Genomic DNA, 57,671 nt, shown 5'->3' with positions numbered 1-57,671 from the left:
CGCCGAAGAAAAACAGCGCAGCGGGGATGAGTAGTGTCCAGACGTTCATCACGCCAAACCAGCCGGGAATCCACATCATAAGGCCTGCCAGCAGACAGCAAATAACTGACTGCCACATCAGGGCTGAGAAGCGTTTATTCGGGCGTCCGGCAAACCAGGCGCCGAAGAACGCCGCCGGAATCGGCAGAATAAACAGAATGCTTACCACCATACTGCTGAGACCTAATACTGCTCCCATCAGCACGCCGGAACAGGCTTCAAAGACCGCAATGCCAGCCAGCCCGCCGATTAGCATCAGCAGGTAACAGTTAAATGCGCCGTTGCCAAACAGCGTCTTATAGCTGGCGATCAGCCGCGTACGCGGCGCGCCGGCGGGGCGGGTTTCCGGCATCCAGCGCGCCATGCTGAAGGTGACGCCAGCGCAAAGCACCAGCAGGAAAGCGTAACACGCGCGCCAGTTCCACAGGGTGTCCAGCAGACCGCCAATCAGTGGCGCTAACAGCGGGCTGACCAGAATCCCCATATTTAACAGGCTATTGGCGTGACGAAGTTGCGTTCCTTCATACAGATCGCGCGGGAGCGCTCTCGCCATTACTCCGCCAACGCCGGTTCCCATCCCTTGCATGGCGCTGGCGGCAATCAACACCGTCAAACTATGCGTGGTCATGGCGAACAGGGTCGCTACCATAAAAATAGACATGCCGACGAGGATTACGGGGCGGCGCCCAACCCGGTCGGAAAGCGGGCCGTAAAATAGTTGCGAGACGCCGTAGGTCAGGAGGTAAGCAGCCATTACGCTCTGGACGGCGCCTTCCCGGACGTTTAGCGCTTGTGCCATATCGGCGATGGCGGGAATATAAATGGTTTGCGCCATCTGCCCTACGGCCACCAGTAACACCAACATCAACAACAAATTGACGTTTCTCTGCCTTTTCATTTCGCTGATTACTTTTCAAAAAAAGAAAAAATAAGAATAACTTGCTGCGCATTCCCATAAATGCGAGAGGAATCTATCACACCAGAAAAAGAAGGCCAGACAGCAACCAGCAATGGCAGACGAAGGAACGGCAGGATATGTAAACAAAAGCGGCAACAAATGTTGCCGAGAATGTGTTACGTCTGCAGCTGTTATTGGGCAATCATGACAGACGGAGTAAAATCGCCCCGAGGGCAATCCCGCCCGCCGCCACCAGACGTAGCCCGGCCACTTTCTCTTTAAGCAACAGCCAGGCTATCAGCGCGCCGAATAAAATCGACGTCTCACGCAGCGCGGCGACCACCGCCAGCGGCGCCTGGGTCATGGCCCATAGCGCCAGCCCATAAGATCCCATAGTGCCAATCCCGCCAAAAATGCCTTTTTTCCACTGTTGCGCCAGATAACGCGACGCTTCCCGCCGCCGCGCAATCATCGCCCAGGTTAACAGGCAGGCGCCGTTGAGAAAAAATGACCATAGCGTATAGCCCAGCGCCGTTTCTGAGAGTCTTACGCCGGTCCCGTCCACCAGCGTATATCCGGCAATAAAACAGGCGTTAGTTAATGCCAGCACGACACCACGTTGAGAGCTGGCGCGGCCATTACAGGCCATCCCAAGTATCGCCATGCAGATCACTGCGATGCCGACCCAGGCTAGCGACGACAGACTGTCGCCAAGAAACAGAACGCTAATGAGCGCCACCAGCAGCGGCGCGGTGCCGCGCATAAGAGGATAGGTCTGGCTCATGTCCGAGACCTGATAGGTTTTCGCTACCAGGACGGTATACACCACCTGGAGCGCGGTAGAGGCCGCTAAAAAAGGGATACTGTCATGAGCTGGCTGCGGCGAGAAGGGCAAAAGGATCAATGCCATGACCGCCGCAGAACCGCTGACACCGATCGCGGCGTAGAGCTTATCGTTTCCCGCTTTGACAATGGCGTTCCAGCTGGCATGTAGCAGCGCGGCGAACAGCAAAATGCAGAAAACGGAAAGGGTCATAGCGTCAGGCGTCGTTGAGGGTGTCATAAAAACGTAACATACCCGGGAAGCGAAAGACCAGCGGATAAGGTGAAAGGGGAGCGGTTGCCCGCTCCCCTTCGGTGCGGCTTGAATCTGAATTACTTAAGGTATTTCAGAACAGCATCAAGCAGTTGCAGTGCTGCAACAATGAGTTTCAGGATAAGAATGGTGATATCCACTACGCTCATACGCGTCTCCTGTGGTTAAGGAGCACTGCCAGCCGACGTACCTTTCCGCTGCCTGTTGTCAGCTGTTGCGCACGCGATCCCTTTTGTGAGGAATAGTGTGCGTGTTGACATAACACAGTGTGCTCACGAGGGGGTTAAGGCGCTGACGGCACCACCCGTTTCAGCCAGGACTTCGTTGCGCCGGTTTACGATGCGGCCCCCGCATAACACATTGTGTCAAAGACATTATAGTTAAGTACTGTATAAATGAACAGTAATTTATAGACAGAACGGAGCTTCTGATCCATACTCAAATTCATCAAAATTTGCGCCGAAATTGCGCGTTCTGCACAGAACGCGTATACTTCTGCTGTTGACATAACACAGTGTGCTTCGCGGCTACCATCCGCATTACGCTGTAAGAACCTCGCTTCGGCGAGGTTTTTTGTTTTCCGGCATTGTGAAACGCGTGATCATCAATCCCGGCGATTACCGGAGGGCGCTACGCTTATCACGCCTATACTCAAAGCGTGTAAATTCGTAGAAAAATGTGATCGCTGACGCATTTTTGCACAGATGAAAATTTTTCCGTTGTCATGCTGAAAGCGCTGTGCTTGTATAAAACGTGTTAATAACAAACAGACAAGGCCCCTAATGAACCCTTCCATGCTGAACGCGACCCTACTAACAACTGCGCCATCTCGCGCAGTGGTCGTCGTGCGTGTGGTGGTGGTCGTCGGCAATGCGCCGTAGGGTCCGGAACACACACGATTCCAAAACCCCGCCGGCGCAAACCGGGCGGGGCTTTTTGTTTAAGACACCTTCCCGGAACGTCGGCTCAGAATAAAAGGAATGGAGCATGGCAAGTTCGGGCACAACATCTACACCTCAGCGCTTTACGGGCGCGGAATTTATAGTTCATTTTCTGGAGCGCCAGGGGATTCGTATCGTCACCGGCATTCCCGGCGGTTCGATCCTCCCCGTTTACGACGCGTTAAGCCAAAGCACGCAAATCCGTCATATTCTGGCGCGCCACGAACAAGGCGCGGGGTTTATTGCGCAGGGGATGGCGCGAACGGAGGGTAAACCTGCTGTTTGTATGGCCTGTAGCGGGCCGGGCGCTACCAATCTGGTCACGGCTATTGCCGATGCGCGCCTGGATTCCATTCCGTTAATCTGCATTACCGGGCAGGTTCCGGCGTCCATGATCGGTACTGACGCGTTTCAGGAAGTGGATACCTACGGTATCTCTATCCCCATCACCAAGCACAACTATCTGGTCAGAAATATCAATGAGTTGCCTCAGGTGATGAGCGATGCTTTTCGTCTGGCGCAGTCGGGGCGTCCCGGCCCGGTGTGGATAGACGTTCCTAAAGATGTGCAGACGGCGACAATTGAGCTGGATGCGTTGCCGTCGCCGGCGGAAAAATCACCCCCGCCGGAGTTTAGCGCGGAGAGTATCCGCGAGGCCGCCGCAATGATTAACGCGGCGAAGCGTCCGGTGCTGTATCTGGGCGGCGGCGTGATCAATGCGCCGACACGCGTGCGCGAACTGGCGGAAAAAGCGCAACTGCCGACGACAATGACCTTAATGGCGCTGGGAATGCTGCCTAAGGCGCATCCGCTGTCGTTAGGAATGCTGGGGATGCACGGCGCGCGCAGTACCAATTTTATTCTGCAAGAGGCCGATTTACTGATTGTCCTGGGCGCGCGTTTTGATGACCGGGCGATTGGCAAAACGGAGCAGTTTTGTCCGAACGCCAAAATCATCCATGTGGATATCGATCGCGCCGAGTTAGGCAAAATTAAGCAGCCGCATGTGGCTATTCAGGCGGATGTCGATGATGTACTGGCACAGTTAATTCCCCATATCGAGGCACAGCCGCGGGAAGCATGGCATCAGTTGGTGGCGGACTTGCAGCAAGAATTCCCTTGCAGTATTCCCCAGGAAAATAACCCGCTTAGTCACTATGGGCTGATTAACGCGGTCGCCGCCTGTGTGGACGACAACGCGATTATTACCACTGACGTAGGCCAGCATCAGATGTGGACCGCGCAGGCTTATCCGCTCAACCGTCCGCGTCAGTGGCTGACTTCCGGCGGGCTGGGCACCATGGGGTTTGGTCTGCCCGCGGCGATTGGCGCGGCGCTGGCGAATCCGGGCAACAAGGTGCTGTGTTTTTCCGGCGACGGTAGTTTGATGATGAATATTCAGGAGATGGCTACCGCCAGCGAAAACCAGTTGGATGTGAAAATTATCCTGATGAATAACGACGCGCTGGGACTGGTACATCAGCAACAGAGCCTGTTCTATAAACAGGGCGTTTTTGCGGCGACCTATCCGGGAAGCATCAACTTTATGCAGATTGCCGCCGGGTTTGGTCTGGATACCTGTGATTTGAATAACGAAGCCGATCCACAGGCGGCGTTGCAGGCTATCATTCGTCGTCCTGGACCGGCGTTGATCCATGTGCGCATTGATGCGGAAGAAAAAGTATATCCGATGGTGCCGCCGGGCGCGGCAAATACAGAGATGGTGGGGGAATAAGCCATGCAGAAACAATCACATGATAACGTTATTCTGGAGCTGACCGTTCGCAACCATCCTGGCGTGATGACTCATGTCTGCGGGCTGTTCGCCCGACGCGCTTTCAACGTTGAGGGTATTCTCTGTTTACCGATTCAGGGTAGCGATCAGAGCCGCATCTGGCTTCTGGTCAATGACGATCAGCGGCTTGAACAGATGATCAGTCAGATCGATAAACTGGAAGACGTGGCGAAGGTGGTACGAAACCAGTCCGATCCCACCATGTTCAATAAAATTGCCGTCTTTTTTGAGTAAGTTATTCACTTTCCGAATCAGGCGTGATGACTTTGACGGAACCATTCCGACAGTGAACGGCATAATCTGTCGGTAATGGGCGATCGCTAATCAGGACATCAAAGGCAGAAAGCGGACCAATGCTGGCAGGCGCGACCTCATCAAACAGGGCGTGACGCGCCAGCAAAATTTTGCGCAGACCGCGCTCCATCGCTTTACGTTTGGCGGCAAGATCATCCGGGTTAAACCAGCTCACGCCAAAATGTTCATGTACGCCGCTGGCGGAAATAAACACTTTGCGCGGATTGAGCGAATCCAGCGCCGAAGGATTATTGGCATCATAAAAGGCATCGCTCTTGGCCCGATAGGTGCCGCCGCACAGAATCGCCGTGGCATTAGGCTTTTCATTCAGCGCGATAAATACCCGATGCGAGTAGCAAATCCCGGTAAAGGTAATATCATCCGGTATCATGCTGATAACTAATGGCATTTCCGGACCGTTATCAAAAAAAACCAGATCGTTTTCACGCACCAGGCCGGCGGCCAGGATCGCAACGGGAAGGTCGTCCCGATGATGCGTCTTTTTCGCCGGCAGCGGCATATTGGTTGAAGACGCAGGCTTATTTACCATGACGATATAGCCGCCGAGCAGCGTCAGCGGTAAAGGGTCATCATCCTGGCTGAGATCGCGGCGAATGGTCATCACCGAAACTTCCAGCATCCGCGCGGCGTCTTTCAGATGGATTCGATCGGTCTTTTTCAGTAACTCCATCAAGCGTCGGATACGTTCTTTTTGCTTGGTCTCCATTCACCCTCTCCGCAAATCATGTTGTTATGTTCCATCAGTAACATTTATGTGTTTCTGAGAACATTACAGTGTGGCACTACTATACGTCCGGCCGTCAGGAAATAAAAGTGGGTTTATTCGCGTTTTATAACAATAAATAGTTAATTTTCAGTAAATTGTAACCCTAAAAATGATTTGTTCCGCCAGGGATTGTTCACGCAGTAAATGGCAAAATGATCCTCTAATCGCGATCATAGTCACAAATGATACGGAAGTAACATGATAATGTTATTTTAATATCATTGTCGTGTGACGATTTCTGAGAGGGAGTAAAATGGATATTGCGGTTATTGGCTCTAACATGGTGGACCTTATCACCTACACCAACCAGATGCCTAAAGAAGGGGAAACTTTGGAAGCGCCGGCGTTTAAAATCGGCTGCGGCGGAAAAGGGGCGAACCAGGCCGTGGCGGCCGCTAAGCTCAATTCAAAAGTATTGATGTTGACCAAAGTGGGCGACGATATTTTTGCCGACAACACCATTCGTAATCTCGAATCCTGGGGGATCAATACGACGTATGTAGAAAAAGTACCGTGTACCAGCAGTGGCGTAGCGCCGATTTTCGTCAACGCCAACTCCAGCAACAGCATTCTGATCATCAAAGGCGCTAACAAGTTTCTCTCGCCGGAAGATATCGATCGTGCGGCGGAAGATTTAAAAAAATGCCAGCTTATTGTTCTGCAACTGGAAGTTCAGCTTGAAACGGTTTATCACGCAATAGAATTTGGCAAGAAACACGGGATTGAAGTGTTATTAAACCCTGCGCCAGCATTACGGGAATTAGATATGTCTTATGCCTGTAAATGCGATTTCTTTGTACCCAATGAAACCGAGCTGGAAATATTAACCGGTATGCCAGTGGATACCTATGACCATATTCGCGCAGCGGCACGTTCGCTGGTAGATAAAGGGCTGAACAATATTATTGTCACCATGGGCGAGAAAGGCGCGCTGTGGATGACGCGTGACCAGGAAGTCCATGTTCCGGCGTTTAGAGTGAACGCTGTTGATACCAGCGGCGCGGGCGATGCCTTTATCGGCTGTTTCGCGCATTACTACGTCCAGAGCGGGGATGTGGAAGCCGCCATGAAAAAAGCCGTCCTCTTTGCCGCTTTCAGCGTCACCGGGAAAGGCACCCAATCCTCTTATCCAAGCATTGAGCAATTTAATGAGTATCTTTCGTTGAACGAATAACAATCACCCTGCACTGTTAAAGGTAGCACTATGAACGATAAAAACATCGTTCAGATGCCCGACGGGTATCTGAATAAGACACCTCTGTTCCAGTTTATTTTGTTATCCTGTTTATTCCCATTATGGGGATGCGCCGCCGCGTTAAATGATATTCTGATTACGCAATTTAAAAGTGTATTTTCGCTGAGCAACTTTGCTTCGGCATTAGTACAAAGCGCCTTTTATGGCGGTTATTTTTTAATTGCTATTCCGGCCTCGCTGGTCATTAAAAAAACCAGTTATAAAGTGGCGATACTTATCGGCCTGACGCTATACATTGTCGGCTGTACGCTCTTTTTCCCGGCGTCGCACATGGCGACCTACACCATGTTCCTCGCGGCGATTTTCGCCATTGCGATTGGCCTGAGTTTCCTGGAAACGGCGGCGAATACCTACAGTTCGATGATCGGGCCGAAAGCCTACGCCACGCTGCGGCTGAATATCAGCCAGACCTTTTATCCAATCGGCGCGGCGGCAGGAATTTTATTGGGTAAATATCTGGTCTTTTCCGAAGGGGAAAGCCTGGAAAAACAGATGGCGGGCATGAATGCCGAGCAAGTCCACAACTTCAAGGTGCTGATGCTGGAAAACACTCTGGAACCCTATAAGTACATGATTATGGTTCTGGTAGTGGTGATGGTACTGTTCCTGCTGACGCGTTTCCCGACCTGTAAAGTCGCGCAAACCGCGAGTCATAAACGTCCCTCGGCGCTGGATACGTTACGCTATCTCGCCAGCAACGCCCGTTTCCGTCGCGGTATTGTGGCGCAGTTCCTGTATGTGGGAATGCAGGTGGCGGTCTGGTCGTTCACTATCCGTCTGGCGCTGGAGTTAGGCGATATCAATGAGCGCGATGCCTCAACCTTTATGGTCTACAGCTTCGCCTGCTTTTTTATCGGCAAGTTTATCGCCAACATTCTGATGACACGCTTTAACCCGGAAAAAGTCCTGATCCTTTACTCTGTGATCGGCGCGCTGTTCCTTGCCTATGTGGCGCTGGCGCCCAGCTTTAGCGCGGTATACGTGGCGGTGCTGGTCAGTGTTCTGTTTGGCCCCTGCTGGGCGACCATTTATGCCGGAACGCTCGATACCGTCGATAACGAACATACCGAAATGGCGGGGGCGGTCATCGTGATGGCGATTGTCGGCGCGGCGGTGGTTCCCGCGATTCAGGGCTACGTGGCGGACATGTTCCACTCGCTACAGCTCTCATTCCTGGTTTCCATGCTGTGCTTTGTTTACGTTGGCGTTTACTTCTGGCGCGAAAGCAAAGTGCGCGGCAACCTGGCTGAAGTCGCCGCGTCCTGAGGAGATCAACCATGACAACACGTATTACATTATGGCGGGAGCTTTTTAGCGAGCAGCCGCGTATCTTGCTGGAAAATGATGATTTTACGGTTACGGCGTTTCGTTACGCCAGCGGCGTGGAAGGACTGAAAATACAAAACAGCCGCGGTCATCTGGTGATTCTGCCCTGGATGGGGCAGATGATTTGGGACGCGCAGTTTGACGGTCATGATCTGACTATGCGCAACATGTTCCGCCAGCCGAAGCCGGCTGCGGAAGTGGTGGCAACGTATGGTTGCTTTGCTTTCCATTCCGGACTATTGGCGAATGGCTGCCCGTCGCCGGAAGATACACATCCGCTGCACGGCGAGATGCCCTGCGCTGCCATGGACGACGCCTGGCTGGAGTTAGAGGGCGACAGTCTGCGCGTGACCGGGCGCTACGAGTATGTGATGGGGTTCGGTCATCATTATCAGGCGCAACCTGCGGTGGTAATGCGTAAAGCAAGCGCGCTGTTTGATATTCAGATGACCGTGACTAACCTGGCTTCAGTCGCCATGCCGCTACAGTACATGTGCCACATGAACTATGCCTATGTGCCGAACGCCACGTTCCGCCAGAATATCCCGGATACCGCGCTGAAGCTGCGCGAGTCGGTGCCGGCGCATGTCAAACCCACGGCGCAGTGGCTGGCGTTTAATCAACGACTTTTGCAGGGTGAAGCCTCGCTGGCAACGCTCAACGAGCCTGGCTTTTACGACCCGGAAATCGTGTTCTTCGCCGATGAACTGGACAGGTACACGGATACCCCGGAATTCAGTATGATCGCCCCGGATGGCACCACGTTCGTGACACGTTTCGCCAGCGCGGAGCTCAATTACGTGACCCGCTGGATTCTTTATAACGGCGATCAGCAGGTTGCCGCCTTTGCCCTGCCCGCGACCTGTCGGCCTGAAGGTTTTCTCGCGGCGCAGCGAAATGGAACCTTGCTTCAACTGGAACCGCAGCAAGCCCGGACGTTCACCGTCACGACAGGCATTGTCTGACCGCTCAAGGCTTGAACACCCAGGCACTTATCGTTAAGGTAAGTGCTTTTGCCGGATGGCGGCATTAATGCCTTATCCGGCCTACAACGGCACCTGCCCGTAGGCCTGATAAGCGCAGCGCCATCAGGCATGCCTTAGCGCCAGGATGAACCCATGATTACCGTTGCCCTTATCGACGACCACCTTATCGTCCGCTCCGGCTTTGCACAGCTACTGGGGCTGGAACCTGATTTGCAGGTGGTCGCTGAGTTTGGTTCCGGGCGCGAAGCGTTGGCAGGCTTACCGGGGCGCGGCGTACAGGTGTGTATCTGCGATATCTCGATGCCGGATATTTCCGGACTGGAGCTGCTAAGCCAACTGCCAAAAGGGATGGCGACGATCATGCTCTCGGTTCACGATAGCCCGGCGCTGGTGGAACAGGCGTTGAATGCCGGCGCGCGCGGTTTCCTCTCTAAACGCTGTAGTCCGGATGAACTGATCGCCGCGGTGCATACGGTGGCGACGGGCGGCTGCTATTTGACCCCCGATATTGCCGTGAAACTGGCGGCGGGTCGGCAAGATCCGCTAACCAAACGCGAGCGTCAGGTGGCGGAAAAACTCGCCCAGGGTATGGCGGTAAAAGAGATTGCCGCCGAGCTGGGGCTGTCGCCAAAAACGGTGCATGTCCATCGCGCGAATCTGCTGGAAAAATTAGGCGTCAGCAATGACGTTGAACTGGCGCATCGCATGTTTGACGGTTGGTAATGAACACCTTTTTTCCCGTTTAATCACCGTTGTTGCCTGCTTTTTTATTTTCTCCGCCGCGTGGTTCTGCCTGTGGAGCATCAGCCTGCATCTGGTAGAGCGCCCGGAGCTGGCGGCGCTGCTCTTTCCCTTCGGCCTGCGCCTGGGACTTATGCTGCAATGTCCGCGCGGTTACTGGCCAGTATTGCTGGGCGCGGAGTGGCTGCTGGTGTACTGGTTGGCGCAGGAAGTTGCGCTGGCCCATCTGCCGCTTTTGATGATCGGTAGTGTGTTGACGCTACTGCCCGTGGCGCTGACTTCGCGTTACCGCCATCAGCGCGACTGGCGCACGTTATTGCTTCAGGGCGCGGCCCTCACCGCCGCGGCGCTACTGCAATCCCTGCCCTGGCTGGGGCAGGGGGAAGCGGCATGGAACGCGCTACTGCTGACCCTCACGGGTGGTCTGACGCTGGCCCCCATCTGCCTGGTTTTCTGGCACTATCTCACCAGCACTACCTGGCTGCCGCTGGGACCATCGCTGGTATCGCAGCCGGTAAACTGGCGCGGGCGGCATCTGATCTGATATCTGCTGCTGTTTATCGTCAGTCTGTGGCTGCAACTGGGGTTACCTGCTGAACTTTCGCGCTTCACGCCGTTCTGCCTGGCGTTGCCGATTATCGCGCTCGCCTGGCATTATGGCTGGCAGGGCGCGCTCATTGCCACACTGATGAACGCTATCGCGCTGATCGCCAGCCAGACCTGGCACGATCATCCCGTCGATTTATTACTTTCGCTGTTGGCGCAAAGCCTGACCGGGCTACTGCTTGGCGCGGGCATTCAGCGTCTGCGCGAGCTGAACCAGTCGTTGCAAAAGGAGCTGGCGCGCAACCATCGGCTGGCGGAGCGTCTTCTGGAGACCGAAGAGAGCGTGCGGCGCGATGTTGCGCGTGAGCTGCACGATGACATCGGGCAGACCATCACCGCGATTCGAACCCAGGCGGGCATTGTGCAACGACTGGCGGCGGATAACGGCGGCGTGAAGCAGAGCGGGCAACTTATCGAGCAGCTTTCGCTGGGCGTGTATGACGCCGTGCGTCGCCTGCTGGGGCGCTTGCGCCCGCGCCAGTTAGACGACTTAACGCTGGCGCAGGCCATCCGTTCGCTGCTGCGCGAAATGGAGCTGGAAAGCCGCGGTATTGTCAGTCACCTCGACTGGCGAATTGACGAAACGGCGCTGAGTGAAAGTCAGCGCGTGACGCTGTTTCGCGTCTGTCAGGAAGGGCTGAATAACATCGTAAAACATGCCAATGCCAGCGCGGTGACGCTCCAGGGCTGGCAGCAGGATGAGCGGCTGATGCTGGTCATTGAGGATGACGGCAGCGGCCTGCCGCCGGGCTCTCACCAGCAGGGCTTCGGCCTGACCGGAATGCGCGAACGCGTGTCGGCGCTCGGCGGGACGCTAACCATCTCTTGTACCCACGGTACGCGGGTGAGCGTCTCGTTGCCCCAGCGTTACGTTTAAGGAAGGATAATGCTTTCGTTTTTAAAAGCCCCGGCCAACGCGCCGCTCATCACCGATAAGCACGAGGTTGACGCCCGCTATCGCTACTGGCGGCGGCATATCCTGATCACCATTTGGTTGGGTTACGCGCTGTTCTATTTCACCCGTAAAAGCTTTAACGCCGCCGCGCCGGAAATCCTTGCCAGCGGCATTCTGACCCGCAGCGATATCGGCCTGCTGGCGACGCTGTTTTACATCACCTACGGGGTGTCGAAATTTGTCTCCGGCATCGTTAGCGATCGCTCTAACGCTCGCTATTTTATGGGCATCGGGCTGATTGCGACCGGCGTAGTGAATATTCTGTTCGGCTTCTCGACCTCGCTGTGGGCCTTTGCTCTGCTATAGGCGCTGAACGCCTTTTTCCAGGGGTTTGGATCGCCGGTTTGCGCCCGTTTGCTGACCGCCTGGTACTCGCGTACCGAGCGCGGCGGCTGGTGGGCGTTATGGAATACCGCGCACAATGTCGGCGGGGCGCTGATCCCTCTCGTTATGGCCGCTGTCGCCCTGCATTATGGCTGGCGCGTCGGGATGATGGTGGCCGGATTGCTTGCCATCGGGGTGGGTATGGTCCTCTGCTGGCGGCTGCGCGACCGTCCGCAGGCGATTGGTTTACCGCCGGTAGGCGACTGGCGGCACGATGCGCTGGAGGTAGCCCAACAGCAAGAGGGCGCGGGGCTAAGCCGCAAAGAAATCCTCGCTAAATATGTGCTGTTGAATCCCTATATCTGGCTGCTTTCGCTGTGTTATGTCTTAGTGTACGTGGTGCGCGCGGCGATCAACGACTGGGGCAACCTGTATATGTCCGAGACGCTGGGCGTGGATTTGGTCACGGCCAACACGGCAGTATCGATGTTTGAGCTGGGGGGATTTATCGGCGCGCTGGTGGCGGGCTGGGGCTCGGGCAAACTCTTCAACGGTAACCGCGGACCGATGAATTTAATCTTCGCCGCCGGGATTCTGCTCTCTGTGGGTTCGCTGTGGCTGATGCCGTTCGCCAGCTACGTGATGCAGGCGGCCTGTTTCTTCACCACCGGTTTCTTTGTCTTCGGCCCGCAGATGCTCATTGGCATGGCGGCGGCGGAGTGCTCGCATAAAGAGGCGGCGGGCGCGGCCACCGGCTTTGTCGGCCTGTTCGCCTATCTCGGCGCGTCGCTTTCCGGCTGGCCGTTAGCGAAAGTGCTGGAGATCTGGCACTGGACCGGTTTTTTTGCGGTCATCGCCATCGCGGCGGGGATCTCCGCGCTATTGCTGTTGCCATTTCTGAACGCTCAGGCCCCGCGCGAGACCAGCGAAGCGTGATGCACCTCACCTTTTTGCGCTGAATGGGGCAAAACTAAGAAATTTTCCCGGTTTTGCCTGGACGCTGTCGCAGGCCACTTTTCCTGTGGATTTTTACAATGCCTGCCATTCGCAGGTATAAAAATTAGCTCAGGAGTAATCCATGCTGGCCTTCTTAAACCAGGTGCGTAAGCCGACCCTGGATCTGCCGCTCGATGTGCGGCGTAAAATGTGGTTCAAGCCGTTCATGCAGTCCTATCTGGTGGTTTTTATCGGCTACCTGACCATGTACCTGATCCGCAAAAACTTTAACATCGCGCAGAACGACATGATCTCTACCTACGGGTTGAGCATGACCGAGCTGGGGATGATTGGCCTGGGCTTCTCGATCACCTATGGCGTGGGGAAAACGCTGGTTTCCTACTACGCTGACGGTAAAAATACCAAGCAGTTTCTACCGTTTATGTTGATCCTCTCCGCTATCTGTATGCTCGGCTTCAGCGCCAGCATGGGCGCGGGGTCAACCAGTCTGTTTCTGATGATCGCTTTCTATGCCCTGAGCGGTTTCTTCCAGAGTACCGGCGGATCGTGCAGCTACTCGACCATCACCAAATGGACTCCGCGTCGTAAACGCGGCACCTTTCTCGGCTTCTGGAATATCTCCCACAACCTCGGCGGCGCGGGCGCGGCAGGCGTGGCGCTGTTCGGCGCCAACTACCTGTTCGACGGTCACGTCATCGGCATGTTTATCTTCCCGTCGATTATCGCGCTGATTGTTGGCTTTATCGGTCTGCGTTTCGGCAGCGACTCCCCGGAATCTTACGGTCTGGGTAAAGCTGAAGAACTGTTCGGCGAAGAGATCAGCGAAGAGGACAAAGAGACTGAAGAAAATGAAATGACCAAGTGGCAGATCTTTGTTGAATATGTGTTGAAAAACAAAGTGATCTGGCTGCTGTGTTTCTCCAATATCTTCCTGTATGTGGTGCGTATTGGTATCGACCAGTGGTCAACCGTCTACGCCTTCCAGGAACTGAAACTTTCTAAAGAGGTGGCGATTCAGGGCTTTACCTTGTTTGAGGTGGGCGCGCTGGTCGGCACGTTGCTGTGGGGCTAGCTCTCTGACCTGGCGAACGGTCGTCGCGCGCTGGTGGCTTGCGTGGCGCTGGCGTTAATCATCGCCACCCTCGGCGTCTACCAGCACGCCAGCAACCAGTATGTCTATCTGGCCTCGCTGTTCGCGCTCGGTTTCCTGGTGTTTGGGCCGCAGCTGTTAATTGGCGTGGCGGCAGTCGGTTTTGTACCGAAAAAAGCCATCGGCGCTGCGGACGGTATCAAGGGCACCTTCGCTTATCTTATCGGCGATAGCTTTGCTAAGCTGGGTCTGGGCATGATTGCCGACGGCACCCCCGTTTTTGGTCTGACCGGTTGGGCGGGTACCTTCGCCGCGCTGGACGCCGCCGCGATCGGCTGTATCTGCCTGATGGCGATGGTCGCCGTGATGGAAGAGCGCAAAATCCGCCGTGAGAAAAAAATTCAGCAAGTCAATATCGCTTAAATGTGTGCATTTGGTAACGTTTTGCCCGGCTTAACGCCGGGCTTTTTTATGCCTTGCGTTCGTCAGACAGGACATCCGGCGTCTGGCGTGAATGAAGACAGGCGTTAATAAATCACATCCTGACAGGCCAGAACGTCGACAGTTATAAATTTACCGTTATGATGGGCATCCTGTTTGGTGATGGATGTGCGCATGATTTGGTTGATTCTGGCCACGTTTGTGGTGGTGTTTATTGTGGGTTTTCGGGTGCTGACATCGGATACCCGCCGGGCGATTCGCCGCCTGAGCGAACGTCTGAATATTGATGTAGTGCCGATAGAATCGATGATTGATCAGATGGGTAAAACGGCGGGCGGTGAATTTTTACAGTATCTGCATCGCCCTGATGAGTCGCATTTGCAAAATGCCGCTCAGGTGTTACTGATCTGGCAAATGGTGATTGTCGATGGCGGCGATCAGAATTTGCAGCGGTGGCATCGCTTGCTGCAAAAAGCGCGTTTAGCCGCGCCGATCACCGACACACAGGTACGGCTGGCGCTGGGCTTTTTGCGCGAAATGGAACCCGATATGCAGGAGATCAACGCGTTTCAACTGCGCTATAACGCCTTTTTTCAGCCGGAAGAGGGTGTCCACTGGCTGCATTGATACTCTTCACTATCTCGTTAACAAAAGACGAGATGAATGAGGCTGGCAAGGGCGGAGAGCCACGATTAACGGCCAGATGGCGCGATTCATCGTTAGCCAAATAAAGCGTAGCCGCCATCGTATTTGCTAAGGGTGAACCACAGAAGTAACGCACCGAATAACCGCTAACGACGCCAAAACGTCAGAGACTTGTAGCTCATCATTTCTGTGACATATATCACGGAAATGTGATCTTGTTTTGAACACTAAAACTGTGACTCCTTGCCATACCTTCTGTCTCAAAATTTCTTATCATAAACTCGAAGTTGTACATGATTGTCTATAGACAACTCTAAATGTTTAGGCGCGCACCATGAAAACATTGAGTAAAAGTTCACACATCCCACTGTATCAACAGGTTGTGGAGTGGATAAGGGAAAGTATTTATAGCGGAGAATTGGTTGAGGATGACCGGATACCTTCAGAGTTTCAAATCATGGATATGCTGGAGGTGAGTCGCGGTACCGTTAAAAAAGCGGTTGACCAACTTGTCCGGGAAGGTGTTCTTGTGCAAGTGCAGGGTAAAGGAACTTTCGTAAAGAAGGAAAATGTTGCTTACCCACTGGGTGAAGGTTTGCTCTCCTTTGCTGAAGCCTTAGCCAGCCAGAAGATAAACTTCACAACCAGTGTTATAACCTCCCGACTGGAGCCCGCTAACCGCTTTGTAGCAGAGAAACTGAGTATCAAACCGGGACAAGATGTTTTATTTCTTAAACGCCTTCGTTGTATTGGCGATGAAAAAGTCATGTTGATTGAAAATCGTATCAACATTGATCTCTGCCCCGGTATTATTGATGTAGATTTTACCAGGGAGAATTTATTTTCAGCAATAGAAAGATTATCTGATAAGAAAATAAGTTTTTCTGAAAGCCGTTACGCAGCTAAATTAATTGGTAATGAGCGAGGCCATTATCTTGATATTGGTGAAGACGCACCTGTTTTGCATTTGGAACAGTTGGTATTTTTCTCTAGAGGATTGGCCATTGATTTTGGTAACGTCTGGTTAAAAGGTAATAAATATTATCTTGGCACTATTTTACAGCGCCTGGATGCCTAACTAGCAAAGAGGAATCTATGCAGGATATTCATTTTCGCCGTCATTATGTTCGCCACCTCCCTAAAGAGGTGAGTCAGAATGATATAATCAAGGCTCTTGCCAGTCCGTTAATTAACGATGGTATGGTTGTATCTGATTTTGCCGATCACGTCATTACGCGAGAACAGAATTTTCCAACGGGTCTACCGGTTGAGCCTGTAGGTGTCGCTATTCCACATACTGATCACAGGTATGTTCGCCAAAACGCCATTAGCGTTGGAATACTGGCAGAACCCGTCAATTTCGAAGATATGGGCGGGGAACCAGATCCCGTACCTGTCAGGGTGGTGTTTATGCTTGCTTTAGGTGAAAGCAATAAGCAGCTCAACGTACTGGGTTGGATTATGGATGTGATCCAGGATGAGGATTTTATGCAGCAGTTACTGGTCATGAATGATGATGAAATTTATCAGTCAATTTACACACGCATATCTGAAAGAGGTGAAGTATGAGTAAAATGATACTATTTGTTTGCGCAACGGGTGTTGCTACTTCCACGGCTGTGGCAGAAAAAGTAATGGAATATTGTAAAGACAATGGGCTTGATGTTAATTATTCACAAACTAATGTAGCCTCATTGCCAAACAATACCGATGGTGCAGCTTTGGTTGTATCAACAACGAAAGTTCCTTATGAACTGGATATTCCGGTTGTTAGTGGCCTGCCAATCATTACCGGAGTAGGTGAAGATAAAGTTCTTGAAAAAATAGTTTCAATCCTTAAAGGCCAAGCCTGATTTCATAAATAAAAAACAGATAAATTACCCAGGCGCTAACGCGAGGTCTGGTCACATCTGAATAAGAGGTCGGATATGAATGATATAGCACATACTCTCTATACCGTTGTGCAATATGTCCTGGGATTTGGCCCAACGGTTTTATTGCCGCTGGTCCTTTTTTTCCTGGCATTGTTCTTCAAAGTAAAACCCGCTAAAGCACTTCGCTCATCGTTAATTGTCGGAATAGGGTTTGTCGGAATTTATGCCATCTTTGACATACTTACCAGCAACGTAGGCCCGGCTGCACAGGCAATGGTTGAGCGAACTGGTATTAGTCTTCCTGTTGTCGATTTAGGCTGGCCACCATTGGCCGCAATTACCTGGGGCTCACCAATCGCACCCTTTGTCATTCCGCTGACGATGCTGATTAATGTCGCCATGCTGGCCCTGAATAAGACACGTACTGTTGATGTCGACATGTGGAACTACTGGCACTTTGCCCTGGCTGGAACGCTGGTTTACTACAGCACAGGGAGTTTTGTTTTGGGTCTGTCCGCAGCCGCTATTGCCGCGATCGTGGTTCTCAAACTGGCGGACTGGTCAGCGCCATTAGTGGCAAAGTACTTCGGTCTGGAAGGTATTTCACTTCCGACCCTGTCATCTGTCGTCTTCTTTCCAATTGGATTGCTGTTCGACAAAATTATCGACAAGATCCCGGGTGTTAACCGTATTCATATTGATCCGGAAAACGTTCAGAAAAAAATGGGAATCTTCGGAGAGCCTATGATGGTGGGTACTATTCTGGGGGTCTTGTTGGGCATCATTGCCGGGTATGATTTTAAACATATCCTGTTGCTGGGGATCAGCATTGGCGGTGTCATGTTTATTCTTCCGCGTATGGTACGAATTTTGATGGAAGGTTTATTACCTCTGTCTGAAGCCATTAAGAAATATTTGAATGCCAAATATCCTGGCCGTGATGATCTCTTTATCGGACTGGATATCGCGGTAGCAGTAGGTAACCCAGCCATTATATCTACAGCACTGATTCTGACACCCATCTCTGTCTTCATTGCATTCCTTCTTCCTGGCAATAAAGTCCTGCCACTCGGAGACCTTGCGAACCTGGCAGTCATGGCTTCCATGATTGTACTGGCATGTCGTGGCAATATTTTCCGGGCTGTGATAACCGCAATTCCTGTTATTGTCGCCGACTTGTGGATTGCGACCAAAATTGCGCCATTTATTACCGGTATGGCTAAAGATGTCAATTTCAAAATGGCTGAGGGGTCAAGTGGTCAGGTATCAAGCTTCCTTGATGGCGGTAACCCCTTCCGTTTCTGGCTGCTTGAAATATTCAACGGAAATATTATTGCTATCGGGCTGATTCCTGTGCTTGCGCTGGTTATTTATGGTGTTTTTCGCCTGACAAAAGGAACGGTCTATGCCTGATTACCACGCAGCGCTTGTCATTGACATTGGCACAACTAACTGCAAAGTCAGCTGTTATTCCTGTCATGACGCGTCAGTTCTGGAAGTCCGCAAGTTTCCGACGCCAACAATATCGTCGGACAAAGGCGAGGTAGATTTCGATATCGAAGCGCTGTGGCAGGCACTGCGACTGGTAATGGCTGAACTGGTGGCTTCAGTACCGTTTCCGGTAAAAAATATCAGTATTGCGAGTTTCGGTGAGTCTGGCGTCTTTGTGGATAAGGAGGGCGTCATTCTTACCCCGATGTTGGCCTGGTATGATCGACGTGGTGAATCTTATCTCTCGTCATTAAGCAAGGCAGAGGCTGAAGAACTGTATTCTATAACGGGATTGCCACCTCACAGTAATTACTCAGCATTTAAAATGAGATGGTTGCTTGATAACTACTCCTTGCATGAAAGAAAAGATATCTGCTGGTTACATGCTCCAGAAGTGTTGTTGTGGCGAATGACAGGTGCGAAAAAGACGGAAATATCCCTGGCCAGTAGAACGTTGTGTCTGGACATTGCTCACCGTACCTGGTCTCGTAATGCTGCCGGGATTCTCGGCATACCGTTCGGTGTACTGGCTCCGTTGATAAAGCCGGGTGAAGTGGCCGGATGGATGACAGCAACGCTTAGAGAGGAATTGGGCTTCTCTCATGAGGTAAAAGTCACCCTCGCTGGACACGATCATATGGTCGGTGCCCGCGCATTACAGATGCAACCGGGCGATGTGCTGAATTCTACCGGCACGACAGAGGGTATTTTACTGCTGAATACACAGCCAACGCTTGATGTGCAGGCTCGCAGGGATAAGCTGGCAAATGGTTGTTACTCCGATGGTGAATTTTTCACGCTTTTCGCATCTCTGCCTGTCGGCGGTTATGCGCTTGAATGGGTGAAAAAAACCTTTCGTTTAACTGATAAGGAAATAAGCACAGGCCTGGAAAAAGCCATGGAGCAATACCTCAAACCTTCCTGGTCTGTCGAGCATGTGCCGGTATTTATTCCTCATTTGCGGGGCTCGGGTTCGCCACATAAAAACCGGCACACTCGTGGCCTGCTTTTTGGTCTGACGGATTCACTTCCTCCGGAGTCTCTGCTTGAGAGTGTCTTTATCGGCCTGGCGATGGAGTTTGCACACTGTCACGGGTGCTTTAATATCCCGGCGGGCAGGACAGTAAAAGTCATTGGCCCTGCGGTGAAAAACCCATACTGGCTCCAGTTGAAGGCTGACATCCTCCAGTGTCCAATTGAGGCCATTGCTTTTGATGAAACCGTCTCCCTTGGAGCATTGTTGATAGCCTGTCCGAATGTTGTCCCCCCGACTGTTCCTGTGGCTGAGCGATATTTTCCTGACGCGGTTCGTTCTGCAAAGTTGAAAATATATCAGCAGCAATGGCTGTCATTTTACCAATTTAAACTGCGGCAAGAAGGGGCGCTTATTGGTGAATAACTGTGATAACTCAATAGTTCGATAATTTACTTACACTGCTCACATAAATATCTGGAGTTAATATGCCTTTAGTCAATGGTAGGATCCTGCTCAATTGTATTCAGGAAAAACATGTCCTTGCGGGTGCATTTAATACAACGAACCTGGAGACAACAATTTCCATTCTTAATGCAATAGAACGTTCCGGATTGCCCAATTTTATTCAAATTGCTCCTACTAATGCACAGCTTTCAGGTTACGATTACATTTATGAAATAGTTAAGCGGCATGCCGACAAAATGGATATTCCTGTCAGCCTGCATCTGGACCATGGGAAAACTCTGGAAGATGTTAAGCAGGCTGTCCGGGCCGGATTTACCTCAGTAATGATTGATGGCGCGGCGCTACCGTTCGAAGAAAATATTGCATTTACCCGAGAAGCTGTCGATTTCTGTAAATCATTTGGTGTTCCCGTCGAAGCGGAATTAGGCGCTATTCTGGGTAAGGAAGATGATCATGTCAGCGAGGCTGACTGCAAAACTGAACCTGAGAAGGTTCAGCGCTTTGTTGAGGAGACAGGGTGCGACATGCTGGCAGTGTCAATTGGTAATGTACATGGTCTTGAAGATATCCCACGCATTGATATCCCGCTATTACAACGCATCGCGTCTGTCAGTCCGGTACCTTTGGTTATTCATGGAGGTTCTGGTATTGACGCGGATATTCTTCGCAGCTTTGTTAATTACAAAGTAGCCAAAGTGAATATTGCGAGTGATTTGCGCAAAGCCTTTATTACTACTGTCGGTAAGGCTTGGGTAAATAATAACAACGAGGCTAATCTGGCACGCGTCATGGCGAACGCAAAACAGGCAGTTGAGGATGATGTTTATTCTAAAATTAAGATGATGAATAAACATCACTCAGCATTCCGCAAAGTCTCTTAAGGAAAATATATGATTAGACAAACAGTACGCGTTATGAACAGTACGGGGCTTCATGCGCGGCCAGCCGCTACACTTGCGAAAATTGTCAAAAAATACCAGTCTTCATTAACGCTAGTTAATAATGACAAAGAAATTCCCATTAAAGGAATGATGAGTATTTTGGGGGCTGGCGTAAAGGGAAACACAATGATTGATTTAATTTGTGATGGACAGGATGAGCTGGCTTTTATGGATGAATTAAAATCTGCATTTGCTGATGGCTTTGGTGAGTCAGTATAGTGCAATTCCCGTCAAACGGCGCAGGAAGTTGTAGAGGCTTCCTGCACTCATTATCGTATGAATAGCCTTAACAGACCATCGGTAAAACCCTCATACCAGCACCTTTAGCCCGTGTTTTTGGACAACATTAAGTAGTTTCAGTGACATCCCGCTGGGACGCTTGGCGCCGCTTTCCCACTTTTGAACCGTTGATACGCTGGTATTCAGGTACCGAGCGAAAACCGGCTGGCTAACGTTGAGTTCTTCTCGTAACGCTTTTATTTCAAGTGGCTGCAGGTCTTTGATGCTGCTTAAGCAGGCCGTGTCAAAACTGCGCATTGTCTCCTGGGGAATGGCATCCACGCTAAATAATCCAGATGCCGCGCTATGAATCGCTTCAAAGGCAGGGCTTTTGAATTTAGTTTTTGCTGACATGGCGCACCTCTACCAGTTCTTTGTTATTAATGAGTGCCGTTATCTGATATTCGGTCAGGCAAGCATAGTGTTTTGCTAACTCACGGAAACCCGCAAGTTCGCGATAGCGAATGTTGGCTATATCCTATTTGGCATACAGGAAGGTGTAAAACCAATGTTCGCCTCCCTTTGCCAATACGATTGCGCGATCGCGGTTTTGATTGAGACGTTTTTTATAAACCCCGCCGCCAAGATTATCTGCTTTTCCTTGCAGTACGGCGTTGATGGCCTCGCTTAACTCGTCACCTTTTATCGTGTGGGACTTCGCTTCTCTGTTAAACCACCTGGTTTTGAAGATTCGCATCAGGTTGACATCCTGTAATCTAAAGTATAGCACCAGGTGATACACTATGTCTCACCTTTTGGTTTTGCACGCAGCGAGAGAAGATAATTCTCAACGCTCGACCAGCCTCGCAAAATGCAGCGCAACAAAGTCAGTTGCTAAAACGTTAATCAGATCACATTTTGTAATGTTACACTGCGTGGATTTTCCGCACTAAAACGACGCAGGTAACCACAATGAATGAAAATATCGCAGAAAAATTCCGCGCTGATGGGGTTGCCAGGCCTAACTGGTCAGCCGTTTTTGCCGTGGCGTTTTGTGTCGCCTGCCTGATTACCGTTGAGTTTTTGCCCGTTAGTCTGTTGACGCCGATGGCGCAGGATCTGGGGATCTCCGAGGGCGTCGCTGGTCAGTCGGTCACCGTTACGGCGTTTGTCGCGATGTTTTCCAGCCTGTTCATTACCCAGATTATTCAGGCGACCGACAGGCGTTATATCGTTATTCTGTTCGCCGTTTTGCTGACGGCTTCTTGTCTGATGGTCTCCTTTGCCAACAGCTTTACGCTGCTATTGCTGGGCCGCGCCTGTCTTGGGTTGGCGCTGGGCGGATTCTGGGCGATATCGGCGTCGCTGACCATGCGACTGGTTCCCGCGCGTACCGTGCCGAAAGCGCTGTCGGTGATTTTTGGCGCGGTCTCCATCGCGTTAGTGATCGCCGCGCCGCTGGGCAGCTTTTTGGGCGGTATTATTGGCTGGCGTAATGTCTTTAACGCCGCTGCGGTGATGGGCGTACTGTGCGTCATCTGGGTGGTGAAATCACTGCCGTCGCTGCCGGGCGAACCTTCTCACCAGAAACAGAATATGTTTAGCCTGTTGCAACGCCCTGGCGTGATGGCCGGGATGATCGCCATCTTTATGTCTTTTGCCGGGCAGTTCGCTTTCTTTACCTATATTCGCCCGGTCTATATGAATCTGGCGGGCTTTGACGTTGATGGTCTGACGCTGGTGTTGCTAAGTTTTGGTATTGCCAGCTTCGTTGGCACTTCTTTCTCCTCCTACGTACTGAAACGTTCGGTAAAACTGGCGCTGGCCGGTGCGCCGCTGCTACTGGCGCTGAGCGCGCTGACGCTCATTGTGTGGGGAAGCGACAAAACCGTGGCGGCGGCAATAGCGATTATCTGGGGGCTGGCGTTTGCGCTGGTGCCGGTGGGATGGTCAACGTGGATCACTCGTTCCCTTGCCGATCAGGCGGAAAAAGCCGGTTCCATCCAGGTCGCGGTGATTCAACTGGCAAATACCTGTGGCGCGGCAGTGGGCGGTTATGCGCTCGACAATTTCGGGCTGCTTTCGCCGCTGGCGCTTTCCGGCGGTCTGATGCTGTTGACGGCGTTAGTCGTGGCGGCGAAAGTCCGTATTACGCCAATGAGTTGATATTGCTGACATTTGTAGGCCGGATACGACGTTAGTCGTTATCCGGCAATAATAAATGCTTAATCAAAACCGTTATGCTCTGCGGTGGCGGCAAACCATTCTCCGCTTTTTTTCACCGTGCGCGTTTGGGTGGCTAAATCCAGTTGTACAAAACCATAGCGATTTTTATAGCCGTTCAGCCATGACCAGTTATCGATAAAGGTCCACATGTGGTAGCCAAGACAGTGACAGCCCTCGCTAATGCCTTTATGCAGCCATTTAAGATGCTCAGAGATAAAGTCAATCCGGTAATCATCGTGAATCTGTCCCGCTTGCACAAAACGTTGCTCGTTCTCAACGCCCATCCCGTTTTCGGAGATAAAACAGCGCGGATTGCCGTAATTATCCCGCAGGTTGGTGATGATGTCGTAAATTCCTGGCGCGTAAATTTCCCAGCCGCGGTAAGGGTTCATCTTGCGCCCCGGCATGTCGTAATAGTCAAATAACCACTCCGGCATAAACGGCGCTTGCGGATTCACCGCCGTATCACGGCATTTCACGCGGCGCGGCTGATAATAGTTAATCCCCAGTAAATCGATTTTGCCGTCGGCAATAAGCTGACGGTCGCCTGGCTGACAGGCAGGCAGCTGGTCATAGGTTTTCAGCAGCGCCACCAGATCCGCCGGGTATTCTCCCTTTAATACCGGGTCAAGAAAACTGCGGTTGAATAACAGATCCGCATGGTGCGCGGCTTGCACATCGGCGGGATGCTGTGAGCGTGGGTAGGACGGCGTCAGATTCAGTACTATGCCGATTTCACCGTCGTAGCGCCCGGCGCGCACGGCGGTCGAGTGCGCCAGCACGGTATGGTACGCCACGGTGGCCGCACGTTTAAAATCCACCACATTGGGATAGTGGAAGTCGTACAAATAGCCGCCTTCCACCGGCACAATCGGCTCGTTAAAGGTAAACCAGTGCTTCACGCGGTCGCCAAACAAGGTAAAACACGTTTGCGCGTACCGACCAAACGCCTCTACGACGTCGCGATTTTCCCAGCCGCCTTTCTCCTGCATGACCATCGGCATATCAAAATGGAGCAGCGTAATAAACGGCGTGATGCCCTGCGCCAGTAGCTCGTCGATGACGTGATTGTAGAAGCTCACCGCTTGTGGATTCACCTCGCCTACGCCGTCTGGAATGAGCCGCGCCCAGCTTAGCGAGGTGCGAAAACTGTTATGTTTTAACTGTTTCAGTAGCGCGATGTCTTGCTTCCAGTGGCGATAGAACGTTGAGGTTTCCGCTGGACCGACGCCCTGGTGAAAACGATCAGGCTGGCGCTCGAACCACACATCCCACGTGGTCTGGCTTTTACCGCCATTCAGACTATCCCCTTCGGTTTGCAACGCTGAGCAGGCGCTGCCCCACCAGAAGTTATCGGGAAAACGGTATCGCATTGTCGTACTCCTTGATCGCGTAAATTCGCTCCAGAATTCGCGGTTTTAGCGAACAGAAACCGGTTACAGTCCGCATTTTCGCGACCAAAAAGCGGAAAAGCTGTGCTACATCTCCGGGCATTCCACCTTGCCGAGAGCCTGCCAGTAGTTATGCTGATTGTTGCGCTCTATCGCGATCATCGCCTCCCGAATATGCTGCTGGTTCCCCTCGCTTGCCATGATTTTTTTCTCCCAGGCTTCATCGGTTAGCGCGCCTTTGGGCGTACACATTTTGCGCAAATCCTTTAAAATCGTATTTTTTTCATGCGCCGACTGGAGTGAGCTAAACGGAGAGTCGGCATACGTGACACCCGGTAGCGCGACAAGCGCGGCAATAAGCAGAAGCGTTTTTCGTTTCATAAACGGTATCCTTATCGGTTTGCACTTTTTCAAGAGTAAGTGTAGACCGTGCGACGTTCACTCATCGGGGCGTGCTATCCGTTGGCGTTGAAGTCAGGCAAAAGTGGGAAGGCGGTTTCTCGCTGCGCCTTCACTTTCTTGCGTGGCAGAATAGTGTATGTTCTGACTACTCTTTTATTTCGTAAGCGGTAGTGTAATGAGACGTATTGAGATCGTACTGGGAGAGCTGGAACGGCTGACGCGCGGGCTGTGCCTTGCCGATTTGGCGCAGGAGACGGCGTTTACGGCGGAGGCGATAGGTTTCAATCTTGGGCTGGCGCGTAACTCCGTCAGCAAAGATCTCAATCAGTTATGGAATGACGGCCTGGCAATCAAAAGCCGTGGCCGCCCGGTCTATTTTCTGCATCGCCAGGCGCTGGAAACGTTGCTGGGACGACAGCTGGAAGAGTCTGAACGCGAAGTGCGGTCGGTGGCGGATGTGCTGCCGCATGAAGAGCATTACGCGCCCGACGATCCGTTTACCAGCCTGATTGGTTACGATCGCAGCCTGCGCGATGCGGTAGAAAAAGGCCGTGCGGCGGTGCTCTATCCGCACGGTTTACACGTTCTGCTTACCGGGCCGTCCGGCGTCGGTAAAACCTTTTTTGCGGAACTGATGCACCGTTTCGCCTGTGAACAGGCGAGCGGCGCTATCCCGCCGCTGGTCTACTTTAACTGCGCGGAATACGCCCATAACCCGGAACTGCTCTCCTCGCATCTGTTTGGTCATCGGCAGGGGGCGTTTACCGGCGCGAATGAACATAAAACAGGCCTCGTGGAGCAGGCGGACGGTGGTTATCTGCTGTTGGACGAGGTGCACCGTCTGTCTTATGAAGGGCAGGAAAAGCTGTTCTCTATTCTGGATAAAGGCGAGTACCGTCCGCTCGGCGTGAGCAGCCAGCCGCGATCAATTTCGGTACGCCTGATTTGCGCCACTACCGAACCGGTCGGGTCGGCGCTGTTACGTACTTTCCAGCGGCGTATTCAGGTATGCATTGATTTGCCGGGTATTCGCCAGCGCTCCGTTGAAGAACAGATCGAACTGATCGTGGGGTTCTTACAGCGGGAAAGCCGCAAAATAGAACGCACGGTCAGCATTGATAAACCGTTGTTGCTCTGGTTGCTGAATAAACCCCTGGAAGGCAATATCGGCCAGCTAAAAAGCGATATTCAGTTTCTCTGCGCTCAGGCGTGGGCATCGGGAATGACCGAGCATAACGACACGCTACAACTGGATAAGCGGCTGGCGGAGATGTCGGTTAACCCGACGCCGGAACAGCGTCTATTGGTGGATACTCTGTTTGACGGTAAAGCGCGGCTAAATATAGACGCGCGCACGCTGCCCGCATTGAAGACGTCGCTGGCGACCGGGGCGGAAATTGAAGAGAGCGACCTCTTTTACAGCTTCCTGACGCGCGAATATGTTAATTTGCGCAACAGTAACGTCCCCCCGGCGGAGACGCTGGCGATCCTGAAAAATAAACTCAGCTCGATTTTTGAATACGGTCTCTACAGCCGCGACAGCGTGGCGCATCCGCCGCGCTATGGCGACCAGATTGAAGAGCGCGTGACGCTGCTGATTGGCTGCGTAGAGCAGGTGTTGGGATTTTCGCTGCCGGAAAATCTGGTTAACCCACTGCGTAAACACTTCCTGGCGCTGATAGGCTACGTGCAGCGCGGCCTGATCCCGCAGCTTTACTCTTCCAGTTTGATCCTGGATCGCTGCAAAGACGAATATGACAACGCCACGCTGCTGTGTCGGAAAATCAACGAACTGCTGCATATTCAGTGTCCGGCGACGGAAGTGGTCTGGCTATGCCTGTTCCTGAAAGAGTGCCGCCATTATCGTCAGCGCATCGATGCCAGCCCCGACTGCGGGGTTATTTTGATCGCTCACGGCGCGACTACCGCCACCAGTCAGGCGCAATATGTCAACCGCGTGCTGGAGCGCGAGCTGTTCAGCGCCATCGACATGCCGTTTGAACAGTCGGTGCATGACACGCTGGAAACGCTGACCCAAATGATTCAAACCCGACAATATCGGCGGCTTATCCTGTTGGTGGACATCGGTTCATTAATCCATTTCGGCAGTACGATCAGTAAGTTATTCCAGATAGATGTTTTGCTCATGCCGAACATCACGCTGACCAGTCTGCTGGAAGTCGGGCTGGATTTAAGCTATGAAACCAGCGATTTACCACAGTTGACGGCGCTCCTGCAGAGTAAAAATATCCCCTGCCAGCTTTGTACGCCGCAGCAGGAGAACGGTGGCAAAGTGCTGGTCATCTCCTGTATTACCGGCATGGGAACGGCGGAAAAAATCAAAAAGGTGCTGGAGGAGAGCTTTGGCGAACTGATGTCGCAGGACACCAGGATGGTGATCCTTGATTATAACGAGGTACGAAGTCTGGAGCGCGTTCAGCAGGCATTGAATGCCAGCGAGCGGCTGGCGGGGATTGTCGGCACTTTCCAGCCGGGGCTGCCGGATATTCCGTTTATTTCGCTGGAAGAGCTTTTCTCCGAACAAGGGCCGGAACTGGTGTTGAGCCTGTTAACGCCCGATCTGTCCAATGCTGAACGCCGTCTGGAGATGGAGCGCAGCGCCATGCGCTTTATCAGCGCGCTAACGATGGAGAGCATCATCAACCATATTTCCGTGCTTAACCCGCAGCGTATTCTGAAAGAGATGGAGGGCGTTTTTAACCATCTGACGTCTTCGCTTTCCCTGAAACCAAGCCGCCAGGTGACACTGCGCTTCCTGATCCACTGCTGCTGTATGGTAGAGCGTATTGTGATTAACCGTAAACCGTTACAGATGGCGCTGGAAAGTCAGCCGAATCTGGACGCGCGCGCGTTTAGTGTCATCAAATCCGCTTTTCTGCCGATCGAAGACGCCTACGCCATCCGTTTATCGGATGCGGAATATTTTTATATCTACGAACTGCTCTATAGCTAATCCTTTTACTGGCGGGGCTTCGCGCCTCGCCAGACCTTTCTTCTTCCTCGCGTGACACAAATTCTGGCACAACCTTTGCTCTTCTGATGATGCGTTAGGCCGGATAGCGGCGTAAACGCCTTATCCGGCCTAACGGGAGTGTTCTGTAGGCCCGGTAAGCGCAGTGCCACCGGGCAATATATGCCGGTGTTCTCATGTAATTGCGCCAGGAGGCCATTTTGACTACCACACAACCGTTGCCCCACATCCTGCTGCTGACGCATGGCGGCTGGGGACAACCGCTTTGCAACAGCCTGCGTATGGTCACGGGCGAAATTAAAGGCGTGACGGAAATCGCGCTAATGCCTGTCGATACGCTGGGCGAGTTTTATCAACGCGTCGAGGCCGTGGTGAAAACGCTGCCGGAAGGCTCGCTGATCCTGACGGATTTTGTTGGCGGCACGACGTCCAACGTCGCGGCGCGGCTAAGCGCCGATTATCCGGTGGCGGTGATCGCCGGACTGAATGCGTCGCTACTGCTGGAGGCGCTGGACAGGCGCGAACAAGGGATGCTAACCGCCTGCGTGGACGAGTTAGTTGAGGCCGGGCGCAGTAGCTGCCTGGATGTGGTCGCCCATGTACGTCAGCTACAACAATCACTCTAAGGAAAACATCATGGCCAATATCGTTTTATGCCGCATCGACAGCCGTCTCATTCATGGACAGGTTGTCACGAAGTGGGTCGGACAATCTCAGGCGAACCGGATAGCCGTTGTGAGTGATGAACTGGACGCCGATCCGTTTATGAAAAATATCTACCTGATGGCGGCGCCGCCAAATATCAAAGTGGATTGCTTCGGCAACCAGAGTTTTGCCGCTGCATGGAAAGAAAATCAGCTTGGCGACGGTAACGTGCTGGTGCTTTTTCCGTCACTGGCGGCGGTGCAGGACGCCATACAACTGGGCTTTGACGTCACCCGCATTCAGGTTGGCGGTCTCGGCGGCGGGCCAAACCGCAAGGCGGTTTTTCAGAATATTACGCTGGATGAAAAAGACGTCGGCATTCTTAACGACCTGAAAAACCGTGGCGTTCAGGTATTTTTCCAGACCATTCCGGAAGATAAGCCGCAGCCGCTCGACGATATCCTGAAAAAATTCTAACCCTTTAATAGACACAAAATCATTCTGGATGCATCAAGGCGGCAACTGAGTGAATCCCCTGGAGCTTACTAAAGTAAGTGACTGGGGTGAGCGAAGGCAGCCAACAAAGAGGCAGCCTGAAGGATGAAGTGTATAGGATAACACTATGGATACCTTACTCTTTGCAAGCCTGATGGGGTTGTATTACTGGTTTGCCCGTTTACGCCTCGGCTACACCTTCTCCGCGATGCTGTTACAACCGGTGGTGATCGCGGTATTTGTCGGGCTTTTGCTTGGCAATATGCAGACCGCGATGATCATCGGCGCAGGGATGCAGCTCGTTTATTTGGGCGTGACCTCAACGCCGGGCGGCAACGTGCCGTCGGACCCGGCGCTGGCGGCCTGTATCTCCATTCCTATCGCGGTGAAGGCCGGTATGGACCCAAACCTGGCGATCGCGCTGGCAATCCCGTTTGGCGTGATTGGCGTGTTTCTCGATCAGCTGAGGCGCACGCTGAACGCCGCCTGGGTGCATATGGCGGATAAACACGCGGAAACGGCAAACATGGCGGGCATCATGCGTTGCGCCTTTCTTTACCCGGCATTGCTGGGGCTGGTGCTGCGCTTCCCTGTGGTCTTTGCCGCTAACTACTTTGGCCAGGATGTGGTGGAAAGTTTCCTTAAACTGATGCCGCACTGGTTAACCCACTCCTTTGAAATCATGGGCGGCATTCTGCCGGCGCTGGGCTTTGCCATCACCATTATGGTGATCGGTAAAAAGAGCCTGTTGCCGTGGTTTATCGGCGGGTTCTTCGCGGTGTTGTACCTCAAGGTCGACATCATGGCGATGGCCATCTTCGGCACCTGTGTCGCCTTCCTAATTAAAGGCCTGGCGAAAAATGAAGGAGCAGCATGATGAGCAGTGACGTAATGCAACATGAACTGGTTGAGCGCGCGCGGGAAAGCGGGGCGCTGACCAAAGCAGACATCACCAAAGCCTGGTTTATCTACTGGCTGGGCGCCGAGGTTTCCAGCTCTTATGAGCGCTTACAAAGCCTGATTTTCTGCGCCTCGATGACGCCGATCATCAAAAAACTCTACCCGCAAAAAGAGGAGCAGGTAGAAGCGCTAAAACGCCACCTTAACTTCTTTAACTCCGAGCAGACCTTCGGCGCGGTGATTCAGGGCATCTCTATTGCCATGGAAGAACAAAAAACGCGCGGCGAGCCGATTAACGACTCGTCTATCACCGGCATTAAAACTGGCCTGATGGGGCCGCTTGCCGGGATGGGCGACTCGATTATCTGGGCGGCGGTGATGCCGCTGTTGATAGCGATCTTTATTCCGTTCGCGGCAAATGGCAGCGCGATGGGCGGTATTATCCCGCTGATTCTCTATCCGGCGATCACCCTGGCGATCAGCTACGGCATGGTCCACAAGGGATATACGTTGGGGCGTGATTCGATTATCGGCCTGCTGCAAGGGGGGCGAATCAAAGAACTGATCTACGGGGCCAACGTGCTGGGTTTGATCATGATGGGCGCGCTTTCCGCTAGTTACGTCAAAATCACCACGCCGTTAAAAATTAGCGCTTTGAAAGGATCTGAAGTGGTGGTTCAGCAGATCCTCGACTCTATCGCGCCGGGCTTACTGCCACTGGCGGCGGTATTCGCCATCTACTTCTATCTGGTAAAAAAAGGGCCGCGCTACACCACCATTTTGCTGTCGATTGTCGCACTGAGCATAGTCTGTTCGTTGTTGGGAGTGCTGTAAATCATGACGCCGAATATCTATCAACAACTGGGGTTGAAAAAGGTCATTAACGCCTGCGGCAAAATGACCATTCTGGGCGTCTCAGGCGTCGCGCCGGAGGTCATGCAGGCCACCGCGCGCGCGGCTTCCGCTTTCGTCGAGATTGATGCGCTGGTGGAAAAAACCGGCGAACTGGTATCGCGCTATACGGGTGCTGAAGATAGCTATATCACCTCGTGCGCCTCGGCGGGTATTGCCATTGCCGTCGCGGCCGCTATCACCCACGGCGATCGGGCGCGCGTCGCCCTGATGCCGGACAGTACCGGTATGGCCAATGAGGTAGTGATGCTGCGCGGGCATAATGTGGACTACGGCGCGCCAGTCACCAGCGCCATTCGTCTTGGCGGTGGGCGCATAGTGGAAGTGGGGTCGAGCAATCTGGCGGCCCGCTGGCAACTGGAAAGCGCCATTAACGAAAAGACCGCCGCGCTACTGTATGTGAAATCACACCATTGCGTACAGAAAGGCATGTTGAGCATTGACGATTTTGTACAGGTGGCGCAGGCCAACCACCTGCCGTTGATTGTCGATGCCGCGGCGGAAGAGGATTTGCGCGGCTGGGTGGCGAGCGGCGCGGATATGGTTATCTATAGCGGCGCGAAAGCCTTTAATGCGCCAACCTCCGGCTTTATTACTGGCAAGAAAACGTGGATTGCCGCCTGCAAAGCGCAGCACCAGGGGATTGCCAGAGCAATGAAAATCGGCAAGGAAAACATGGTTGGGCTGGTGTATGCGCTGGAGAATTACCACCAGGGCCAGACGACCGTGACCGCAGCACAGTTACAGCCGGTCTCGGAAGCGATTTCTGCCATCCATGGGCTTTATGCCGATATCGAACAGGATGAGGCCGGGCGTGCAATCTGGCGTATTCGTGTGCGGGTGAACGCATCAGAATTGGGGCTGAACGCGCAGGACGTCGAAGCGCAGTTGCGCGGCGGCGAGATAGCGATTTACGCCCGCAAATATCAGCTTCATCAGGGGGTTTTTAGCCTCGATCCACGCACGGTAGCTGAAGGGGAAATGGCATTGATTGTGGCGCGACTCAGGGAGATTGCAGAACATGCAGCAGATTAATTTTTATCGTCAGCGGGTAGCGATTAACGTGCTGGCAAAGGATATCGCCAACGCGAAGGCTATCTATGAAGCCGCCGAAGGCCATGCGGTCATTGGTGTACTTTCCGCGCAGTTCGCTACGGTAGAAGAGGGCGTGCCGGAGGTGAAACGCTGGATGGCGGAGGTGCCGTCTATCTCGGTGGGGCTGGGCGCAGGCGACCCGGCGCAGTACTACAAAGCGGCGATGATTGCCGCCCATACTCACCCGGCCCATGTCAACCAGACCTTTACCGGCAGCGGCTTCGCAGCGGGCGCACTGGCGGCGACAGGCGGTGAGCAAACACATATTAACGCCCTGGTCAGCCCGACGGGAACGCCTGGCGAGGTGGTGATTTCTACCGGCGTCAGCAGCAGCCAGGGAACGCCAGCCCGCGTTTCCTGTGAAGCGGCGGTACGCATGATGCAGGATATGGGCGCACATGCGGCGAAGTTTTTCCCGATGGGCGGCGAAAAGTCGTTACCGGAACTCTATGCGCTGGCGACAACCGCCGCCCGCCACGGCATGACGCTCATCGAGCCGACCGGCGGTATCTCACTGGATAATTTCGGTATTATCCTGCAAACCTGCCTGGAGGCAGGCGTGCCGCGCGTCATGCCGCATGTTTACAGCTCGATTATCGATCCGCAAACCGGCAATACGCGCCCCGAAGACATCATTCAGTTGATGGAGATAGTCAAAGCGCTGGTGTGAGATTTATCGCCGAAGAGCGCTACGTTTACCTGGCCTACAGATGACGTGTATTTGTAGGCCCGGTTAGCGTTACGCTACCGGGCGATAATGCGTAGCAGGCTGAGCAAAAATGTACGTATTGCAGCCGTCAGTGATTCCCTTTCGAGCCTCCTCGCAGGGTTAAATTTTCCTGAATGCTGTCTGTATTTTTGGCGAGTACAGTGGCGTCATCTTATTCCTCAGGTGACGGATCGCCATGAAAAAAAGCCCCACGTCCACGCCTCATGATGCGGTATTCAAAACGTTTTTACGCCATCCGGATACCGCGCGGGATTTTCTCAATATTCATCTTCCCCATTCGCTAAGAATACGTTGCGATCTGACGACGTTGAAACTGGCGCCGGACAGTTTTATCGAGAAAAATTTACGCGCGTTTTATTCCGACGTCCTTTGGTCGCTAAAAACGTGTGAAGGTGACGGTTATATCTATGTCGTTATCGAGCATCAGAGTACGCCGGACGCGCATATGGCGTTCCGGTTAATGCGTTACGCGACTGCCGCGATGCAGCGCCATCTGGATGCTGGCCATAAAACGTTACCGCTGGTGATTCCCATGCTGTTTTACCATGGCGCGAAAAGCCCGTATCCCTTTTCGCTTTGCTGGCTGGATGAGTTTGACGATCCTGCACTGGCGCGTCAGCTTTATGCGACGGCATTTCCACTGGTAGACATTACGGTGGTGCCGGATAACGAGATTATGCAGCATCGACGTATCGCGATGCTGGAACTGGTACAAAAGCATATACGTCAGCGCGACCTGATGGGATTGGTCGAGCGTTTAGCGGTACTTCTGATTACGGGAAACGCTAATGACAGTCAGCTAAAAGCGCTGTTTAATTATTTGCTAATACAGCATGGCAGCACGCCTCGTTTTGGCAAGTTTATCCGCGAGGTGGCGCGTTGTGTTCCCCAACACAAGGAGAGATTAATGACGATCGTAGACAGAATACGTGAATCGGGGCGCAGAAAAGGTAAGCGTGAAGGCGTGCAACAAGGCATACAGCAAGGTATACATCAAGGTAAGCAGGAGGAAGCCTTGCGTATTGCGCATACGATGCTGGAACAGGGGATCGAGCGAGAGATGGTGCTGATGATTACCGGGCTTTCTGACGAAGAGATTAAGGCAAAGCGCCATTAAACTTTTCCCTCTTCCGCCCGGTCATCGTGATTATCAACGGCGTTAAGCGGCCCGCGCGCGTCGACGGGAATCGAGGGAGATCAGAATCACTGACGAGAGAATGAGCAGCGTGCCCAGCCAGTCCGGCAAGGTAAAACTAATCCCCAACAGCAGCAGCGACAGCAGGGCGCTGCTTAACGGTTCCGCGCAGCTTAAAATGCTGGCTTTGGGGCCACCAATCAGCTGCGCGCCTTTCAAATACAGGCTGAACGTCAGCGACGTACCGATCACCACCAGGTAGAAAAAGGCCAGAATCAGGCTGCCGCTCACCGCAAAGTGCGTTCCTTCTTTAGCGTAGAAGGGCAGCAGAATAAGGCCGCCAAAGGACATACTCCAGCCGACCACTGGCAGCGTGCCGTATTGGGCGATTAGCCTGGAAGGCCAGGTCGTATAAAAGGCGGCGGCAAATGCGGAGGCGATACCCCAGAACAGCGCGCCTGAAGAGATCGACAGCGATGTTGGATTGCCGTGAGTCACCAGTAAAAAGGTGCCGATAAGCGATGTAAGAATGGCGGTTAAGACCAGAATGCCTGGTCGTGTTCTTCGCGCTAATGCAAACCACGCGACAATAATGGTCGGCGATAAAAATTGCAGCACTGTCGCGGTGGCGGCATTGGATTTTTCAATCGTGAGCAGGAAGGTTAGCTGAACGGTGAGCGCGCCCACCACGGAGAAAATCAGCAGACTCAGTGCATCTTTGCGGTTTTTAAGAATCGAAAATATCTTATCGCCGTGCATAAAGGAGAAGGTCACCAGTATCAGCCCGGCGAATAACAAACGTATCATCGTCAGGAACTGTGACGACATACGGCTTTGCTCCATGATGTACTGCGCGCAAACGCCTGAACTCCCCCACAATACGGCGGCAATCAGGACGTTTAGCATCCCTTTTCTGGTGGAACCCATTTTTTCCTCGTCATGTTGTTTTATTTTTTTACGTGCAGGCATCATAACAGAGCTATCGCCGGCATTAAGCAGGAATTTATTGTTTAATGATTTCAGACGAGCCTGTTATTGACATAATATTGTCATTTTTTTGTCACGGGAAATAACAAACAAACTTAAACAAATCGTCACTATCCCCGCCTTTGCACTTTACAGAACATATTGACTGACTATAATAAGCGCAAATTCATGCAGGAGTAATATGTTGGACAGTCACTTTTACGTAAATCATCTGGCAAGTTAACGCACGCTATTCCTGCGCTGCTTGCCGAACCGGTGGGCAGCAATCTCCCCTTGTGACGATTGTCATCCCAATAATGTTACAACACGCGCATTGTCGCGAGGTAATCGTCATGTTCATGTTTAAACACGCTTTATTTCCTCCGCCGTTAACACGACGCTAATTGCCTCAGGGCAGAAATTTGTCGTGTGCTAAATATAGCACGTACTTATTCTTCCAGAAAAAATGGAGGAACGTATGTTAATGTTTCCTTATATTTTAAATTTACTGGCCGCTATGCTGTTGGGCGCGCTGATTGGCGCGGAAAGACAATGGCGTCAACGTATGGCGGGATTACGCACTAATGCGCTGGTGGCGACAGGCGCCGCCGTTTTTATTCTGAGCTCCATGACGACATCGCCAGACAGCCCCGGGAGAATTGCGGCGCAGATTGTCTCTGGTATTGGCTTTCTGGGGGCGGGCGTCATCATGCGCGAAGGGATGAATGTGCGCGGACTGAACACTGCGGCAACGCTATGGTGTTCGGCGGGCATCGGCGTGTTATGCGGCTTAGGGCAGTTCAAAAATGCGCTGGCGGCGACGATCATTATTCTTTGTGCCAATATTTTATTGCGTGAAGCGGCGCAGCGTATAAATCAACTCCCGGTATCCGCCGAGGCAGAAAAACGTTATATCCTGAAAGTAACCTGTAATAAAGAAGATGAGAGCGCGGTTCGTCAGTGGTTACTGAATATCGTAAAAGAGGCCGCGATCTGTTTACAAGGGTTAGGTTCGGTCCCCGCTCAGGAACAGGGCTATAAAGAAATTCGTGCCGAGCTCGTGGGTCATGCTGATTATCGTAAAACGCGAGAACTGATTATATCCAGAATAGGTGATAACGATAATATCACCGCAATTCACTGGTGCATTGATAGTCAATAATAGTTTTTTATTCAATTGCAACATTACGCCAGGCGTATAAGGAGGGAATGATGGATATTCCCGAGTCGATAAAATAAAACCCACTCAAAATAGTGAGTAAGCAATAACCTTTTTTATGCATAGATAATTCTCCCGGGGCATTCACCTTCAAATCGTGAGTTTACTATTCCCTGGGCGTGATATGCAGGAAACACTACACCTTAATTTTGGGGATTCATCATGACTGACATGAACATTGAAAACCGGAAACTCAATCGCCCGGCGTCAGAAAATGATAAGCAGCATAAAAAAGTATTTCCGATCGAAGCGGAAGCTTTTCATAGCCCGGAGGAGACACTGGCGCGGCTGAACAGCCATCGTCAGGGCCTCACGATAGAAGAGGCCGGCGAACGGTTGAAAGTGTATGGGCGCAATGAAGTGGCGCATGAGCAAGTTCCTCCGGTGCTGGTTCAGCTTCTGCAGGCATTCAATAACCCGTTTATTTACGTTCTGATGGCACTGGCAGGGGTCAGTTTCATCACGGATTACTGGCTCCCGTTACGCCGTGGCGAAGAGACCGATCTCACCGGCGTGCTGATTATTCTGACGATGGTCAGTTTGAGCGGGTTATTGCGTTTCTGGCAGGAGTTTCGCACTAACAGAGCAGCACAGGCGCTGAAAAAGATGGTGCGCACCACCGCCACGGTGTTGCGTCGTGGGCCGGGCAATATAGGCGCGGTGCAGGAAGAGATTCCCATTGAAGAACTGGTGCCGGGCGATGTGGTTTTTCTGGCCGCAGGCGATCTGGTGCCCGCCGACGTCCGTCTGCTGGCGTCGCGCGATCTCTTTATCAGCCAGTCAATTCTTAGTGGTGAATCATTACCCGTAGAAAAATACGATGTTATGGCTGATGTGGCAGGTAAAGACAGCGAGCAATTGCCTGACAAAGATAAGAGCCTGTTAGATTTGGGCAATATCTGTCTGATGGGAACCAATGTAACCAGCGGCAGAGCGCAAGCGGTCGTGGTCGCGACGGGAAGCCGTACCTGGTTCGGCTCGCTGGCGAAATCCATTGTGGGTACGCGTACCCAGACGGCTTTCGATCGCGGAGTCAACAGCGTGAGCTGGCTGTTGATACGCTTTATGCTGATCATGGTGCCGGTTGTCCTGCTGATCAATGGTTTCAGTAAGGGAGACTGGGTAGAGGCTTCGCTGTTCGCGCTGGCGGTTGCGGTTGGGTTGACGCCGGAAATGTTGCCCATGATAGTCAGTTCCAACCTGGCAAAAGGCGCGATTGCGATGTCGCGGCGCAAAGTGATCGTCAAGCGCCTGAACGCTATTCAAAACTTCGGCGCGATGGATGTGCTGTGTACAGATAAAACCGGCACCTTAACCCAGGACAATATTTTTCTGGAGCATCATCTGGATGTGAGCGGTGTAAAAAGCAGCCGGGTATTGATGCTGGCCTGGCTGAATAGTAGCAGCCAGAGCGGCGCCCGGAATGTGATGGATCGCGCCATACTGCGTTTTGGCGAGGGGCGAATCGCACCATCGACAAAAGCGCGCTTCATTAAACGCGATGAACTGCCATTCGACTTTGTACGTCGCCGGGTATCGGTCCTGGTGGAGGATGCGCAGCATGGAGACAGATGTCTGATCTGTAAAGGCGCCGTTGAAGAGATGATGATGGTAGCCACCCATCTTCGCGAAGGCGATCGTGTGGTGGCGCTGACGGAAACACGCCGCGAGCTGCTGCTGGCGAAAACCGAAGATTACAATGCTCAGGGATTCCGTGTATTGCTGATAGCGACACGTAAGCTGGATGGTTCCGGGAACAATCCGACATTAAGTGTGGAGGATGAGACCGAACTTACCATCGAAGGGATGCTCACTTTTCTCGATCCGCCGAAAGAGAGCGCCGGAAAAGCTATTGCCGCGTTGCGGGATAACGGCGTGGCGATCAAAGTCCTCACCGGCGATAATCCGGTCGTGACGGCGCGTATCTGTCTGGAAGTGGGTATTGATACGCACGATATCCTGACCGGAACCCAGGTTGAGGCGATGTCGGATGCCGAACTGGCGTCTGAAGTGGAGAAACGCGCAGTATTCGCCCGGCTGACGCCGTTACAAAAAACGCGTATTTTGCAAGCGCTACAGAAAAATGGTCATACCGTTGGTTTTCTTGGAGATGGGATCAACGACGCGCCCGCGCTTCGTGATGCGGATGTGGGAATTTCCGTCGATAGCGCCGCCGATATTGCTAAAGAGTCATCAGATATTATTCTGCTGGAAAAAGATCTCATGGTGCTTGAGGAAGGCGTTATCAAAGGGCGGGAAACCTTTGGCAATATCATTAAATATCTGAATATGACCGCCAGCTCTAATTTCGGCAATGTTTTTTCGGTACTGGTAGCCAGCGCGTTTATTCCGTTTCTGCCGATGCTGGCGATTCATCTGTTGATCCAGAATTTGATGTACGATATTTCGCAGTTGTCGTTGCCGTGGGACAAAATGGATAAAGAGTTCCTGCGTAAGCCGCGGAAATGGGACGCGAAAAATATTGGTCGTTTTATGCTATGGATTGGCCCAACGTCTTCTATTTTCGATATCACAACCTTTGCGCTGATGTGGTACGTTTTTGCGGCTAATAACGTAGAGGCGCAGGCGCTCTTTCAGTCCGGCTGGTTTATTGAGGGGCTGCTCTCGCAGACACTGGTCGTGCATATGCTAAGGACGCAGAAAATACCGTTTATCCAAAGTCGGGCGACGTTGCCGGTATTATTGACGACCGGCTTGATTATGGCGATAGGCATTTATATTCCATTCTCACCTCTGGGCGCGATGGTTGGACTGGAGCCGCTGCCGCTGAGCTACTTCCCGTGGTTGGTGGCGACATTATTGAGCTACTGTCTGGTGGCGCAAGGCATGAAACGCTTTTATATCAAACGCTTTGGCCAGTGGTTTTAATAATGTTTGAGGATCGCCCAGATGAATCGCTCACCCGATAAAATCATCGCGCTGATATTTTTACTGATTAGCCTGTTGGTGTTGTGTTTAGCCCTCTGGCAAATCGTTTTCTAACGAGGTGACGCCATGCAAAAAAGAGGGTTGGACAAAATTTTTTATCAGGTTGTCCTGATAGCAATCATCCTGATTTTACTGACTATCTGGATACGATAAGCTGCCGTTGGCGAGCCCCGCTTAAAATAAGAATCGATGTAGTTGTTCTTTTTATGGCGGGGCGCTATTTTCATGGTATCCCACATCAGAAGGGCAATATCATGAATAATCGTCGTGGTTTAACCGCCGTCCTGGCGACGTTGATTACGTTTTCCCTGAGCGCTACGCCTGTGCTGGCGAATCCGGGAAATGGCAATGGCGGCGGACATGGTAATAACGCGGCTAATCAGGGTAATAACGGTAACGGACATAAAGGAAATGCCGGGCAAAAAACGGAACACCGTAAAAATGGCGGTAAACCGGATCACGTCGAGTCGGACATTAGCTACGCTGTCGCCAGGCAACTGGCAGTGAATTTAGGGCTGACGGGTTATCAGTCTTTACCTCCGGGGATTGCGAAAAATCTGGCGAGAGGAAAACCGCTGCCGCCGGGAATCGCTAAAAAAACGGTGCCGGCGTCTATGCTGGGACAATTACCTTATTATCCGGGCTATGAGTGGAAAATCGTTGGGGATAATCTGGTGCTGATCGCGCTCAGTACCGCGGTGGTCACGGCGATTATTAATGGCGTATTTGATTAAGAGCCTATCCCACCAGGCGTTATTGGCGCAGCCAGTTTGGACACGGACAGCGCGCAAAAACCGGAGCGTACACGTAGTACGTGAGGTTTGACTCGCTACGCTCGCCCTTCGGGCCGCCGCAAGCGGCGTTCAAAACGCTAACGCGTTTTGGCGAGCACTGCCCAGGTCCAAAATGGCAAGTAAAATAGCCCCAATGGGATAGGCTCTAAGCGTGTTGTAGTCCGATGACATGGCGCTCATCTACTGGTTGTAGGCTGAATAAACAGGCGATAGATAAAATAGCCCCATTAAATGGGGCTATTTAGCCGCTTCAGGGCGTTATTTATGCGCGTTGAGAATCCAGCAGTTCATTATTTTTTACTACTTCCTGCGCTTTGGTATAACTTTCAATCAGTAGCTGATAGGCCGGGAATATTTTGGTATATACATCCGCCCATTCTGCGGCATCTTCCCGATTCCAGGTACGTTGCAGCTCAGAGGCTACCGCCGCGGTATCCATTGGTACTACGCCCGCCTGCACCACGCGGGCCATCGTAATTTCCTGCGCCATTTTACTGTACGTGCCGGAGGCATCAATTACCGCAAATACCTTGTACCCTTCCGCGACGGCGCTGATGGCTGGAAAAGCCATGCAGACACTGGTAATAGTACCGGCGATGATCAGCGTTTTACGGCCTGTCGCTTTTACCGCTTGTACAAAATCGGCATTATCCCAGGCATTAATTTCCCCTTTACGCGCGACATATTGCGCGTGGGGTGCATTCGCATGGATTTCCGGAATCAGCGGACCATTTGGTCCCTGTGGTACGGATGCGGTAGTAATGACCGGCATATTGCATAAGGTAGCGATCTTAGCCAGCGCCGCGGCGCACGCGCGTAATTCCGGCATCGGCATGTCGCCGACGGTCTGAAACAGGCCACTTTGGTGGTCAATCAGCAGCATTACTGCGTCGTTAGCATCAATGGCAGGGCGTTGACCGTTAAAATTCGCGGGTGTAGACATAATTCATTCCTTGTTGTTGCCTTTCACTGATAATCACTATCAGTGTTAAAGTCATTAATCGCCGGGGCGATTTCCGTTTTTAAGCTGATGACAGTAATCCGTTGCCGATCCTGGATTACCTTATTGAGTTCTTTCTGAAGGAATATTCATCGGCATCACCTTCAGTCGATTTACTTTCACGCGAATCTGTTATCACAACAATATTCATATTATGAATAAATGTTTCTATTTTACATGTCAGAGAGGATTATTGATTGAAAAAACAAATTATGTCCCTACAAATTGTTTCTGATGGATAGTTTTAAAATTATTTAGTATAAGTTTGAAATATATCAATTAAGAGTTAACTTATTTATATTTAAATAACATAAAGCACAGCTTAAATATTAAGTGGGAAGCGTGCTTTTATTAAGTATGGCTACTGTAACTCTTAATAAATTGGAAACTATCCCTACATAACGAGTGCTGCTTTTTTGGATATTACAAGTCATTATAGAGAACACGTTCAATAAAACCCTCTCTTTCATATGATATAGATTGTCAGGATATATTTTCTCATGATTTATCTATGCGATATTAAAGTGTAGCGGCACAGTAAATTTGGCCACCTGATTAAAGGTGATATTCTCACCTCAATACAAAACAGGAGACTTAACGAACAAGAAAACCAAACGTACTTTCACTCCTGAGTCTGCTATAATGAGAAAAGCGGTGTCTACGCTTACCTGTTAATGTCTTATGCCTCTCGCTCTTCTATATGATCGGTATGTGCAGGGGACAATCCATGTCCTGCTACGCAGCCACAGCATCAGACTATACTCAGTGGTGTCTATTAACCCTCTCCAACTACGTTATGTTTTGGCATGGTAACAATGCGATGTTATGGATAATTAACGATAATATTGAATTTAATCCAGAAATGAATCGCCTGGCGTCATTATCGAGGCCAGATCTCAACATTATTCTGACAACGCCCGCCAGCCGCTGCTTGCGCCTTCTGCTGGAAAACGCCCCCTCCGTCGTCTCACAACAAACATTCTTTCAAAAAGTGTGGGAAGAAGACGGCATGGTGGTGTCGGCAAATACGCTTTATCAGAATATCTCCATTATTCGCCGCGGATTACGTACCGTTGGCGAAAATGAAGATACGCTGATAATCACGGTTCCGCGTAGAGGCTTTCAGATTGAGCCTGGCGTGAGCCTCATGACCATCCGCAAAGACTTCGCTCAGACAATAGAAAAAAAGGGTGAGACGCCACCGCGTATGTCAGGGCGTTGGTTTAAACATTATGTACCTGTACTTTGGATGACCGGGACATTTGCTGTCGGTATTTTGCTTGGCACCATAAGCTGGCAAACCGTTCCTGATAAGGATTTTTACGATCGCTACACGCTGGTTGAAACAACTCAGGGCTGTCATTTTTTCTCGCGGAATGAAGATATCGAAAGCGGTAGCCGCTTTGCAAGCTATAAGTCAATGATTCTAAAAACCGGTATGGATTGTCAGAAATACCCATGGGTCTATTTCCCTTCCAGCAGTCGCACCCCAGCGGTTACGGCATTGATTTGTCAGCAACCTTATAAAACGCGCGGTGATACAGGCTGCGTGACACTTTTTTTCCGCGGGGTGAAACATGGGTAAAAAGGCACTGATGTTAGCCTGCCTGACGTTACTGTTTCTGGGAGTAGGGCTTGGACATCTTTTTCATTTGTATACGGAAAAGAACCGGGATCCAGAGAAATGTACGGCGCCTGTGATTGTGTTTTATAACAACACTCAGGCTAACCTGACGCTGGACTTTATGTATTCGCTGAAAAAACGCACTGGGGTGGTTTCCATCAGCGGAACGTATTACGTCGATAATAAAATGAGCGGCGTGATCCGCCGTGATGTTTCCTATGTATGGAGTGAAAATAAAGACAGCACCCATTTTATATCGACGGATATCAACAAAGTCACGCGTGACGAAACACTGTCCGATGCGGTTATCGAGACGGTTTTACCCGATTTTTATGTCTATCCAGGGAAAAGCATCAGTTACACCATCCTGACTCAGGGCCATCGTGGCTTTATGTTCACCATCGGGAAACGCCCGATATTTTTCTGTACACATTAAGCTGTTTTGGGAGCCGTTCATGGAACGTATCAGCCAAATGAAAGCGCTTCCGGGTAAAAGCCGCTGAAGATCAGCGGCTCTGTTGTTACCTGAATCAAAAACTGTATTTAACCCCCAGTAGGCCTTGGGTATTACTATAGCCCTGGTCACCTACCTGTTGCGCCACGTTACCCCATACGTTCAGGCGCGGGGTAATTTGTCCTTCAATACCCACTTTCAGTTCACCAATATTTTTTGTACCACGCATATCGCTGCTGACATCGTCCATCTTCACGCTGGCAGGCTGCGTATTATGGATCCAGTTCGCCTCCACGAACGGCTGGAACTCTCGAGATTTATTGTCATCAATAGCATTGTGGCCGTTAATATAGGCTTTTACGCCCATGCGGGTTAGCAGATTACCGGCGGTATCATCCTTGACGAGGGTACCATTGGCTTCGCGATTGTCGTCAGCCTGCACGCCCATCCATACCACCTGCGCTTTGGGCTGCAACCAGTAGCTTTGATGCACGCTTTCACCTAACCTGAAGCTGTAACCGGCTTCAACCGAGGCGGTAATTCCTTTGGATTTATATTTCTCAGCGGCCTGATCCTGACCCATGACCTTGTTATCAAACCAGTTGAACAGCATCCAGGTATCCACATAAGCCCCAGACCGATCGATATTGTTAGCATACCAGGTGCCGTAAAGGCCGACGCTGTAACCAGTGACTTGACCACGGGAATGATAGTCACTCACGGACGACTGTGTGCGGTTCTGGCTGTTGGCATAACCTGCCATTGCACCAATATGCCAACGGTCAAGACCGTCAGTGCTCCACTGTGCCAGATCGCCTCCCAGTTGTAACACATAGCTGTTGATGCGGGTTTTTAGCTGCCCGCTGCCATCGTTGAAGCGAGTATGGGCGCCGACGTTACGCATCCACAGGCTGGTGACCTTCTTCTCACCCGTCAGCATGTCGGTGTACTGGGTTTCACCCAGACGGTCATGGAGACGCGTCATGAACAGCGTATTTGCCGCATAGTTGTTGGCAAGGTAGCTACCCACTTCCGGACGGAACTGATGTTCTGTTATCGGCGGTGTGTCAGATTGCCCTATGTCAGGAATTGTCGGATCAGGGATGACCGGGTCTACTGGCTCAGGGTCCACCGGATCGGGAATAACAGGGTCAGGGATAACCGGGTCTACTGGATCAGGGTCTACCGGATCGGGAATGACAGGGTCAGGGATAACAGGGTCTACCGGATCGGGAATAATCGGTTCGTCCGGCTCAATGTAGCTGGTCAGATACCAGTTTTTACCTTTCTGCACCATGTTGTAGTCATAGGCTCCGGCAACAATACGGCTTGCTTTTTCGAAAGTACCGTTGGAATTGCCAGCAACGTTGACAATTTCAATACCTTCAATGGTTTGCGCCCCGGCTCCTCCAATATTATTTACTGCAACAAATGTGTTGCCTGAAGTATTGCCGAGAACCTGCAGCCTGTCCGTTTCGGAATCATCATCGCTGAGCACAGTATTAAAGACCAGCTTACCGCCGTTGCCTACATAATCTTCATTGATGGTGAGCGTTTGCCATGGCTCGCCATCTTCATGGCTGAAGTTAATGGTTGCGCCACTATTCAGCGTCAGGTCAGTGAGCGTTGAGCTGCTGGTCATATTCCAGGTCGCATCGCTCATTTGTACAGAGATAACGCCTGTGCCCGCCGTAGCGCTGGTGATGTACGACGCCCCGTCCCATCGCGAGTTGTCCGTCATATTGAGCTTAATCGTACTGTTCTGCTGCGGTAGCGTACCGCTGGCAGCGGTGGCGCCAGCAGCACGAATATCACCGTCGATGACGAAACGACCTCCTGAAGAACCGTCAACAATGCCGCCAGTTTCCGTGCTGATGGCGTAACTTTCGCTACTGTTATCGCCCGCCATAGTAATAGCCGCACCGCCTGCCAGATTAATGGCGCCTCGGGAGAGGGCGTATAAACCGGCAGGGGCTTTACTATAGGATGCAGCCTTACTGGCGCTGTTAACGCTAATAGTGGCATTCTCTCCCAAATTAACGGTAGCGTTAGTTGCATATACCGCGTGTGCGCTGGCACCGTTCACCGTAATAGTAGCGTTGTTGCCAAGCTCGGTTCTGGAGGAGGATGCTGCGTAAATCCCCGTTGAGGATGCGCCGGAGGTTTCGATGGTTGCATCGTCACCCAGACGAATCAAAGAACCGCTTTGTCCGGTACGCAGCCCCTCCGAACTGTCGCCGGTAGTAACAATATGTGCACGATTGCCGACGACAATCGTATTTTTGGCACGTGACGCATCCCGCATGGCGTTAGCTGTAATTCCACGTCCCTGGCTACCTGTTGTTTTGATATACAGATCGTCGCCGACGTAAATATTGGCCGATCCGGTCCAACCCTGGCCCAGGGAGTTATATCCGGCGTTAATACCGTCACCATCCTGACCATCCACGTAGATGCGGGTACGGTCACCGGTAATAATAAATACCGGGTTATCCGGAGTATTTGCGCCGTGAGTACGGATGCCATCGACGTCTCTACCATTATTCGCGGCATTCGCCGACTGCGTCCGAATGGTCAGGTCGTTGCCAAAAATCACGCCCGGACTTCCCGTCCCGCTGTTCTGAATAACCGTGACAGTGTGTTCAAACGCCTCCGCGCCCGGCCCATTAAGCGTGAGGCCATTGCCATAAACCGGGATGGTGCCGGTGTTCCACTGATAAACGTAGTTGGGCATGGTACCGACTTTGGTGAAACCGGTACTGGCCTGAGCGGGAATAATAGCCTGTAATTCCGGCGGCAACTGGCTGACCAGCCCACTGGATGGCAGACTATCAACGTCGACCCAGGCCGCCTGGGAGGGAAATACCATAGAGGCTAATGCTGCTGATACCGCTATGGCGATGAATGAGTAATTTTGGGGAGTTGGCATTCTGCCTCCTGCATTATGGCGTAAAGCGTCTTCCACATCGCAATAATATGGAAATAATAAAAATGGAAACGGATTTATAAAATATTTGATATTATTTTATGAATGCTATGCCCTAGCTTATTTTCAAGCCGCAGCTTATGCACATAAAGTTTCTTAATATCAATATTGTCAATATTTACAATCTGCTGAATACTTATTCCTGATACAAAGCGCTTCAGTAATATAAATTCCGTATAGTTAAGCGTTCGTCCTCGTTTACTGTTGGCAAGCCGACCGGTAAACAAGCGGTGCATCTTTTGCTGTTGCACAATATCATCGTCATCGGAATAAATAATTCCTTGTATTTTATTGCTTTTCAAAATCCAGTAATTGGCCAGCGGAGTTAAACTTCTGTCAGAAATCAGGACAATATGCATACCACTGTTTGCCAGACTGTCAGCCCATTGTAAATCGGTAAATCGTCGAAGATTCGGGAAAGAAAAATCAACAAAGATAAAACCGCTGGATAAATGGTTGTGTCTATCAAGCAATAACTTTTCAATAAACCCTTTTTTCAGGAAAGCATTACCATCTGGCCAGATGGAAAATGCCGCATTATGACAGTATTGCACCCGTACTGCGCTGTCAGGGAATAATTGACAGGATAAATCGCAACTAATGCAATGGACAATTTGTGAAGGCTTTCTCATCATCCTGAACGACTCCCGTCGATGTTTCTATTAATATTTCATTGGTAAATAAATGTGTCAATCCAGATAATATACAGTGCTACGGCTGTCAAAAGTCGCGAATTATTGTCAGTGTCATAAACTCCTGGAAAGACCTAAAATACAGCTTTAAGGAACCATGACAGATCCGACAGTCGTAATACATCATTTCGGATTCGTATTTCACTCATTGAGATTTTTATACAGTATCTCCAATATCATAAAAAATCTTAAAACAGCACTATTTGCTAAATCATGAGGGTGATAAATAACGGTTCTCAATACCATCTGTCTGCTGCCTTCGTCACTATCGGGGTGATGTGATGAAATATAAAAGTAATTCCTGTCAACCTGTAATGAATTCTTATTATTAAAACCTAATTTAAGATTTTTTCTTTTATTGCATTGTTATTCAATGACTTAATGGTGAAATTTGTGCTCTCATCAACTTCTTATATACAAATTTAAGACTCTTTTATAGAGACGCATGTAAACTTTAAGGAGGTGTAATGCTAATGCCATGAGAAAATTTTGTAACTTAATGCCGGGAGTTATACCTTGCCAATAAGTTGATCTGACTTAATTCTGATCGTGACAGTCTGAGCAACCGACAGACTTATCGGTCGAAACAACTTCAGCTTCTGGCTTCTCTTTTCAATTGCTCATCTGATGAAAACTCTTTCCCGGAGCACATTAGTGAGAAACAGGATGTGGTCAAACCCAATGTCCATAGATGTCGTCAGTCACTTCACAAATACCCGCCTCCTGGCAGATATCTTTAACCGCTCGTCCAGCTTCGACCAACTTAATTACGGCGATGTTCTGATGCTCAGTGAGACGGGCTTTACGCATAGAGATTCCTTCGTCAGCAGATCGATGACGTGATCTCTAAATGTGAATAGCACGATTATGTGGGATACGTACAAAAAATTAAACTAACTGCCAGTAATATGAGTACCTGGTATAAGAATGTATACGGATATATTACTACTGAAATATAATAATGGGAGGGGTTAAGAATAAACAGGACGTATGGGAGAACAAGGGTATAAAGATGAAATGCTTGCAGTATCTAATAGATAACAATGAAAAATCAGGTAACTGAGAAACTATTCAGTGTTTAGGTTGATGTGATATTGAGTCATTCAGCCGCTACAGCACATTATCAGGATAATTTCGTCTGGATAAAACGGAGGAATGAATCGCCACAGGTTTAACAGACACCGCTGAGTCATTTAAGATGACTTAAAGAGAGGGGCCCATGAGCGGTAAACGTTATCCCAAAGCGTTTAAAATTAAAGCGGTAAAACAGGTTATTGAGCGCGGCCATTCTGTTTCCAGCGTCGCAACACGTCTTGATATTACTACCCATAGTCTTTACGCCTGGATAAAGCCGCCACATTCACGACGGCATCATGTTGACCTGAATCTGACGGGGCATACAGGCAGTTCTGGCTGGAATCGGGCTGTGTTTATGGCTATCGCAAGATCTGTCTCGATCTGCGGGATATCAGGAACAATGCGGTGTAAGCAAAGTCTGGTGGTTGATGCAACGTGTGGGGATAAAGGCTCGGGCGATCACAGGAATCGTATTTGAATGTTAACTTATTGATTTTATGTTTATATTTTGTATTGGATAAATGAGTAACCCCCATAAGCACCCCCAAATGATTTTGCTTGTGGGGTTTGGGGACATCCTGAGCTACTTTTTAGGCTCTGTTTTCCACTGTAACAAAGCGGCGATATCTTTCTCACCTTCGGCTTCTTTTAAACGCCGTTGTTGCTCGGCAAACTGGCTATATTCCGCCTGCGCTTTTTCATCGGCCATTTTCTTACTGACTTTACCTGCCCCTTGCAAAACCTCACGGTCGTTAAATTGCAGGAACTGATCCAGCTTATCCTGCCAGTCGCGTAAAAAGACCTGTTGACGACGACGGGCCTGATCTTCGGCGAAATCCAGCCACATGTTAACTACGCGGTTAAGCTCGCTGACTTCATCCTGAGTGAGATAATTTTTTGCCACCGTCACGTCACATTTGCGCACCTCTTCACCTTTATAGCTGGTCAGCCCCATATGCGGCTGGCAGGCGTCAGCACGCTGATGAATGAGTTCAGCGGCGGTATACCCGGTACAGGCAAAATGTAACTTGTTCTGGATGGTTTGAAAAAACTGCGTGGTTTCTTTGAGGGACGGTTGATAATCGGCGGCCAGAGCAAAGATCTCGCGTACCCGCAAATAAACCCGACGTTCGCTGGCGCGGATATCGCGGATACGCTCCAGCATCTCATCGAAATAGTCGGGTACAGCCGATGAACCCACGGGCGGATTTTTCAGGCGCTCATCGTCCATCACAAAACCTTTGATCAGGTATTCCTGGAGCGTCTGGGTTGCCCACTGGCGGAACTGCGTGCCGCGCGGGGAGCGAACGCGGTAGCCGACAGCGAGTATCAACGGCAAACTAAAGTATTGAATCTGATAATTTTTCCCATCACTGGCAGTTGTTCGGTAAAACCGAACAACTGAATTTTCTTCAAGCTCGCCATCTGCAAAGATGTTCTTTATATGCTCACTGATGGTGGCTTTAGCTTTACCGTATAGTTCGCAGATCATTCCCTGAGAGAGCCACAGTGTATTGCTTTCAAAGCGGCATTCAACACGCACTTTCCCGTCACCGCTGGCAAACATAATGAATTCACCTGCCGGGGATTGGGTTAAGTATTTATCTTCCATGTCGCCTCCACTTACATCTGACTCGTGATGCTGTAATCCGCTTAGTATGCCAGAAATTCCTGGTGAAGCTCATTACGCAGATAGCGTTTATTTTGGCGGGTAGCGCCCCCGGATAGTGTTTCACCACGATATCATTCATCTTCTCCACCAGATCCAGACGCTTAAACGTGATATGCCCACTGCCTTTCTGAAAGTAGTGCATAGAGAATAAATCATCCTCAAAAACCTGCTGATGCGGGTTATCACGAATGAAGTCCATCAGTCGGATAGTCACATCGTGTCGGTTATCGGGAATGGTTTTACCATCCAGCAGGAACAACATGCGCTCCAGATCCGCAATCTGGTCACGCCGTCAGCCCCAATTCAGGCTGTAGCCCCATCGGTCGTGCTTTACCAGGCCGTTAACGATGATCCGCTTACCGAAGCAGCAGGGATTATTGGTTTTATAGTCCCAGCTTAGCCCTTTAAATACATTGATAATCCCACGTTCGAAAACATCCTGTTTATTGTGGTGGAGTTGTTCAAAGGTGCTCAGGATGTTGGCTTCGCTGATGGCCGGAAGATCTCCTCCTTCGAGATTTTTAGCCCACTGGCTGCGGGCTTCAGCGTCCATTAAGGTCAACATCCCGAACTTCAGCATCAGATCGCGCCAAATGCTGCGGTCAATATTACGGGTGATCACCGGCATCGCTTTATCAACCGGTTGCATCAACCAGCAGTCAAAGGAATGGCGCTGTCGCATCGCCCAATGCTCCGCTACATCACCACCGATGCTGGAGGTAAGCCGCGAGATGTCATCAAGCTTATGAATCAGGATTTCTATCAGGCTCAGCGCAGCGTCGCGCCCTGTGACGATGCATTCAATACTGGTCGAGCAAATTAGCTCATTATGGTCAGTTAAGACTTCAGCTTCTGTTTGCATATTTTTGGTCCATATAAAAGCAAACGCGCCTGCCGGGAGTGGCAGGCGCATTATGCGGTGAAATAAAGGTGAATAAATATTGAGGGTGTAAATCAGGAAGGCGACTCGCAATAAATCATGCTGTCGCCCTGAATCAGGAATAGTGGTGTTAAATTAATGCAGGGGCGTGGCTCTGTAATACCTGTTCAGCTTCTTGCTGGAAAAACTGGCGTGTAATGCTGAAGAATTCATGCAGTTTATGATCTGGCGAAGGGACCAGATCAAGCTGAAGTAATTGGTGCAGATCCCAGTCTTTCTCAATATGTTCTTCAAAAAGCTGTTCCAGCTCTTCCCAATGATTACGACGCTCCGTTTGAAGGAATCCGCTGTTCAGGTTCAGGTGATCAATGGTGTACTGTGCGTACTCAGCTTCCTGCTCAGTTAAATCTATTGAAGGAACCACATGCCCATTAGATAAATAGGCAAAATAACGAGAACAGTCAGGGAGGTGGCAATGAATAAACTGTGCCATATCCACAGATTTATTCTTTCCCTGTACATGACCACCGAACGCGTTGATGCCAAGCTGGGGCAAACCATTCTCAGAGTCTAACGCGCTGGCTGCGAGATTTTGATAATCGAAGGTTCGCCCTGGCTGCTGGCTTTTATTTTCGACGTGTTCAATGTGATAGCCGAGGCCACGCAAATCAGCACGGATTTCGCTGTAACAGCAAAGATGATATTGCTCATTGAGCAGAAGCGTCACTAAATCTGCTTTGTCTCGTCTAAAGTTTCGCCAGCGACGGGTCGATTGATCCGAATCTTGTGGTGGATTTTCATTTGCAGTGAGTAAGGCATCTGTCCCCGGCGAGTTTTGATCACATGCCTCATTGTGCCTTCCCTTTCAGAAAGTTACGGCATCGACAAACGTAGCGCCTGCGTTAATAAACGTAAGGCTATAGTGCCTTCAAGTAGATGAGTAAGCTGCGACGTTACTGCTCGTATGAACACCATCCACCCTTATGATGTGAGCCTGTACCCCCATGTGGATGTTGACCCTTTGGGCAGGCAAGCGCACTGGATGATGCCGTGACGGTAATAAAAGCGATAATCATCGCTGTAAATAATCTCTTCATATATAACTCACATTAATAAATTAGAACATATTACTACCTACTACAGAATACGCATACTTGATACGGACTTAGGGGATAATATAACGCGTACTTTAGTTTAAATTCTATCCTTCATGTGGCATAGGTTATCAGGATAGGTTTTCGTTATGAATTTTATCTGGGATATTGAAGCAACATATTGGGGGGGATATGAGTTATAAATATGTTGGTAAGCATGGCTGTGATGTTGCATTGCGGATGGGCTATAAAGAATGCCCCGATGAAAATGCTTATGGTGATGCCTATTATATTAAAGATGGGTTAAAATGGATATTTAATATAACAGGCTTAAAAAAACGGCTTGGCGTATACAGCGACGACGATCTCCGTAAACAGAACTATGATGTAGATACCTATTATCGAGTTGAAAACCAACCGGAAGAAAGTGCAGATGATGAAATGCAATCGCTATATCATAATTTAGCGGTAGAAGAAGGAGAACCCGTGTATCTGGAGGGAGGCATGTATCTTTATCCGGATGGCTCTATACGTTGATCTCATAATTTTGGCCTGGTAAGCGTATCTCTTTTGAGAAAGGATGAGCCTGTAAGTATGACCCACAAGTTCGTTTGGTGATTAGTTAAGTCCCGCCCACGTTAGTCCTGGCGTACTTTTATCCCTTCTTTGCGGACGATATCCCACAATAAATGGTCGTTCGGTTTTAGCAATCGGTAAATGGTGATTAATAAAATAATATTCCACTTTCTCTCTCCACCTTTCCTTTCGTATTATATGCAAGAACTGGTCTTAATAATAAGCAAATACTTTGTCCCGAAATAGAGGACGAATGGTGGGCATGAGAGAAGGATGTTGGCGGAAGATCACAGGAGTCGAACCTGCCCGGGACCGCTGGCGGCCCCAACTGGATTTGAAGTCCAGCCGCCTCACCGGAGACGACGATCTTCCGCGCCTCGATTGCTACATGGAGGCGCGCGCATTATAGCTACTTCCTGGCGTTTCCACATCCCCTCCCGTGCTTTTTTAACTTCCCTTTCCTTCTGCCATGATCGGTTTCATATAAACCCCCATAAAATCCATTAGTTACATTTCATCACACTTTTTGACGCTACCCTGATCACAGAAAACAAGAATCGTAATTTGATAACCAAATAACGGAATATTCACGCTCGCAGGGAAGGTTTACAAAAACTGTAACCGGTATCAGTGAGCGTTGTGAGCGTTAAGGATGCGTAATGAAAAGTGAAATTCTCTCCGTTAAGGAGAAGATTGGCTATGGTATGGGCGATGCCGCCAGCCACATCATCTTTGATAACGTCATGTTATATATGATGTTCTTCTATACCGATATTTTCGGCATTCCCGCTGGTTTTGTTGGCACCATGTTTTTACTGGCGCGTGCGCTTGATGCCATCTCCGACCCTTGTATGGGCCTGCTGGCCGACCGCACCCGCTCTCGCTGGGGCAAATTCCGACCCTGGGTGCTGTTTGGCGCGTTGCCGTTTGGTATCGTTTGTGTGCTGGCTTATAGCACGCCGGATCTCAGTCTGAACGGCAAAATGATTTATGCCGCCATCACCTACACGTTGCTCACCCTTCTGTACACTGTGGTCAACATCCCTTACTGCGCGTTGGGGGGTGTAATAACCAATGACCCAACGCAGCGTATCTCCCTGCAATCCTGGCGCTTTGTGCTGGCAACGGCGGGCGGAATGCTTTCTACCGTACTGATGATGCCTCTGGTGAAACTGATTGGCGGCGAGAATAAGGCGCTGGGCTTCCAGGGGGGTATCGCGGCGCTCTCGGTGGTGGCGTTCCTGATGCTGGCGTTCTGCTTCTTTACCACCAAAGAGCGCGTTGAAGCGCCTGCCACCCATACCTCCATGCGTGAAGACCTGCGTGATATCTGGCACAACGACCAGTGGCGCATAGTCGGCCTGCTCACCATCCTGAATATTCTGGCGGTATGCGTGCGCGGCGGGGCGATGATGTATTACGTCACCTGGATATTGGGCAAACCGGGCGTGTTTGTCGCCTTCCTCACCACCTATTGCGTCGGCAACCTGATTGGCTCGGCGCTGGCAAAACCGTTGACCGACTGGAAATGCAAAGTGAGCGTTTTCTGGTGGACCAATGCTTTACTCGCAGTAATCAGCGTGGCGATGTTCTTCGTACCGATGCACGCCACGATCGCTATGTTCGTCTTTATCTTTGTGATTGGCGTATTGCACCAGTTAGTCACGCCTATCCAGTGGGTGATGATGTCTGACACCGTCGACTACGGCGAATGGTGTAACGGCAAACGCCTGACGGGGATCAGTTTTGCCGGCACGTTGTTCGTGCTGAAACTGGGTCTTGCCCTCGGCGGGGCGCTGATTGGCTGGATGCTGGCAGGCGGCGGTTACAACGCGGCGGCGAAAACGCAAAACAGCGCCACGATCAGCATCATCATCGCTCTGTTCACTATCGTCCCGGCCATCTGTTATCTGCTGAGCGCCGCGATCGCTAAACGCTACTACACCCTGAAAAGCCCGTTCCTGAAAACCATTCTGGAGCAACTGGCGCAGGGCGCACACCGCAACGAACAAGAATTTACCCATAAAGAATTGCAAAACTAAAGGAACAGACTATGAAAATTAGCGACGGAAACTGGCTGATCCAGCCTGGCCTTAATTTGATTCACCCGGTTCAGGTGTTCGACGTTGAACAGCACGGGAATGAGATGGTGATCTATGCCGCGCCGCGTGATGTCCGCGAACGAACCTAGCAACTGGATACCCCGTTGTTTACCCTGCGCTTTTTCTCGCCGCAGGAAGGAGTGATAGGTGTACGGATGGAACACTTCCAGGGCGCTTTGGATAACGGCCCACATTATCCGCTCAATGTCTTGCAAGATATCAACGTAGAGATGCAGAACAACGCTGAATTTGCCGAACTCAAGAGCGGCAGCCTGAGCGTGCGCGTCACCAAAGGCGAGCTCTGGTCTCTGGATTTTCTGCGTAACGGTGTACGTATCACCGGTAGTCAGTTGAAAAATAACGGCTATGTGCAGGACACCAATAGCGGGCGCAACTACATGTTCGAGCGTCTGGATCTCGGCGTGGGCGAAACCGTCTACGGGCTTGGCGAGCGCTTTACCGCGCTGGTGCGTAACGGTCAGACAGTGGAGACCTGGAACCGCGACGGCGGCACCAGTACCGAACAGTCTTACAAGAACATCCCGTTCTATATCACCAACCGTGGCTACGGTGTGCTGGTAAACCATCCGCAGTGCGTGTCGTTTGAAATTGGCTCCGAGAAAGTCTCCAAAGTTCAGTTCAGCGTCGAGAGCGAGTATCTGGAATACTTCGTCATCGACGGCCCGACCCCGAAAGACGTGCTGAACCGCTATACCCAATTTACGGGTCGTCCGGCGCTGCCGCCCGCCTGGTCGTTTGGCCTGTGGCTGACCACCTCATTCACCACCAACTACGACGAAGCGACCGTTAACAGTTTTATCGACGGTATGGCCGAGCGCAATCTGCCGCTGCACGTCTTCCACTTCGACTGTTTCTGGATGAAGGCCTTCCAGTGGTGCGATTTTGAATGGGATCCGGTGACTTTCCCCGATCCGAAAGGGATGATTCGCCGCCTGAAAGCGAAAGGGCTGAAAGTCTGCGTGTGGATTAACCCCTACATCGGCCAGAAATCCCCGGTCTTCCAGGAGCTGAAAGAGAAAGGATATTTGCTAAAACGCCCGGACGGCTCCTTGTGGCAGTGGGATAAATGGCAGCCGGGACTGGCGATTTACGACTTCACCAACCCGCAAGCCTGCGAATGGTATGCCGACAAGCTGAAGGGCCTGGTGGAGATGGGAGTGGACTGCTTCAAAACTGACTTCGGCGAACGCATTTCAACGGATGTGCAGTGGTTTGATGGTTCAGATCCACAGAAAATGCACAACCATTATGCCTACATCTACAACGAACTGGTGTGGAACGTGCTGAAAGAGACCGTCGGCGTTGAAGAGGCGGTGCTGTTCGCCCGTTCCGCCTCGGTGGGCGCGCAACAGTTCCCGGTGCACTGGGGCGGCGACTGCTACGCCAACTACGAATCGATGGCGGAAAGCCTGCGCGGCGGGCTGTCCATCGGCCTGTCAGGGTTTGGCTTCTGGAGTCATGATATTGGCGGATTCGAGAATACCGCGCCGGCGCATGTCTACAAGCGTTGGTGCGCATTCGGCTTGCTCTCCAGCCACAGCCGCCTGCACGGTAGCAAATCCTACCGGGTTCCGTGGGCCTATGACGACGAGTCCTGTGACGTGGTGCGCTTCTTCACCGAACAGAAGTGCCGGATGATGCCGTATCTGTATCGGGAAGCGGCGCGCGCCAACGAAGCCGGTACGCCCATGATGCGGGCGATGATGCTGGAGTTTCCGGACGATCCGGCGTGTGATTATCTTGATCGCCAGTACATGCTGGGAGATGCGGTCATGGTAGCGCCGGTATTTAGTGAAGCGGGCGACGTGGAGTTCTACCTGCCAGAAGGCCGCTGGACGCACCTGTGGCGCAACGATGAAGTGCAGGGCAGTCGCTGGCATAAACAGCAGCATGACTTCCTGAGCCTGCCAGTGTATGTGCGTGACAATACACTACTGGCGCTGGGCAACAATAGCCAGAAGCCCGATTACGCCTGGCATGAGGGTACGGCCTTCCAGTTATTCCATCTGGATGACGGCTGCGAAGCGGTCTGCGAAGTCCCTGCTACGGATGGTTCGACAATCTTTACGCTGCAGGCGAAACGCACAGGCAATACCATTACGGTGAGCGGCGAAGGCGAGGCGCGCAACTGGACGCTGTGTCTGCGTAATATTACGCAGATTAGCGGTACCAAATGCGGTTCATATGCGGGAAGTGAACTGGGCGTAGTGGTCACCCCGCAGGGAAATGAAGTGGTAATTACGCTTTAAATCTGAATCGCCGGATGGCGCCGTGAGCTGCGCTTATCCGGCCTACAAATGAGCAAGAACCGTAAGCCCGGTAAGCGCCATCGCCACCGGGCAAGCCCTCAATTACAGCGCTGGCTCCGTTGACGTAACTTCACCGCCGGACACCACGCCCGCTTGCATCGTCTGTGTTATCTGCTGCTTTTGTGCGTTGACCGCGTGTAATTGCCCGTTTACCGTCGGTTTCAACGGCGCATCGGCCTGAATATTGCCGCTGGCCGTGAGCTGAATATTGCCATCGCCAGCAATCGGTAATGCCGGCCAGCCCCACTGCTGTAGCACATCCATTGGTACGCCGCGTCCGTTCAGGCTGATTTGCGTCTGACGCTGCGGCAGTTGCGATACGCTGGCAGTGGCTTCCAGTATCCCTTTTCCAGTAAACGCGCTCAGATCGCTGATGTTGACCGTGCTGGCATTAGCCGTCAACGACAGCGACGGGCGGCGCACGTCCACACGGTTAAAGGTTGCCGCTGCGGCGTTGAGGGTCGCATTGCCGCTCCAGACGCCCCATTGATGATGTTGTACCAGCTCCAGGTTTGCGCCGTAGCCGTCCAGGGCGGTGATTTGCCACGGGAAGGCCGGGTCGATATCAATCACCAGATTGCGGCTGGCGCTGAATTTTTTCAGCGTCAGGCTGTTCAGCCAGTCGGGCAACGGCTTCATCCATAACTGCTTCCAGTTTTCCGGCAGCGTATACTCCAGCCCGGCGATAGCGGTATCGTCCAGAATAAGCGCTTTGCCTTCGCGTAACCAGGCGCCGGAAGTTCTGACCATACCGCCTTCCCAGCGGGTGGTGAACTGGCGTAGCGCAACGCCCTGTGGTGAAAATTCGGCGTTCAGGATTGGATCGAGCAAGTGCAGCGAGCCGTAAATAAACTCGCTGGCGTTCATCGATAATTTACCTTCCTGACTTTGCCAGTCTTCTTTGCGCAGAGTCAGATTGCGCAAACTCAGGTCAAGATCGGTGACTGCCCAGTCTGGTCCTTGCAGGCTGGAGTCCGTCACTTCAAGACGACCAATCTGCAAAGATGGAACCGTAGTAAGCGGCGCGAAAAACTCGCTCAAGGATTTATCGCTTTGTAACCGAATATCATTCAGCCGCAGATTTTCAACGACCCAACTACCATCAGCGTTACGCCGGGCGACGCCGGTTAACGCTCCGCGCGCCATATCGGCGCCAACGGTGTTTAACATCACCTGATCATGGTCGATACT

General features: G+C 51.4%; 47 protein-coding genes, 1 tRNA gene and 9 pseudogenes (2 of these 57 only partly in view). 38 read left to right on the top strand and 19 right to left on the bottom strand.

Annotated features, from left to right (window positions below; genetic code table 11):
- The 4 genes and pseudogenes from emrD to J4685_RS13910 all read right to left on the bottom strand — a co-directional run.
- Nucleotides 1-937 carry the 5' portion of a multidrug efflux MFS transporter EmrD gene (gene emrD / locus J4685_RS13925; protein ID WP_000828734.1) on the bottom strand. The gene continues 209 nt to the left of window position 1, outside the view, so only the first 937 of its 1,146 coding nucleotides appear in the window; its start codon is at nucleotides 935-937; its stop codon lies off the left edge, out of view.
- A 202-nt stretch (nucleotides 938-1,139) separates the two neighbouring features.
- On the bottom strand, nucleotides 1,140-2,000 hold the full coding sequence (locus J4685_RS13920; protein ID WP_011233204.1) for a DMT family transporter: 861 nt from the start codon (nucleotides 1,998-2,000) through the stop codon (nucleotides 1,140-1,142).
- Nucleotides 2,001-2,092: 92 nt separating this feature from the next.
- Nucleotides 2,093-2,182 carry a type I toxin-antitoxin system toxin TisB gene (gene tisB / locus J4685_RS13915; protein WP_000117642.1) on the bottom strand — a complete coding sequence of 30 codons (90 nt, stop codon included), beginning with the start codon at nucleotides 2,180-2,182 and terminating at the stop codon, nucleotides 2,093-2,095.
- Nucleotides 2,179-2,293, bottom strand: a pseudogene (locus J4685_RS13910) (hypothetical protein). Before J4685_RS13910 ends, tisB begins: the two are co-directional and overlap by 4 nt.
- Before the next feature lie 522 nt (nucleotides 2,294-2,815).
- On the opposite strand from J4685_RS13910, the gene ivbL reads away from it, so the two are divergent.
- From ivbL to ilvN, 3 genes are all read left to right on the top strand, one after another.
- The gene (ivbL, locus tag J4685_RS13905; RefSeq protein WP_001541152.1) at nucleotides 2,816-2,914 is read left to right on the top strand and encodes an ilvB operon leader peptide IvbL; all 99 of its coding nucleotides are present in this window, start codon (nucleotides 2,816-2,818) and stop codon (nucleotides 2,912-2,914) included.
- A 106-nt stretch (nucleotides 2,915-3,020) separates the two neighbouring features.
- Nucleotides 3,021-4,709 (top strand): acetolactate synthase large subunit, encoded by a 1,689-nt coding sequence (gene ilvB, locus J4685_RS13900; RefSeq protein WP_000168439.1) that lies wholly within the window; start codon nucleotides 3,021-3,023, stop codon nucleotides 4,707-4,709.
- Nucleotides 4,710-4,712: 3 nt separating this feature from the next.
- A complete protein-coding gene (gene ilvN / locus J4685_RS13895; RefSeq protein WP_001171826.1) occupies nucleotides 4,713-5,003 on the top strand; it encodes an acetolactate synthase small subunit in 291 nt (96 codons plus the stop codon).
- Between the two features lies 1 nt (nucleotide 5,004).
- Here ilvN and J4685_RS13890 read toward each other — a convergent pair whose 3' ends face one another.
- On the bottom strand, nucleotides 5,005-5,790 hold the full coding sequence (locus J4685_RS13890; RefSeq protein WP_000448638.1) for a DeoR family transcriptional regulator: 786 nt from the start codon (nucleotides 5,788-5,790) through the stop codon (nucleotides 5,005-5,007).
- 313 nt (nucleotides 5,791-6,103) lie between these two features.
- Here J4685_RS13890 and rbsK point away from each other — a divergent pair, with 313 nt between their 5' ends.
- The 15 genes and pseudogenes from rbsK to J4685_RS13815 all read left to right on the top strand — a co-directional run bounded on the left by rbsK (nucleotide 6,104) and on the right by J4685_RS13815 (nucleotide 21,142).
- On the top strand, nucleotides 6,104-7,024 hold the full coding sequence (gene rbsK, locus J4685_RS13885) for a ribokinase (protein WP_000350272.1): 921 nt from the start codon (nucleotides 6,104-6,106) through the stop codon (nucleotides 7,022-7,024).
- A gap of 30 nt (nucleotides 7,025-7,054) precedes the next feature.
- Nucleotides 7,055-8,371, top strand: a complete 1,317-nt coding sequence (gene fucP / locus J4685_RS13880) for an L-fucose:H+ symporter permease (RefSeq protein ID WP_000998359.1) — start codon at nucleotides 7,055-7,057, stop codon at nucleotides 8,369-8,371.
- An 11-nt stretch (nucleotides 8,372-8,382) separates the two neighbouring features.
- A complete protein-coding gene (locus J4685_RS13875; protein ID WP_000213205.1) occupies nucleotides 8,383-9,396 on the top strand; it encodes an aldose 1-epimerase family protein in 1,014 nt (337 codons plus the stop codon).
- A 153-nt stretch (nucleotides 9,397-9,549) separates the two neighbouring features.
- On the top strand, nucleotides 9,550-10,140 hold the full coding sequence (gene uhpA, locus J4685_RS13870; RefSeq protein WP_000633672.1) for a transcriptional regulator UhpA: 591 nt from the start codon (nucleotides 9,550-9,552) through the stop codon (nucleotides 10,138-10,140).
- Nucleotides 10,100-11,641: pseudogene (gene uhpB, locus J4685_RS13865) on the top strand (signal transduction histidine-protein kinase/phosphatase UhpB). Before uhpA ends, uhpB begins: the two are co-directional and overlap by 41 nt.
- Before the next feature lie 9 nt (nucleotides 11,642-11,650).
- Nucleotides 11,651-12,979 (top strand): annotated as a pseudogene (locus J4685_RS13860) (MFS transporter).
- A 142-nt stretch (nucleotides 12,980-13,121) separates the two neighbouring features.
- Nucleotides 13,122-14,513 (top strand): annotated as a pseudogene (uhpT, locus tag J4685_RS13855) (hexose-6-phosphate:phosphate antiporter).
- Between the two features lie 192 nt (nucleotides 14,514-14,705).
- Nucleotides 14,706-15,158, top strand: coding sequence for a DUF1198 domain-containing protein (locus tag J4685_RS13850; RefSeq protein WP_001519640.1), 453 nt, complete (start codon nucleotides 14,706-14,708; stop codon nucleotides 15,156-15,158).
- Nucleotides 15,159-15,510: 352 nt separating this feature from the next.
- The gene (locus J4685_RS13845; RefSeq protein ID WP_000854956.1) at nucleotides 15,511-16,254 is read left to right on the top strand and encodes a GntR family transcriptional regulator; all 744 of its coding nucleotides are present in this window, start codon (nucleotides 15,511-15,513) and stop codon (nucleotides 16,252-16,254) included.
- A gap of 17 nt (nucleotides 16,255-16,271) precedes the next feature.
- Nucleotides 16,272-16,745: a PTS sugar transporter subunit IIA gene (locus tag J4685_RS13840; RefSeq protein WP_001152237.1), complete on the top strand. Its 474-nt coding sequence runs from the start codon at nucleotides 16,272-16,274 to the stop codon at nucleotides 16,743-16,745.
- A complete protein-coding gene (locus tag J4685_RS13835) occupies nucleotides 16,742-17,029 on the top strand; it encodes a PTS sugar transporter subunit IIB (RefSeq protein WP_000041396.1) in 288 nt (95 codons plus the stop codon). Before J4685_RS13840 ends, J4685_RS13835 begins: the two co-directional genes overlap by 4 nt.
- 75 nt (nucleotides 17,030-17,104) lie before the next feature.
- The gene (locus J4685_RS13830; RefSeq protein ID WP_000997825.1) at nucleotides 17,105-18,463 is read left to right on the top strand and encodes a PTS galactitol transporter subunit IIC; all 1,359 of its coding nucleotides are present in this window, start codon (nucleotides 17,105-17,107) and stop codon (nucleotides 18,461-18,463) included.
- Nucleotides 18,456-19,940 (top strand): FGGY-family carbohydrate kinase, encoded by a 1,485-nt coding sequence (locus J4685_RS13825; protein ID WP_001113547.1) that lies wholly within the window; start codon nucleotides 18,456-18,458, stop codon nucleotides 19,938-19,940. Before J4685_RS13830 ends, J4685_RS13825 begins: the two co-directional genes overlap by 8 nt.
- A 62-nt stretch (nucleotides 19,941-20,002) precedes the next feature.
- Entirely contained in the window at nucleotides 20,003-20,863 is an 861-nt protein-coding gene (locus J4685_RS13820; protein WP_001131797.1) for a class II aldolase, read from the top strand.
- Nucleotides 20,864-20,872: 9 nt separating this feature from the next.
- On the top strand, nucleotides 20,873-21,142 hold the full coding sequence (locus J4685_RS13815) for an HPr family phosphocarrier protein (RefSeq protein ID WP_000621109.1): 270 nt from the start codon (nucleotides 20,873-20,875) through the stop codon (nucleotides 21,140-21,142).
- Between the two features lie 90 nt (nucleotides 21,143-21,232).
- Here J4685_RS13815 and J4685_RS13810 read toward each other — a convergent pair whose 3' ends face one another.
- Complete coding sequence (locus J4685_RS13810) at nucleotides 21,233-21,556, bottom strand: helix-turn-helix domain-containing protein (protein ID WP_001274841.1); 324 nt, start codon at nucleotides 21,554-21,556, stop codon at nucleotides 21,233-21,235.
- Nucleotides 21,540-21,899 (bottom strand): annotated as a pseudogene (locus tag J4685_RS13805) (type II toxin-antitoxin system RelE/ParE family toxin). The gene J4685_RS13810 and the pseudogene J4685_RS13805 overlap by 17 nt, the downstream one beginning before the upstream one ends.
- A 215-nt stretch (nucleotides 21,900-22,114) precedes the next feature.
- On the opposite strand from J4685_RS13805, the gene nepI reads away from it, so the two are divergent.
- The gene (gene nepI, locus J4685_RS13800; RefSeq protein ID WP_001004792.1) at nucleotides 22,115-23,308 is read left to right on the top strand and encodes a purine ribonucleoside efflux pump NepI; all 1,194 of its coding nucleotides are present in this window, start codon (nucleotides 22,115-22,117) and stop codon (nucleotides 23,306-23,308) included.
- A 59-nt stretch (nucleotides 23,309-23,367) separates the two neighbouring features.
- Here the strand turns inward: nepI and J4685_RS13795 are convergent, their stop codons facing one another.
- Both J4685_RS13795 and J4685_RS13790 read right to left on the bottom strand, forming a co-directional pair.
- On the bottom strand, nucleotides 23,368-24,741 hold the full coding sequence (locus tag J4685_RS13795; RefSeq protein ID WP_001270474.1) for a glycoside hydrolase family 1 protein: 1,374 nt from the start codon (nucleotides 24,739-24,741) through the stop codon (nucleotides 23,368-23,370).
- 105 nt (nucleotides 24,742-24,846) lie between these two features.
- A complete protein-coding gene (locus tag J4685_RS13790; RefSeq protein WP_000824212.1) occupies nucleotides 24,847-25,140 on the bottom strand; it encodes a YicS family protein in 294 nt (97 codons plus the stop codon).
- A gap of 196 nt (nucleotides 25,141-25,336) precedes the next feature.
- Between J4685_RS13790 and dagR the strand changes: the two genes are divergently transcribed.
- From dagR to J4685_RS13750, 8 genes are all read left to right on the top strand, one after another.
- A complete protein-coding gene (gene dagR / locus J4685_RS13785; RefSeq protein WP_001252672.1) occupies nucleotides 25,337-28,135 on the top strand; it encodes a transcriptional regulator DagR in 2,799 nt (932 codons plus the stop codon).
- 218 nt (nucleotides 28,136-28,353) lie between these two features.
- A complete protein-coding gene (locus J4685_RS13780; protein WP_000214106.1) occupies nucleotides 28,354-28,779 on the top strand; it encodes a PTS sugar transporter subunit IIA in 426 nt (141 codons plus the stop codon).
- Nucleotides 28,780-28,789: 10 nt separating this feature from the next.
- A complete protein-coding gene (locus J4685_RS13775; protein ID WP_001284295.1) occupies nucleotides 28,790-29,275 on the top strand; it encodes a PTS system mannose/fructose/N-acetylgalactosamine-transporter subunit IIB in 486 nt (161 codons plus the stop codon).
- A gap of 145 nt (nucleotides 29,276-29,420) precedes the next feature.
- Complete coding sequence (locus J4685_RS13770; protein WP_000380259.1) at nucleotides 29,421-30,170, top strand: PTS mannose/fructose/sorbose/N-acetylgalactosamine transporter subunit IIC; 750 nt, start codon at nucleotides 29,421-29,423, stop codon at nucleotides 30,168-30,170.
- Complete coding sequence (locus J4685_RS13765) at nucleotides 30,167-31,027, top strand: PTS system mannose/fructose/sorbose family transporter subunit IID (protein ID WP_001526325.1); 861 nt, start codon at nucleotides 30,167-30,169, stop codon at nucleotides 31,025-31,027. Before J4685_RS13770 ends, J4685_RS13765 begins: the two co-directional genes overlap by 4 nt.
- 3 nt (nucleotides 31,028-31,030) lie before the next feature.
- Nucleotides 31,031-32,140 carry a D-glucosaminate-6-phosphate ammonia lyase gene (gene dgaE, locus J4685_RS13760; RefSeq protein WP_000188453.1) on the top strand — a complete coding sequence of 370 codons (1,110 nt, stop codon included), beginning with the start codon at nucleotides 31,031-31,033 and terminating at the stop codon, nucleotides 32,138-32,140.
- A complete protein-coding gene (gene dagF / locus J4685_RS13755) occupies nucleotides 32,127-32,870 on the top strand; it encodes a 2-dehydro-3-deoxy-phosphogluconate aldolase (RefSeq protein WP_001186145.1) in 744 nt (247 codons plus the stop codon). Before dgaE ends, dagF begins: the two co-directional genes overlap by 14 nt.
- Before the next feature lie 235 nt (nucleotides 32,871-33,105).
- Nucleotides 33,106-34,047: an Rpn family recombination-promoting nuclease/putative transposase gene (locus tag J4685_RS13750; protein ID WP_000749535.1), complete on the top strand. Its 942-nt coding sequence runs from the start codon at nucleotides 33,106-33,108 to the stop codon at nucleotides 34,045-34,047.
- Between the two features lie 42 nt (nucleotides 34,048-34,089).
- On the opposite strand, the gene J4685_RS13745 is transcribed toward J4685_RS13750, so the two are convergent.
- Nucleotides 34,090-34,992, bottom strand: a complete 903-nt coding sequence (locus tag J4685_RS13745) for an EamA family transporter (RefSeq protein WP_000535970.1) — start codon at nucleotides 34,990-34,992, stop codon at nucleotides 34,090-34,092.
- Nucleotides 34,993-35,497: 505 nt separating this feature from the next.
- On the opposite strand from J4685_RS13745, the gene J4685_RS13740 reads away from it, so the two are divergent.
- From J4685_RS13740 to cigR, 5 genes are all read left to right on the top strand, one after another.
- Nucleotides 35,498-36,193 (top strand): MgtC family protein, encoded by a 696-nt coding sequence (locus J4685_RS13740; RefSeq protein ID WP_000392696.1) that lies wholly within the window; start codon nucleotides 35,498-35,500, stop codon nucleotides 36,191-36,193.
- A 219-nt stretch (nucleotides 36,194-36,412) separates the two neighbouring features.
- Entirely contained in the window at nucleotides 36,413-39,139 is a 2,727-nt protein-coding gene (gene mgtA, locus J4685_RS13735; protein ID WP_000131279.1) for a magnesium-translocating P-type ATPase, read from the top strand.
- Between the two features lie 21 nt (nucleotides 39,140-39,160).
- Nucleotides 39,161-39,253, top strand: coding sequence for a protein MgtR (mgtR, locus tag J4685_RS13730; protein ID WP_001082117.1), 93 nt, complete (start codon nucleotides 39,161-39,163; stop codon nucleotides 39,251-39,253).
- A gap of 12 nt (nucleotides 39,254-39,265) precedes the next feature.
- On the top strand, nucleotides 39,266-39,352 hold the full coding sequence (gene mgtU, locus J4685_RS22660; RefSeq protein ID WP_252515021.1) for a magnesium transporter protection protein MgtU: 87 nt from the start codon (nucleotides 39,266-39,268) through the stop codon (nucleotides 39,350-39,352).
- Between the two features lie 101 nt (nucleotides 39,353-39,453).
- On the top strand, nucleotides 39,454-39,933 hold the full coding sequence (gene cigR, locus J4685_RS13725; protein ID WP_001065324.1) for an anti-virulence regulatory inner membrane protein CigR: 480 nt from the start codon (nucleotides 39,454-39,456) through the stop codon (nucleotides 39,931-39,933).
- A 322-nt stretch (nucleotides 39,934-40,255) separates the two neighbouring features.
- Here the strand turns inward: cigR and J4685_RS13720 are convergent, their stop codons facing one another.
- On the bottom strand, nucleotides 40,256-40,936 hold the full coding sequence (locus J4685_RS13720; protein WP_000106457.1) for an isochorismatase family protein: 681 nt from the start codon (nucleotides 40,934-40,936) through the stop codon (nucleotides 40,256-40,258).
- Nucleotides 40,937-41,720: 784 nt separating this feature from the next.
- Here J4685_RS13720 and J4685_RS13710 point away from each other — a divergent pair.
- Together J4685_RS13710 and J4685_RS13705 are read left to right on the top strand one after the other, a co-directional pair.
- Nucleotides 41,721-42,578: a transcriptional regulator gene (locus J4685_RS13710; RefSeq protein WP_011233203.1), complete on the top strand. Its 858-nt coding sequence runs from the start codon at nucleotides 41,721-41,723 to the stop codon at nucleotides 42,576-42,578.
- A 10-nt stretch (nucleotides 42,579-42,588) separates the two neighbouring features.
- The gene (locus J4685_RS13705) at nucleotides 42,589-43,053 is read left to right on the top strand and encodes a hypothetical protein (protein ID WP_001521985.1); all 465 of its coding nucleotides are present in this window, start codon (nucleotides 42,589-42,591) and stop codon (nucleotides 43,051-43,053) included.
- 94 nt (nucleotides 43,054-43,147) lie between these two features.
- On the opposite strand, the gene misL is transcribed toward J4685_RS13705, so the two are convergent.
- The 3 genes and pseudogenes from misL to J4685_RS13690 form a co-directional block, all read right to left on the bottom strand.
- Nucleotides 43,148-46,000, bottom strand: a complete 2,853-nt coding sequence (misL, locus tag J4685_RS13700) for an intestinal colonization autotransporter adhesin MisL (RefSeq protein ID WP_001143055.1) — start codon at nucleotides 45,998-46,000, stop codon at nucleotides 43,148-43,150.
- A gap of 74 nt (nucleotides 46,001-46,074) precedes the next feature.
- Nucleotides 46,075-46,692, bottom strand: coding sequence for a helix-turn-helix transcriptional regulator (locus J4685_RS13695; RefSeq protein ID WP_000984812.1), 618 nt, complete (start codon nucleotides 46,690-46,692; stop codon nucleotides 46,075-46,077).
- Between the two features lie 735 nt (nucleotides 46,693-47,427).
- Nucleotides 47,428-47,559 (bottom strand): annotated as a pseudogene (locus J4685_RS13690) (transposase); the annotation flags it as partial.
- A gap of 409 nt (nucleotides 47,560-47,968) precedes the next feature.
- Here J4685_RS13690 and J4685_RS22765 point away from each other — a divergent pair.
- Nucleotides 47,969-48,281, top strand: a pseudogene (locus tag J4685_RS22765) (transposase); the annotation flags it as partial.
- Nucleotides 48,282-48,409: 128 nt separating this feature from the next.
- Here the strand turns inward: J4685_RS22765 and J4685_RS13680 are convergent.
- The 3 genes and pseudogenes from J4685_RS13680 to J4685_RS13665 all read right to left on the bottom strand — a co-directional run bounded on the left by J4685_RS13680 (nucleotide 48,410) and on the right by J4685_RS13665 (nucleotide 51,105).
- The gene (locus tag J4685_RS13680) at nucleotides 48,410-49,438 is read right to left on the bottom strand and encodes a virulence RhuM family protein (RefSeq protein WP_000389730.1); all 1,029 of its coding nucleotides are present in this window, start codon (nucleotides 49,436-49,438) and stop codon (nucleotides 48,410-48,412) included.
- A gap of 91 nt (nucleotides 49,439-49,529) precedes the next feature.
- Nucleotides 49,530-50,360 (bottom strand): annotated as a pseudogene (locus tag J4685_RS13670) (DUF4942 domain-containing protein); the annotation flags it as partial.
- Nucleotides 50,361-50,508: 148 nt separating this feature from the next.
- Nucleotides 50,509-51,105: a retron system putative HNH endonuclease gene (locus J4685_RS13665; protein WP_000173549.1), complete on the bottom strand. Its 597-nt coding sequence runs from the start codon at nucleotides 51,103-51,105 to the stop codon at nucleotides 50,509-50,511.
- Nucleotides 51,106-51,664: 559 nt separating this feature from the next.
- Here J4685_RS13665 and J4685_RS13660 point away from each other — a divergent pair.
- On the top strand, nucleotides 51,665-52,009 hold the full coding sequence (locus J4685_RS13660; protein WP_000120776.1) for a hypothetical protein: 345 nt from the start codon (nucleotides 51,665-51,667) through the stop codon (nucleotides 52,007-52,009).
- A gap of 316 nt (nucleotides 52,010-52,325) precedes the next feature.
- Here J4685_RS13660 and J4685_RS13655 read toward each other — a convergent pair.
- Nucleotides 52,326-52,420, bottom strand: a tRNA-Sec gene (locus J4685_RS13655).
- A gap of 287 nt (nucleotides 52,421-52,707) precedes the next feature.
- Between J4685_RS13655 and J4685_RS13650 the strand changes: the two genes are divergently transcribed.
- Nucleotides 52,708-54,090 carry a glycoside-pentoside-hexuronide family transporter gene (locus tag J4685_RS13650; RefSeq protein ID WP_000834261.1) on the top strand — a complete coding sequence of 461 codons (1,383 nt, stop codon included), beginning with the start codon at nucleotides 52,708-52,710 and terminating at the stop codon, nucleotides 54,088-54,090.
- An 11-nt stretch (nucleotides 54,091-54,101) separates the two neighbouring features.
- Nucleotides 54,102-56,420, top strand: a pseudogene (yicI, locus tag J4685_RS13645) (alpha-xylosidase).
- 102 nt (nucleotides 56,421-56,522) lie between these two features.
- On the opposite strand, the gene J4685_RS13640 reads toward yicI, so the two are convergent.
- Nucleotides 56,523-57,671: the 3' portion of an AsmA family protein gene (locus J4685_RS13640; protein ID WP_000766662.1), read on the bottom strand. 561 nt of this gene lie beyond the right edge of the window; the window shows 1,149 of its 1,710 coding nt (coding positions 562-1,710); its start codon lies off the right edge, out of view; the stop codon is at nucleotides 56,523-56,525.

Origin of the sequence: Salmonella sp. 32100201201700099SM (assembly GCF_017572645.1) — a bacterium.
Lineage (GTDB): Bacteria > Pseudomonadota > Gammaproteobacteria > Enterobacterales > Enterobacteriaceae > Salmonella > Salmonella enterica.
Note: the sequence above shows the minus strand (reverse complement) of the source record. Positions and strands in the feature narration are given on the sequence as shown.

Coding starts and splice junctions, on each gene's coding strand:
- J4685_RS13875 (WP_000213205.1), top strand. CDS start 8,383: ATGACAACACGTATTACATTATGGCGGGAGCTTTTTAGCGAGCAGCCG.
- mgtR (WP_001082117.1), top strand. CDS start 39,161: ATGAATCGCTCACCCGATAAAATCATCGCGCTGATATTTTTACTGATT.
- J4685_RS13850 (WP_001519640.1), top strand. CDS start 14,706: ATGATTTGGTTGATTCTGGCCACGTTTGTGGTGGTGTTTATTGTGGGT.
- rbsK (WP_000350272.1), top strand. CDS start 6,104: ATGGATATTGCGGTTATTGGCTCTAACATGGTGGACCTTATCACCTAC.
- J4685_RS13810 (WP_001274841.1), bottom strand. CDS start 21,556: ATGTCAGCAAAAACTAAATTCAAAAGCCCTGCCTTTGAAGCGATTCAT.
- J4685_RS13790 (WP_000824212.1), bottom strand. CDS start 25,140: ATGAAACGAAAAACGCTTCTGCTTATTGCCGCGCTTGTCGCGCTACCG.
- J4685_RS13830 (WP_000997825.1), top strand. CDS start 17,105: ATGAATGATATAGCACATACTCTCTATACCGTTGTGCAATATGTCCTG.
- J4685_RS13705 (WP_001521985.1), top strand. CDS start 42,589: ATGTTAGCCTGCCTGACGTTACTGTTTCTGGGAGTAGGGCTTGGACAT.
- tisB (WP_000117642.1), bottom strand. CDS start 2,182: ATGAGCGTAGTGGATATCACCATTCTTATCCTGAAACTCATTGTTGCA.
- J4685_RS13650 (WP_000834261.1), top strand. CDS start 52,708: ATGAAAAGTGAAATTCTCTCCGTTAAGGAGAAGATTGGCTATGGTATG.
- J4685_RS13745 (WP_000535970.1), bottom strand. CDS start 34,992: ATGGGTTCCACCAGAAAAGGGATGCTAAACGTCCTGATTGCCGCCGTA.
- J4685_RS13750 (WP_000749535.1), top strand. CDS start 33,106: ATGAAAAAAAGCCCCACGTCCACGCCTCATGATGCGGTATTCAAAACG.
- ilvN (WP_001171826.1), top strand. CDS start 4,713: ATGCAGAAACAATCACATGATAACGTTATTCTGGAGCTGACCGTTCGC.
- misL (WP_001143055.1), bottom strand. CDS start 46,000: ATGCCAACTCCCCAAAATTACTCATTCATCGCCATAGCGGTATCAGCA.
- cigR (WP_001065324.1), top strand. CDS start 39,454: ATGAATAATCGTCGTGGTTTAACCGCCGTCCTGGCGACGTTGATTACG.
- ivbL (WP_001541152.1), top strand. CDS start 2,816: ATGAACCCTTCCATGCTGAACGCGACCCTACTAACAACTGCGCCATCT.
- J4685_RS13765 (WP_001526325.1), top strand. CDS start 30,167: ATGATGAGCAGTGACGTAATGCAACATGAACTGGTTGAGCGCGCGCGG.
- mgtA (WP_000131279.1), top strand. CDS start 36,413: ATGACTGACATGAACATTGAAAACCGGAAACTCAATCGCCCGGCGTCA.
- J4685_RS13660 (WP_000120776.1), top strand. CDS start 51,665: ATGAGTTATAAATATGTTGGTAAGCATGGCTGTGATGTTGCATTGCGG.
- dagR (WP_001252672.1), top strand. CDS start 25,337: ATGAGACGTATTGAGATCGTACTGGGAGAGCTGGAACGGCTGACGCGC.
- J4685_RS13720 (WP_000106457.1), bottom strand. CDS start 40,936: ATGTCTACACCCGCGAATTTTAACGGTCAACGCCCTGCCATTGATGCT.
- J4685_RS13825 (WP_001113547.1), top strand. CDS start 18,456: ATGCCTGATTACCACGCAGCGCTTGTCATTGACATTGGCACAACTAAC.
- J4685_RS13770 (WP_000380259.1), top strand. CDS start 29,421: ATGGATACCTTACTCTTTGCAAGCCTGATGGGGTTGTATTACTGGTTT.
- J4685_RS13840 (WP_001152237.1), top strand. CDS start 16,272: ATGCAGGATATTCATTTTCGCCGTCATTATGTTCGCCACCTCCCTAAA.
- dagF (WP_001186145.1), top strand. CDS start 32,127: ATGCAGCAGATTAATTTTTATCGTCAGCGGGTAGCGATTAACGTGCTG.
- nepI (WP_001004792.1), top strand. CDS start 22,115: ATGAATGAAAATATCGCAGAAAAATTCCGCGCTGATGGGGTTGCCAGG.
- J4685_RS13680 (WP_000389730.1), bottom strand. CDS start 49,438: ATGGAAGATAAATACTTAACCCAATCCCCGGCAGGTGAATTCATTATG.
- J4685_RS13815 (WP_000621109.1), top strand. CDS start 20,873: ATGATTAGACAAACAGTACGCGTTATGAACAGTACGGGGCTTCATGCG.
- uhpA (WP_000633672.1), top strand. CDS start 9,550: ATGATTACCGTTGCCCTTATCGACGACCACCTTATCGTCCGCTCCGGC.
- J4685_RS13845 (WP_000854956.1), top strand. CDS start 15,511: ATGAAAACATTGAGTAAAAGTTCACACATCCCACTGTATCAACAGGTT.
- J4685_RS13920 (WP_011233204.1), bottom strand. CDS start 2,000: ATGACACCCTCAACGACGCCTGACGCTATGACCCTTTCCGTTTTCTGC.
- J4685_RS13695 (WP_000984812.1), bottom strand. CDS start 46,692: ATGATGAGAAAGCCTTCACAAATTGTCCATTGCATTAGTTGCGATTTA.
- ilvB (WP_000168439.1), top strand. CDS start 3,021: ATGGCAAGTTCGGGCACAACATCTACACCTCAGCGCTTTACGGGCGCG.
- dgaE (WP_000188453.1), top strand. CDS start 31,031: ATGACGCCGAATATCTATCAACAACTGGGGTTGAAAAAGGTCATTAAC.
- mgtU (WP_252515021.1), top strand. CDS start 39,266: ATGCAAAAAAGAGGGTTGGACAAAATTTTTTATCAGGTTGTCCTGATA.
- J4685_RS13820 (WP_001131797.1), top strand. CDS start 20,003: ATGCCTTTAGTCAATGGTAGGATCCTGCTCAATTGTATTCAGGAAAAA.
- J4685_RS13775 (WP_001284295.1), top strand. CDS start 28,790: ATGGCCAATATCGTTTTATGCCGCATCGACAGCCGTCTCATTCATGGA.
- J4685_RS13835 (WP_000041396.1), top strand. CDS start 16,742: ATGAGTAAAATGATACTATTTGTTTGCGCAACGGGTGTTGCTACTTCC.
- fucP (WP_000998359.1), top strand. CDS start 7,055: ATGAACGATAAAAACATCGTTCAGATGCCCGACGGGTATCTGAATAAG.
- J4685_RS13795 (WP_001270474.1), bottom strand. CDS start 24,741: ATGCGATACCGTTTTCCCGATAACTTCTGGTGGGGCAGCGCCTGCTCA.
- J4685_RS13710 (WP_011233203.1), top strand. CDS start 41,721: ATGTCCTGCTACGCAGCCACAGCATCAGACTATACTCAGTGGTGTCTA.
- J4685_RS13740 (WP_000392696.1), top strand. CDS start 35,498: ATGGAGGAACGTATGTTAATGTTTCCTTATATTTTAAATTTACTGGCC.
- J4685_RS13890 (WP_000448638.1), bottom strand. CDS start 5,790: ATGGAGACCAAGCAAAAAGAACGTATCCGACGCTTGATGGAGTTACTG.